55 protein-coding genes, 1 tRNA gene and 4 pseudogenes (1 of these 60 running past the window's edge) are annotated in these 54,686 nt (G+C 71.7%); 25 read left to right on the top strand and 35 right to left on the bottom strand.

Annotated features, from left to right (window positions below; genetic code table 11):
• Positions 1-15 precede the first annotated feature (15 nt).
• Both AB4K12_RS07605 and AB4K12_RS07610 read right to left on the bottom strand, forming a co-directional pair.
• Entirely contained in the window at positions 16-1,260 is a 1,245-nt protein-coding gene (locus AB4K12_RS07605; RefSeq protein ID WP_368433473.1) for an alpha/beta hydrolase, read from the bottom strand.
• A gap of 99 nt (positions 1,261-1,359) precedes the next feature.
• The gene (locus AB4K12_RS07610) at positions 1,360-1,998 is read right to left on the bottom strand and encodes a TetR/AcrR family transcriptional regulator (protein WP_368433474.1); all 639 of its coding nucleotides are present in this window, start codon (positions 1,996-1,998) and stop codon (positions 1,360-1,362) included.
• Between the two features lie 113 nt (positions 1,999-2,111).
• Between AB4K12_RS07610 and AB4K12_RS07615 the strand changes: the two genes are divergently transcribed.
• Positions 2,112-3,704 (top strand): DHA2 family efflux MFS transporter permease subunit, encoded by a 1,593-nt coding sequence (locus AB4K12_RS07615; RefSeq protein WP_368433475.1) that lies wholly within the window; start codon positions 2,112-2,114, stop codon positions 3,702-3,704.
• A gap of 151 nt (positions 3,705-3,855) precedes the next feature.
• The gene (locus AB4K12_RS07620; protein WP_368433476.1) at positions 3,856-4,233 is read left to right on the top strand and encodes a peptidase inhibitor family I36 protein; all 378 of its coding nucleotides are present in this window, start codon (positions 3,856-3,858) and stop codon (positions 4,231-4,233) included.
• A 94-nt stretch (positions 4,234-4,327) separates the two neighbouring features.
• On the opposite strand, the gene aceE is transcribed toward AB4K12_RS07620, so the two are convergent.
• On the bottom strand, positions 4,328-7,060 hold the full coding sequence (gene aceE / locus AB4K12_RS07625; protein ID WP_368433477.1) for a pyruvate dehydrogenase (acetyl-transferring), homodimeric type: 2,733 nt from the start codon (positions 7,058-7,060) through the stop codon (positions 4,328-4,330).
• Positions 7,061-7,544: 484 nt separating this feature from the next.
• Between aceE and AB4K12_RS07630 the strand changes: the two genes are divergently transcribed.
• The 6 genes from AB4K12_RS07630 to AB4K12_RS07655 all read left to right on the top strand — a co-directional run bounded on the left by AB4K12_RS07630 (position 7,545) and on the right by AB4K12_RS07655 (position 12,121).
• Entirely contained in the window at positions 7,545-7,967 is a 423-nt protein-coding gene (locus AB4K12_RS07630) for a DUF3052 domain-containing protein (RefSeq protein ID WP_086568869.1), read from the top strand.
• A gap of 179 nt (positions 7,968-8,146) precedes the next feature.
• On the top strand, positions 8,147-8,605 hold the full coding sequence (locus AB4K12_RS07635; protein ID WP_362250994.1) for a peroxiredoxin: 459 nt from the start codon (positions 8,147-8,149) through the stop codon (positions 8,603-8,605).
• 171 nt (positions 8,606-8,776) lie between these two features.
• Entirely contained in the window at positions 8,777-9,352 is a 576-nt protein-coding gene (locus AB4K12_RS07640) for a TerD family protein (protein ID WP_086568873.1), read from the top strand.
• A 156-nt stretch (positions 9,353-9,508) separates the two neighbouring features.
• Positions 9,509-10,084, top strand: coding sequence for a TerD family protein (locus tag AB4K12_RS07645; protein ID WP_086568875.1), 576 nt, complete (start codon positions 9,509-9,511; stop codon positions 10,082-10,084).
• 47 nt (positions 10,085-10,131) lie between these two features.
• Positions 10,132-11,268: a DUF475 domain-containing protein gene (locus AB4K12_RS07650; RefSeq protein ID WP_368433478.1), complete on the top strand. Its 1,137-nt coding sequence runs from the start codon at positions 10,132-10,134 to the stop codon at positions 11,266-11,268.
• Positions 11,269-11,368: 100 nt separating this feature from the next.
• Entirely contained in the window at positions 11,369-12,121 is a 753-nt protein-coding gene (locus AB4K12_RS07655; protein WP_368433479.1) for a Tellurium resistance, read from the top strand.
• Between the two features lie 76 nt (positions 12,122-12,197).
• Here the strand turns inward: AB4K12_RS07655 and AB4K12_RS07660 are convergent, their stop codons facing one another.
• Positions 12,198-13,115: a TerD family protein gene (locus tag AB4K12_RS07660; protein ID WP_368433480.1), complete on the bottom strand. Its 918-nt coding sequence runs from the start codon at positions 13,113-13,115 to the stop codon at positions 12,198-12,200.
• A gap of 206 nt (positions 13,116-13,321) precedes the next feature.
• On the opposite strand from AB4K12_RS07660, the gene AB4K12_RS07665 reads away from it, so the two are divergent.
• From AB4K12_RS07665 to AB4K12_RS07680, 4 genes are all read left to right on the top strand, one after another.
• Entirely contained in the window at positions 13,322-14,485 is a 1,164-nt protein-coding gene (locus AB4K12_RS07665; protein ID WP_368433481.1) for an HpcH/HpaI aldolase/citrate lyase family protein, read from the top strand.
• Positions 14,482-16,935 (top strand): phosphoribosyltransferase, encoded by a 2,454-nt coding sequence (locus AB4K12_RS07670; RefSeq protein WP_368433482.1) that lies wholly within the window; start codon positions 14,482-14,484, stop codon positions 16,933-16,935. Before AB4K12_RS07665 ends, AB4K12_RS07670 begins: the two co-directional genes overlap by 4 nt.
• Positions 16,936-17,012: 77 nt before the next feature.
• Positions 17,013-17,765 (top strand): HAD family hydrolase, encoded by a 753-nt coding sequence (locus AB4K12_RS07675; RefSeq protein ID WP_368433838.1) that lies wholly within the window; start codon positions 17,013-17,015, stop codon positions 17,763-17,765.
• Positions 17,766-17,835: 70 nt separating this feature from the next.
• Entirely contained in the window at positions 17,836-18,501 is a 666-nt protein-coding gene (locus tag AB4K12_RS07680; protein WP_368433483.1) for an O-methyltransferase, read from the top strand.
• 33 nt (positions 18,502-18,534) lie between these two features.
• Here AB4K12_RS07680 and AB4K12_RS07685 read toward each other — a convergent pair whose 3' ends face one another.
• Both AB4K12_RS07685 and AB4K12_RS07690 read right to left on the bottom strand, forming a co-directional pair.
• Positions 18,535-19,938, bottom strand: coding sequence for a hypothetical protein (locus AB4K12_RS07685; protein ID WP_368433484.1), 1,404 nt, complete (start codon positions 19,936-19,938; stop codon positions 18,535-18,537).
• 34 nt (positions 19,939-19,972) lie between these two features.
• A complete protein-coding gene (locus AB4K12_RS07690; protein WP_368433485.1) occupies positions 19,973-20,749 on the bottom strand; it encodes a DUF4097 domain-containing protein in 777 nt (258 codons plus the stop codon).
• A gap of 190 nt (positions 20,750-20,939) precedes the next feature.
• Here AB4K12_RS07690 and AB4K12_RS07695 point away from each other — a divergent pair.
• A tRNA-Val gene (locus AB4K12_RS07695) sits at positions 20,940-21,014 on the top strand.
• Positions 21,015-21,147: 133 nt separating this feature from the next.
• On the opposite strand, the gene AB4K12_RS07700 is transcribed toward AB4K12_RS07695, so the two are convergent.
• The 4 genes from AB4K12_RS07700 to AB4K12_RS07715 form a co-directional block, all read right to left on the bottom strand.
• Positions 21,148-21,354, bottom strand: coding sequence for a hypothetical protein (locus tag AB4K12_RS07700; RefSeq protein ID WP_368433486.1), 207 nt, complete (start codon positions 21,352-21,354; stop codon positions 21,148-21,150).
• Positions 21,355-21,501: 147 nt separating this feature from the next.
• Entirely contained in the window at positions 21,502-21,888 is a 387-nt protein-coding gene (locus AB4K12_RS07705; RefSeq protein WP_368433487.1) for a VOC family protein, read from the bottom strand.
• 47 nt (positions 21,889-21,935) lie between these two features.
• Complete coding sequence (locus tag AB4K12_RS07710; protein WP_086568896.1) at positions 21,936-22,517, bottom strand: TMEM165/GDT1 family protein; 582 nt, start codon at positions 22,515-22,517, stop codon at positions 21,936-21,938.
• Positions 22,518-22,726: 209 nt separating this feature from the next.
• Positions 22,727-23,449 carry an ABC transporter permease gene (locus AB4K12_RS07715; RefSeq protein WP_368433839.1) on the bottom strand — a complete coding sequence of 241 codons (723 nt, stop codon included), beginning with the start codon at positions 23,447-23,449 and terminating at the stop codon, positions 22,727-22,729.
• Positions 23,450-23,853: 404 nt separating this feature from the next.
• Between AB4K12_RS07715 and AB4K12_RS07720 the strand changes: the two genes are divergently transcribed.
• The 3 genes from AB4K12_RS07720 (at position 23,854) to AB4K12_RS07730 (ending at position 26,041) form a co-directional block, all read left to right on the top strand.
• Entirely contained in the window at positions 23,854-24,522 is a 669-nt protein-coding gene (locus AB4K12_RS07720; RefSeq protein WP_368433488.1) for an HNH endonuclease family protein, read from the top strand.
• A gap of 186 nt (positions 24,523-24,708) precedes the next feature.
• A complete protein-coding gene (locus AB4K12_RS07725) occupies positions 24,709-25,200 on the top strand; it encodes a DoxX family protein (RefSeq protein WP_368433489.1) in 492 nt (163 codons plus the stop codon).
• Positions 25,201-25,390: 190 nt separating this feature from the next.
• Complete coding sequence (locus AB4K12_RS07730) at positions 25,391-26,041, top strand: DedA family protein (RefSeq protein ID WP_086572204.1); 651 nt, start codon at positions 25,391-25,393, stop codon at positions 26,039-26,041.
• Positions 26,042-26,177: 136 nt separating this feature from the next.
• Here the strand turns inward: AB4K12_RS07730 and snpA are convergent, their stop codons facing one another.
• Positions 26,178-26,840: a snapalysin gene (gene snpA, locus AB4K12_RS07735; RefSeq protein ID WP_368433490.1), complete on the bottom strand. Its 663-nt coding sequence runs from the start codon at positions 26,838-26,840 to the stop codon at positions 26,178-26,180.
• 241 nt (positions 26,841-27,081) lie between these two features.
• On the opposite strand from snpA, the gene AB4K12_RS07740 reads away from it, so the two are divergent.
• A complete protein-coding gene (locus AB4K12_RS07740; RefSeq protein WP_368433491.1) occupies positions 27,082-28,065 on the top strand; it encodes a LysR family transcriptional regulator in 984 nt (327 codons plus the stop codon).
• Here the strand turns inward: AB4K12_RS07740 and AB4K12_RS07745 are convergent.
• From AB4K12_RS07745 to AB4K12_RS07760, 4 genes are all read right to left on the bottom strand, one after another.
• Positions 28,048-28,809 carry a hypothetical protein gene (locus AB4K12_RS07745; protein WP_368433492.1) on the bottom strand — a complete coding sequence of 254 codons (762 nt, stop codon included), beginning with the start codon at positions 28,807-28,809 and terminating at the stop codon, positions 28,048-28,050. The genes AB4K12_RS07740 and AB4K12_RS07745 overlap by 18 nt on opposite strands.
• 136 nt (positions 28,810-28,945) lie before the next feature.
• Positions 28,946-30,307 (bottom strand): MFS transporter, encoded by a 1,362-nt coding sequence (locus AB4K12_RS07750; protein WP_368433840.1) that lies wholly within the window; start codon positions 30,305-30,307, stop codon positions 28,946-28,948.
• 93 nt (positions 30,308-30,400) lie between these two features.
• Positions 30,401-32,248: a glycoside hydrolase family 15 protein gene (locus AB4K12_RS07755; RefSeq protein ID WP_368433841.1), complete on the bottom strand. Its 1,848-nt coding sequence runs from the start codon at positions 32,246-32,248 to the stop codon at positions 30,401-30,403.
• Positions 32,249-32,484: 236 nt separating this feature from the next.
• Positions 32,485-33,141 carry a hypothetical protein gene (locus AB4K12_RS07760; protein WP_368433493.1) on the bottom strand — a complete coding sequence of 219 codons (657 nt, stop codon included), beginning with the start codon at positions 33,139-33,141 and terminating at the stop codon, positions 32,485-32,487.
• 167 nt (positions 33,142-33,308) lie between these two features.
• Between AB4K12_RS07760 and AB4K12_RS07765 the strand changes: the two are divergent.
• Positions 33,309-33,682: pseudogene (locus AB4K12_RS07765) on the top strand (GNAT family N-acetyltransferase); the annotation flags it as partial.
• A gap of 84 nt (positions 33,683-33,766) precedes the next feature.
• Here AB4K12_RS07765 and AB4K12_RS07770 read toward each other — a convergent pair.
• Complete coding sequence (locus AB4K12_RS07770; protein WP_368433494.1) at positions 33,767-34,201, bottom strand: DUF6255 family natural product biosynthesis protein; 435 nt, start codon at positions 34,199-34,201, stop codon at positions 33,767-33,769.
• Between the two features lie 395 nt (positions 34,202-34,596).
• On the opposite strand from AB4K12_RS07770, the gene AB4K12_RS07775 reads away from it, so the two are divergent.
• The 3 genes and pseudogenes from AB4K12_RS07775 (at position 34,597) to AB4K12_RS07785 (ending at position 36,083) form a co-directional block, all read left to right on the top strand.
• The gene (locus tag AB4K12_RS07775; protein ID WP_368433495.1) at positions 34,597-35,355 is read left to right on the top strand and encodes a GntR family transcriptional regulator; all 759 of its coding nucleotides are present in this window, start codon (positions 34,597-34,599) and stop codon (positions 35,353-35,355) included.
• 62 nt (positions 35,356-35,417) lie between these two features.
• Positions 35,418-35,663, top strand: a pseudogene (locus AB4K12_RS07780) (winged helix-turn-helix domain-containing protein); the annotation flags it as partial.
• A gap of 111 nt (positions 35,664-35,774) precedes the next feature.
• Complete coding sequence (locus AB4K12_RS07785) at positions 35,775-36,083, top strand: putative quinol monooxygenase (RefSeq protein ID WP_368433842.1); 309 nt, start codon at positions 35,775-35,777, stop codon at positions 36,081-36,083.
• A gap of 139 nt (positions 36,084-36,222) precedes the next feature.
• Here the strand turns inward: AB4K12_RS07785 and AB4K12_RS07790 are convergent, their stop codons facing one another.
• The 12 genes and pseudogenes from AB4K12_RS07790 to AB4K12_RS07845 all read right to left on the bottom strand — a co-directional run.
• The gene (locus AB4K12_RS07790; protein WP_368433496.1) at positions 36,223-37,071 is read right to left on the bottom strand and encodes an alpha/beta fold hydrolase; all 849 of its coding nucleotides are present in this window, start codon (positions 37,069-37,071) and stop codon (positions 36,223-36,225) included.
• Entirely contained in the window at positions 37,068-37,661 is a 594-nt protein-coding gene (locus AB4K12_RS07795) for a TetR/AcrR family transcriptional regulator (RefSeq protein ID WP_368433497.1), read from the bottom strand. Before AB4K12_RS07795 ends, AB4K12_RS07790 begins: the two co-directional genes overlap by 4 nt.
• A 293-nt stretch (positions 37,662-37,954) precedes the next feature.
• Positions 37,955-38,371, bottom strand: a complete 417-nt coding sequence (locus AB4K12_RS07800) for a gas vesicle protein K (RefSeq protein WP_368433498.1) — start codon at positions 38,369-38,371, stop codon at positions 37,955-37,957.
• Positions 38,355-38,642, bottom strand: a complete 288-nt coding sequence (locus AB4K12_RS07805; RefSeq protein WP_368433499.1) for a gas vesicle protein — start codon at positions 38,640-38,642, stop codon at positions 38,355-38,357. The genes AB4K12_RS07800 and AB4K12_RS07805 overlap by 17 nt, the downstream gene beginning before the upstream one ends.
• Positions 38,639-39,436, bottom strand: a complete 798-nt coding sequence (locus AB4K12_RS07810; protein WP_368433500.1) for a GvpL/GvpF family gas vesicle protein — start codon at positions 39,434-39,436, stop codon at positions 38,639-38,641. The genes AB4K12_RS07805 and AB4K12_RS07810 overlap by 4 nt, the downstream gene beginning before the upstream one ends.
• Positions 39,437-39,760: 324 nt before the next feature.
• Positions 39,761-40,084: pseudogene (locus tag AB4K12_RS07815) on the bottom strand (gas vesicle protein); the annotation flags it as partial.
• Positions 40,085-40,153: 69 nt separating this feature from the next.
• Complete coding sequence (locus tag AB4K12_RS07820; RefSeq protein WP_368433501.1) at positions 40,154-41,368, bottom strand: SRPBCC family protein; 1,215 nt, start codon at positions 41,366-41,368, stop codon at positions 40,154-40,156.
• The gene (locus AB4K12_RS07825; RefSeq protein ID WP_368433502.1) at positions 41,361-41,891 is read right to left on the bottom strand and encodes an ABC transporter substrate-binding protein; all 531 of its coding nucleotides are present in this window, start codon (positions 41,889-41,891) and stop codon (positions 41,361-41,363) included. Before AB4K12_RS07825 ends, AB4K12_RS07820 begins: the two co-directional genes overlap by 8 nt.
• Positions 41,892-41,925: 34 nt before the next feature.
• The gene (locus AB4K12_RS07830) at positions 41,926-42,159 is read right to left on the bottom strand and encodes a gas vesicle protein GvpG (RefSeq protein ID WP_368433503.1); all 234 of its coding nucleotides are present in this window, start codon (positions 42,157-42,159) and stop codon (positions 41,926-41,928) included.
• A 30-nt stretch (positions 42,160-42,189) separates the two neighbouring features.
• Positions 42,190-42,903 carry a GvpL/GvpF family gas vesicle protein gene (locus AB4K12_RS07835; RefSeq protein ID WP_368433504.1) on the bottom strand — a complete coding sequence of 238 codons (714 nt, stop codon included), beginning with the start codon at positions 42,901-42,903 and terminating at the stop codon, positions 42,190-42,192.
• A 3-nt stretch (positions 42,904-42,906) separates the two neighbouring features.
• The gene (locus AB4K12_RS07840; RefSeq protein ID WP_368433843.1) at positions 42,907-43,362 is read right to left on the bottom strand and encodes a gas vesicle structural protein GvpA; all 456 of its coding nucleotides are present in this window, start codon (positions 43,360-43,362) and stop codon (positions 42,907-42,909) included.
• A 46-nt stretch (positions 43,363-43,408) separates the two neighbouring features.
• Positions 43,409-43,678, bottom strand: a pseudogene (locus AB4K12_RS07845) (gas vesicle protein); the annotation flags it as partial.
• 249 nt (positions 43,679-43,927) lie between these two features.
• On the opposite strand from AB4K12_RS07845, the gene AB4K12_RS07850 reads away from it, so the two are divergent.
• The gene (locus AB4K12_RS07850) at positions 43,928-44,194 is read left to right on the top strand and encodes a GlsB/YeaQ/YmgE family stress response membrane protein (RefSeq protein ID WP_368433505.1); all 267 of its coding nucleotides are present in this window, start codon (positions 43,928-43,930) and stop codon (positions 44,192-44,194) included.
• A gap of 80 nt (positions 44,195-44,274) precedes the next feature.
• Here AB4K12_RS07850 and AB4K12_RS07855 read toward each other — a convergent pair whose 3' ends face one another.
• On the bottom strand, positions 44,275-44,937 hold the full coding sequence (locus AB4K12_RS07855) for an HAD-IA family hydrolase (protein WP_368433506.1): 663 nt from the start codon (positions 44,935-44,937) through the stop codon (positions 44,275-44,277).
• 304 nt (positions 44,938-45,241) lie between these two features.
• On the opposite strand from AB4K12_RS07855, the gene AB4K12_RS07860 reads away from it, so the two are divergent.
• Positions 45,242-47,320, top strand: a complete 2,079-nt coding sequence (locus AB4K12_RS07860; protein WP_368433507.1) for an MFS transporter — start codon at positions 45,242-45,244, stop codon at positions 47,318-47,320.
• A gap of 261 nt (positions 47,321-47,581) precedes the next feature.
• On the opposite strand, the gene AB4K12_RS07865 is transcribed toward AB4K12_RS07860, so the two are convergent.
• Both AB4K12_RS07865 and AB4K12_RS07870 read right to left on the bottom strand, forming a co-directional pair.
• Positions 47,582-48,100, bottom strand: a complete 519-nt coding sequence (locus AB4K12_RS07865) for a GNAT family N-acetyltransferase (RefSeq protein ID WP_368433508.1) — start codon at positions 48,098-48,100, stop codon at positions 47,582-47,584.
• Between the two features lie 53 nt (positions 48,101-48,153).
• Entirely contained in the window at positions 48,154-48,480 is a 327-nt protein-coding gene (locus tag AB4K12_RS07870) for an antibiotic biosynthesis monooxygenase (RefSeq protein ID WP_368433509.1), read from the bottom strand.
• A 245-nt stretch (positions 48,481-48,725) separates the two neighbouring features.
• Between AB4K12_RS07870 and AB4K12_RS07875 the strand changes: the two genes are divergently transcribed.
• Complete coding sequence (locus AB4K12_RS07875; protein ID WP_368433844.1) at positions 48,726-50,690, top strand: bifunctional glycosyltransferase 87/phosphatase PAP2 family protein; 1,965 nt, start codon at positions 48,726-48,728, stop codon at positions 50,688-50,690.
• Between the two features lie 38 nt (positions 50,691-50,728).
• On the opposite strand, the gene AB4K12_RS07880 is transcribed toward AB4K12_RS07875, so the two are convergent.
• The 4 genes from AB4K12_RS07880 to AB4K12_RS07895 all read right to left on the bottom strand — a co-directional run bounded on the left by AB4K12_RS07880 (position 50,729) and on the right by AB4K12_RS07895 (position 53,955).
• A complete protein-coding gene (locus AB4K12_RS07880) occupies positions 50,729-51,427 on the bottom strand; it encodes a hypothetical protein (protein WP_368433510.1) in 699 nt (232 codons plus the stop codon).
• The gene (locus AB4K12_RS07885; protein ID WP_368433511.1) at positions 51,424-51,888 is read right to left on the bottom strand and encodes a DUF6114 domain-containing protein; all 465 of its coding nucleotides are present in this window, start codon (positions 51,886-51,888) and stop codon (positions 51,424-51,426) included. The genes AB4K12_RS07880 and AB4K12_RS07885 overlap by 4 nt, the downstream gene beginning before the upstream one ends.
• Position 51,889: 1 nt before the next feature.
• A complete protein-coding gene (locus AB4K12_RS07890) occupies positions 51,890-52,510 on the bottom strand; it encodes a DUF6230 family protein (RefSeq protein ID WP_368433512.1) in 621 nt (206 codons plus the stop codon).
• Between the two features lie 206 nt (positions 52,511-52,716).
• Positions 52,717-53,955, bottom strand: coding sequence for a cytochrome P450 (locus AB4K12_RS07895; protein ID WP_368433513.1), 1,239 nt, complete (start codon positions 53,953-53,955; stop codon positions 52,717-52,719).
• Between the two features lie 255 nt (positions 53,956-54,210).
• On the opposite strand from AB4K12_RS07895, the gene AB4K12_RS07900 reads away from it, so the two are divergent.
• Positions 54,211-54,686: the start of a steroid 3-ketoacyl-CoA thiolase gene (locus AB4K12_RS07900; RefSeq protein WP_368433514.1), read on the top strand. The gene runs 694 nt beyond the window's last position; 476 of the gene's 1,170 nt are visible here — the first part of the coding sequence; the start codon lies at positions 54,211-54,213; the stop codon falls past the right edge of the window.

A 54,686-nucleotide genomic window follows, 5' to 3' on the forward strand; every position in this document is an offset into this window, starting at 1 on the left:
ACGACGCTACGCGCGTCATGCGGCGGGGACGACTCGATCCTGGTCCAGACCGATGGTGCAGTCACTGGCGTCACCCGCGCACCGGACGGAGCCGGAGGCTCCGACTCCGATGCCGGCGAAGTTGGCGAGGCTGGTGGTGCCGGGCTCGAAGTAGCCGGTGTGGCCACGGGCCCCGGAGGCCGACAGCCTCCGCGCCCCGAAGCCCGTGGAGACCGGGTCGGCGCCATGACCCAGACCGCCGACCTCCATGTGGGGCACGTCCTGAATCCAGTCGTCCTGATCGCGCATCGCCCAGATCCGGGCGCTGGTGCCCAGGTCGGAGACGCGCTCGGCGCGCATGCCGGGGCTGCCCGCCACCGCCACGTCGCTGACGCGGGCGGGAAGTTCGCGGGCGGCGACCCCGCACACCACCGAGCCGTAGCTGTGGCAGAACAGCGAGACCTCGGAGTCGCCCGGCAGCGTCCGCACCAGCTTGCGCAGCCGCAGCGCGCCCTCGGCGGCGAGCTTGCCGGTCGCGGCGTCCATGCCGACGCCGACGGGGGAGGTGTAGTCGGCCCAGGCGATGACGGCCGTCCTGGTGCCGGGGCTCGCCTTCCCCTCGGCGGCGTAGAGGGACCGGGCCATGCCCACGGGGGCGCTGTAGGCGCGCTGGGACTTCTCGAACGTGAGCACGTTGGTGTCGACACCCGGGACGACCACCGAGACGCGCTCGGCGCGGTCGAGGTCGCCGAAGACCTCCGCGACGCGCCCGGCGCCGCTCGCGTCGAAGGCGAGGACCTGGCGGCCGTCGCCGAGCAGCGACTCGAAGCGGTGCATCCGCCGGGTCGCCTCATAGCGGCCGGCCGGGGTGAGGGCGCCGTCGTGGGTGCGGCGCTCCTCGGTCGTACGGGCCTTGGCCAGCGCGATCCGGTTGGCGCGGTAGCGCAGCTTCACGGGGGCGCCGTCGAGGTTGCCCACGACGAGCGGATAGCGCTCGGCGAGCTGCTCGCGCTGGCCGGCGGTGAGCGAGCCGAAGAAGCGGCCCAGGGTGCCGGCGTCCGCCCCGGGGGACGGGAGCGGCCGGCCGCCTATGGAGCCGTGCAGCCATTCCCCGAGCGCCGTGGCGCGCGGGTCGGCCGCTGCCTTGTGGCCTCTCACGGCGGTCCAGCCGGTCGTGGCGAGCATGACGAACACGACGGCCAGCGCGAGGAGTGCGCGCCAGACCGTGGTCGCGTTCGTCCAGGGGATGGAGGAGGAGTCGAGCTCCGGGAAAGAAGTCACCGCGAACCACAGTAGGAGAATTCCGCTTGCGTCCGGGAAGTCGGTGAGCTATCTCACGTTTGGATCAACGGCGATTGGGCGCAGACGAACGCCTTCCGATCAAGAACGCCAGTTTTCCGCCAGGGCCGGGCCGATCTGGTCCAGATAGGCCGCCGTGGTGCCGCGGAGCTCCGCCATGTCGCCCCCCGCGACATCGGCCCACAGTTTGCTCGTCTCCCGCATCACCCCGCTGAACGCGGCGACCAGGATGCGCGGCCGGGGATCCTGCGCGGACAGGCCCTCCCGGCGGGCGATCTCCGCCGCCAGCCGGTCCTCCAGCTCGGCCTGCCGGCGCAGATGCGCGGCCAGCAGCTGCGGCGTCTCCTGGATCATCCGGTACGTGCGCACGTGCAGCTCCAGCGGCACGACCGCCTCGATGGCCTCCTCGATGCCGTCCCAGGAGGCGAGCACGGCGGTGCGCAGCGCGGTGAGCGGCGACTCGGCGGCGGGGCGCTCGAGGACGGCGGCCAGGAAGCGCGACTCCGCCATGTCCTGGACGGAGAGGGCGACCTCTTCCTTGTTGGTGAAGTAGCGGAAGAAGGTGCGCTGGGAGACGTCCGCGGCGGCGGCGATCTCGTCGACGGTGGTGCCCTCGTAGCCCTTGAGGGAGAACAGCTCCAGGGCCGACCGGATCAGCGCGTCCCGGGTCCGCCGCTTCTTGCGCTCACGCAGCCCTGGGGGACCCTCGATCGCCTGCATGGTCGCCTCTTCTCGCCGTGTTCGCGCTGCTCAGGATAGCTGTGGCCGAACTGACAGATCATGACGGTTGAAATCGATGGTCAAGTGGCAGCGACTGACATAATCTCGTCGGCATGACTCGGACCACCGTCGCCGAGGCGACGCCGGACCTCGGGCCCAGCGGCACAGGACTGCGGGGCCACCCCTGGCTGACTCTCATATCCGTCGCGATCGGCGTGATGATGGTCGCCCTGGACGGCACGATCGTCGCCATCGCCAATCCCGCCATCCAGAAGGATCTCGGCGCCTCGCTCGCCGACGTCCAGTGGATCACCAACGCCTATCTCCTCGCCCTCGCCGTCGCCCTGATCACCGCCGGCAAGCTCGGCGACCGCTTCGGCCACCGCCTGATCTTCCTTATCGGTACCACCGGATTCGCCCTGTCCTCCGGACTCATCGCCCTGTCGGGCAGCGTGTCGGCGGTCGTCGCCTTCCGCGTGCTGCAGGGCCTGTGCGGCGCGTTGCTGATGCCCGCGGCGCTCGCCCTGCTGCGCGCCACCTTCCCCGCCGAGCGGCTCAACATGGCCATCGGCCTGTGGGGCATGGTCATCGGCGCCTCCACGGCCGGCGGTCCGATCGTCGGCGGGCTGCTCGTCGAACACGTCAACTGGCAGTCGGTGTTCTTCATCAACGTGCCGGTCGGCGCCGCCGCGCTCGCCCTCGGGGCGGTCATCCTCAAGGAGAACCGCGCCGAGCGCTCGCCCAAGTCCTTCGACGTCCTGGGCATCGTGCTGCTGTCCGGCGCGATGTTCTGCCTGATCTGGGCGCTGATCAAGGCCACCGACTGGTCGTGGGGGGACACCCGGACGCTGGGCTTCCTCGGCGTCTCCCTGATCTGCTTCGTCCTCTTCACCGTCTGGCAACTCAGGTCGCGCGAGCCGCTCCTGCCGCTCGGCCTCTTCCGGTCCGTGGCCCTCTCCGCCGGCACCGTCCTGATGCTGCTGATGGCGTTCGCCTTCATGGGCGGCGTCTTCTTCGTCACCTTCTATCTCCAGAACGTGCACGGGATGACCCCCGTCAACAGCGGCCTGCACCTGCTGCCGCTCACCGGAATGATGATCGTGGCCGCTCCGGCGGCGGGCGCGGTCATCACCAAGGCCGGGCCGCGCATCCCGCTGGTCGTCGGCATGCTCTGCACGGCCGTCGCCTGCTTCGGGATGTCCACGCTCGAGCCGGGCACCGGCACGGGCGTGATGTCCGTGTGGTTCGCGCTGCTGGGCCTCGGCCTGTCCCCGGTCATGGTGGGGGCCACCGACGTCATCGTCGGCAACGCCCCGCTGGAGCACGCCGGCGTGGCCGGCGGCCTCCAGCAGGCCGCCATGCAGGTCGGCGGCTCGCTCGGCACGGCCGTGCTGGGCGCCGTCGTCGCCACCCGGGTGGACCACCTGCTGCCGGAGAAATGGGCGGACGCCGGGCTGCCGGCGGTCCCGCCCGAGCAGCTGTCCCGGGCCGCCGACGCCGTCCAGGTCGGTGTGGCGCCGGTGCCGCCGAACGCGTCGCCGGAGGCCGCGATGCGGATTTCGGCCGTCGCGCATGACACTTTCGTGGCAGGAATGAACGTTGCCTTCACCGTCGCCGGTTGCGTGGCGCTGTTCGCGGCACTCGTCGCGTTCCTCACCAAGCGGGGCGAGAACGCGGACTCCGCGTCCGGCGCGGCGCACATCTGACGCCGCGGGGCGGGGGCGGTACCTCGGTACCACCCCCGCCGTCGGTCGTCTTCCCCTATCAGGGCATGGCCTGCCCGGCGCTCTTGGCAGCGATGATCACCGCTCGGAAGACTCCTTCCCGTTCGGACAACCGACAGGGGGAGGAACCCATATGCGTACGCGCATCAGCACCGTGGCCGTCACCGTCACCGCCGTCGCCGCCGCGCTCCTCATGAGCGCGCCCGGCGCGAGCGCGAGGCCCGGGGGTACCGGCGGCACGTGCTCCGCGGGGCAGCTGTGCCTGTGGCCCAAGACGGAATTCCGGGGGCAGCGGCAGGTGAGCGAGCTGGCCGGCATCGAGATCGAGAGCTGTGTGGCGCTGCCGCAGGGAGTCACGGCGGCGTCGCTGGTCAACCGGACGGGCAGGCCCGTCACCACGTATCAGAGTGCGACGTGTGGTGAGACCGGCGAGTTCGACACGTATCCGTCGGGGAGCTGGGTGCCCGAGTCCCCGTACGTCGTGCGGGCGTACAAGGTGTGGGAGCGCTGAGCTCCGCCGACGTCCGCGGGTACGCCTGAGCCCCCGGCCGCTTTCCGCGGCCGGGGGCTCAGGTGTTGCTACTGCTGACCGTCAGCGCGAGCGCTTACGCGTCGCCGCCCGCGGCGCCCGGGTCGGCCGCGGCCACGTCCAGGAGCTGGTAGCGGTCGATGGCCTGCTTCAGGGCCGAGCGGTCGATCTTGCCTTCCTTGGCGAGCTCGGTGAGCACCGCCAGGACGATCGACTGCGCGTCGATGTGGAAGAAGCGACGGGCCGCGCCACGCGTGTCCGCGAAGCCGAAGCCGTCGGCGCCCAGCGAGGTGTACGTGCCGGGCACCCAGCGCGAGATCTGGTCCGGGACGGCGCGCATCCAGTCGGACACGGCCACCTTCGGGCCCTCGACGTCGGCGAGCTTGCTCGTCACGTACGGGACACGCTGGTCCTCCTCCGGGTGGAGCAGGTTGTGCTCCTCCACCTCGATGGCGTCGCGGCGCAGCTCGTTCCAGGAGGTCGCCGACCAGACGTCCGCCTTGACGTTCCACTCCTCGGCGAGGATGCGCTGGGCCTCGATCGCCCACGGCACGGCCACACCGGAGGCCATGATCTGCGCCGGGATGGCGCCCGCCTCGCCCTGCTTGAAGCGGTACAGACCCTTGAGGATGCCCTCGGCGTCCACGTTCTCCGGCTCGGCCGGGTGCTGGATCGGCTCGTTGTAGACGGTCATGTAGTAGAAGATGTCCTCGGCGTTCTCGCCGTACATCCTCCGCAGACCGTCCTGGACGATGTGCGCGATCTCGAAGCCGAACGCCGGGTCGTACGCGACGACGCCCGGGTTGGTCGAGGCCAGCAGGTGGGAGTGACCGTCGGCGTGCTGCAGGCCCTCACCGGTCAGGGTGGTGCGACCGGCGGTGGCGCCGAGGACGAAGCCTCGGGCCAGCTGGTCGGCCATCTGCCAGAACTGGTCGCCGGTGCGCTGGAACCCGAACATCGAGTAGAAGACGTAGATCGGGATCAGCGGCTCGCCGTGCGTGGCGTAGGCGGAGCCGGCGGCGATCAGCGAGGCGGTGCAGCCCGCCTCGGAGATGCCGTCGTGCAGCATCTGACCGGTCGGGGACTCCTTGTACGCCAGCAGCAGCTCGCGGTCCACGGCCTCGTACTGCTGACCCAGCGGGTTGTAGATCTTCGCCGACGGGAACAGCGAGTCCATGCCGAAGGTGCGGTACTCGTCGGGGGCGATCGGCACGAAGCGCTTGCCGATCTCCTTGTCCCGCATGAGGTCCTTCAGCAGGCGGACGAAGGCCATGGTGGTGGCGATCGACTGCTGGCCGGAGCCCTTCTTGGTGGGCGCGTAGGCCTTCTCGCCCGGCAGGACGAGCGGCTTGGAGCGGTCCACACGGCTCGGTACGTAGCCGCCCAGCGCCTTGCGCCGGTCGTGCATGTACTGGAGCTCCTCCGAGTCCTTGCCCGGGTGGTAGTACGGCGGCAGGCCGGACTCCAGCTCCTTGTCCGCGATCGGGATGTGCAGACGGTCGCGGAAGCGCTTGAGGTCCTCGACCGTGAGCTTCTTCATCTGGTGGGTCGCGTTGCGGCCCTCGAAGTTCGGGCCGAGCGTCCAGCCCTTGACCGTCTGGGCCAGGATCACGGTCGGCTGGCCCTTGTGGGCCTTGGCCGCCGCGTAGGCCGCGAAGATCTTCTTGTGGTCGTGACCGCCACGGCCCAGGTGCAGGATCTGGTCGTCGGTCATGTTCTCGACCATCTTCCGCAGACGCTGGTCGTCGCCGAAGAAGTGGTCACGGATGTACGCGCCGGTCTCGGTGGCGTACGTCTGGAACTGACCGTCGGGGGTGCTGTTGAGCTTGTTGACCAGGATGCCGTCGCGGTCCTGCGCCAGCAGCGGGTCCCAGGAGCGGTCCCACACCAGCTTGATCACGTTCCAGCCGGCGCCGCGGAACTGCGACTCCAGCTCCTGCATGATCTTGCCGTTGCCGCGGACCGGGCCGTCGAGGCGCTGCAGGTTGCAGTTGACGACGAAGGTCAGGTTGTCCAGGCCCTCGCGAGCGGCCAGGGACAGCTGGCCGAGCGACTCGGGCTCGTCCATCTCGCCGTCGCCCAGGAACGCCCAAACGTGGGACTTGGAGGTGTCGGCGATGCCGCGCGCCTCCATGTAGCGGTTCATGCGGGCCTGGTAGATCGCGCCGAGGGGGCCGAGGCCCATCGAGACGGTCGGGAACTCCCAGAAGTCCGGCATCAGGCGCGGGTGCGGGTAGCTGGACAGGCCGTAGGGCGCCTTGGACTTCTCCTGGCGGAAGGCGTCCAGCTGCTGCTCGGACAGTCGGTCGAGCAGGAACGCACGGGCGTACACACCGGGGGAGGCGTGGCCCTGGAAGAAGATCTGGTCGCCGCCGTCACCCTCGTCCTTGCCCCGGAAGAAGTGGTTGAAGCCCACGTCGTACAGGGAGGCGGAGGAGGCGAAGGTGGCGATGTGGCCGCCGACGCCGATGCCCGGGCGCTGCGCGCGCGAGACCATGACGGCCGCGTTCCACCGGGTCGCGTTAAGGATCTTGCGCTCGATCTCCTCGTTACCGGGGAAGAACGGCTCGTCCTTGGTCGCGATGGTGTTGACGTAGTCCGTGCTGCGCATCTCGGGCACGGCCACGCGCTTCTCGCGAGCCCGCTCGATCAGGCGAAGCATGAGGTAGCGGGCACGTTCCCGGCCTCGCTCATCGACGGCTGCGTCGAGCGAGTCGAGCCATTCCTGGGTCTCTTCGGGATCGAAGTCCGGGACCTGGCTGGGAAGGCCGCCAATGATGATCGGGTTGCGATCGGATCCGGAAGCCACGCTGTTCCTTCGCTGTTCGGGGCGTGTCGTGCTCTGCACGCGGGTCATGCTGCGCACGCGGGTCAATTACTTCTCTGCTGTTATGTCGCGCCGGCTCCCATCGTGGACCGCGGCGGCGGAAACGTCATCTCTACTGAGCGGTAACCACCACTCACGAGACGAAGCGTCGAAGGTAGGCCGTTGGGGGCGGCCAAATCGCAACCTTACGCTCCCATGGAGGGTCCCTCGCGTACGGCCGTTCGGGCCCGGTTCCGGTAATCGCACGGAGTAACTTCGCAAACCCGACGGAACGCTGTGGCGTGAATCACTTGGGCCTGCTGCCTGATGGTTGGAGTTGCCATGAGACGTCCGCGTCCGTCAACGTTTCGGCGGGCCCGATGGCCGGGTACTTGCGCGATCGGTCCGTCACGTGTGGACTACGCCCAATGCCTCGCGCACGCGGGGACCACAAGAACATTTCTCGAAAGATGACAGGAGGCAATCCGTGAGCGCGACCGCGGGCCACGCGGAGGAGCGGACCAACCCTGCCGCCAGGCTGGGTTTCCAGCCCGGACAGGTGGTCCAGGAGATCGGCTACGACGACGATGTCGATCAGGAGCTCCGCGAGGCCATTGAGGAGATCACCGGCCAGGACCTCGTCGACGAGGACTACGACGACGTCGCAGACGCCGTCGTGCTCTGGTTCCGCGACGAGGACGGCGACCTGACGGACGCGCTGGTGGACGCCATCGGTCTGCTCGAGGACGGCGGCGTCATCTGGCTGCTGATCCCCAAGACCGGCCGTGACGGCTACGTCGAGCCGAGCGACGTCAGCGAGGCGGCGCAGACCGCCGGGCTGAGCCAGACCAAGAGCGTCAGTGTGGCCAAGGACTGGTCCGGCGCCCGTCTGGTCGCCCCCAAGCGCTGACCGACGGCGGCCCCACGCCGCAGCCGAAAACCGCCTCCGCGCCCCCCGCAGTCCGACTGCCGGGGGGCGCGGTGCGTTGCGCGCCGGGCGCAGTGACACACTGGGCGCCTACCCGCGCCGGCGGGCGGGGCCGTACGCGCCCCCGGGCGCCGGCTCCCGTCGAGAGAGGGATGCGAACCATGGCAATCGTCGTAGGCGACAAGGCTCCGGACTTCGAGCTGAAGAACCAGCACGGCGAGACCGTACGGCTCTCGGACTTCCGCGGTGAGAAGAACGTCGTCCTGCTCTTCTACCCCTTCGCCTTCACCGGTGTGTGCACCGGCGAGCTCTGCGCCCTGCGCGACGAGCTGCCGCAGTTCGCCAACGACGACGTCCAGCTGCTGGCCGTCTCCAGCGACTCGCCCTTCTCCCTGCGCGTCTTCGCCGAGCAGGAGGGCCTCGAGTACCCGCTGCTGTCGGACTTCTGGCCGCACGGCGAGGCCGGCCGCGCCTACGGCGTGTTCGACGAGGAGAAGGGCTGCTCGGTCCGCGGCACCTTCATCATCGACAAGGAGGGCGTCGTCCGCTGGACGATCGTCAACGGCCTGCCCGACGCGCGTGACCTGAACGAGTACACCAAGGCGCTGGCCGCTCTCTGAGCGACTCCCGGGGCGGCCGGGGTGCGCAACCCCGGCGGGCGCCGCGGACGTCCTTCGCGCAAGAGCCTGTAATCGGTGGGAACCGGTCACTAGGATCAAAACGTTGATCGGATGCCATCGCACAACCGGGGGCACGGGTCCGGCCTGGCCCCTCGAACCAATGGAGGACTCGTGGGAGTCAGTCTCAGCAAGGGCGGCAACGTCTCGCTGACCAAGGCGGCCCCGAACCTGACCGCGGTCGTCGTCGGTCTCGGCTGGGACGCCCGTACCACCACCGGTACGGACTTCGACCTGGACGCCAGCGCCCTGCTGACGAACGACCAGGGGAAGGTCGCCAACGACCAGAACTTCGTCTTCTTCAACAACCTCAAGAGCCCCGACGGCTCCGTCGAGCACCAGGGTGACAACCTCACCGGTGAGGGCGAGGGCGACGACGAGGTCATCAAGGTCAACCTGGCCGGTGTCCCGGCGGACGTCCACAAGATCGTGTTCCCGGTCTCCATCTACGAGGCCGAGTCCCGTCAGCAGAGCTTCGGCCAGGTCCGCAACGCCTACATCCGCGTCGTGAACCAGGCCGACAACACCGAGCTGGCCCGCTACGACCTCAGCGAGGACGCCTCGACCGAGACCGCCATGGTCTTCGGCGAGCTGTACCGCAACGGCGCCGAGTGGAAGTTCCGCGCCATCGGTCAGGGCTACGCCTCGGGCCTGCGCGGCATCGCGCAGGACTTCGGCGTCAACGTCTGACGGTCTGAGACGGTCTGAGAGGCGTCAACGTCCGACGGTCCGACGAGCGTCCGACCGTCGCACGCGAGCTGTTCGTCCGGCGCCGCACACCCTCCGGGGAGTGCGGCGCCGGACGCGCACGGGCGAATCGTCTGAACTCGGGGAGGAAGCAAGATCATGGGTGTCACGCTCGCCAAGGGAGGCAATGTCTCCCTCTCCAAAGCCGCGCCGAACCTCACCAACGTGACCGTGGGCCTCGGCTGGGACGCGCGCTCCACCACGGGAGCCCCCTTCGACCTGGACGCCAGCGCGCTGCTGTGCGCCGCGGGCCGGGTGCTGGGAGACGAGTACTTCGTCTTCTACAACAACCTCAAGAGTCCCGAGGGCTCCGTCGAACACACGGGTGACAATCTCACCGGTGAGGGGGACGGCGACGACGAGTCGATCCTGGTGGACCTCGGCAAGGTGCCCGCCGTGTGCGACAAGATCGTATTCCCGGTCTCCATTCATGAGGCCGATGTGCGCGGGCAGAGCTTCGGCCAGGTCAGCAACGCCTACATCCGTGTGGTCAACCAGGCCGACGGCAGCGAACTGGCCCGCTACGACCTGAGCGAGGACGCCTCCAGCGAGACCGCGATGATCTTCGGCGAGGTCTACCGGTACGGGGGCGAGTGGAAGTTCCGCGCGGTCGGTCAGGGGTACGCGTCGGGCCTGCGGGGCATCGCCCTAGACTTCGGGGTCAACGTTTCGTAAAGCCGCGTCCGCGCGGTCATCCCGAACAGCGAAGGATTGGGTAGCCAGTGCTCCTGAAAACCTTTGGTTGGTCGTTCGCCATCACGGCGGCCGGTCTGGCCTTGGCCGGCGTTCTCTGGGGGTGGCAGGGGCTGGCGATCGTCGCGATCCTCTCCGTCCTGGAGATTTCGCTCTCGTTCGACAATGCGGTGATCAACGCCGGAATCCTCCGGAAGATGAACGCCTTCTGGCAGAAGATCTTCCTGACGGTCGGCATTCTCATCGCCGTCTTCGGCATGCGGCTGGTCTTCCCCATTGTCATCGTCGCGATCACGGCGAAGCTCGGCCCGCTCGAAGCCGTCGATCTCGCGATCAACGACAAGGCCCGCTACGAGGAACTGGTCACCGCCGCCCACCCGGCCATCGCCGCCTTCGGCGGAATGTTCCTGCTGATGATCTTCCTGGACTTCATCTTCGAGGACCGGGACATCAAGTGGCTGGCGTGGCTGGAGAAGCCGCTGGCCCGGCTGGGCAAGCTCGAGACGCTCTCCACGGTCGTCGCGCTGGTCGTCCTGCTCATCACCGCCACCACCCTCGCCACGGCCGTTCCGGTCCACGACGGCGTGGGCACGGTCGACAAGGCCACCACGGTGCTGCTGGCCGGCATCGGCGGCCTGGTGACCTACCTGATCGTCGGCGGCGTCTCCGGCTTTTTCGAGGACCGCCTCGAGCAGGAGGAAGAGGCCGAGGAGGAGGCCGAGAAGGCGTCCGCCAAGGGCGGCCCCTCGGTCGTCGGACTGGCGGGCAAGGCCGCGTTCTTCCTGTTCCTCTACCTCGAGGTCATCGACGCGTCCTTCTCCTTCGACGGTGTCATCGGCGCCTTCGCCATCACCAACGACATCTTCGTCATGGCGCTGGGCCTGGGCATCGGTGCGATGTACATCCGTTCGCTGACGGTCTTCCTGGTCCGCAAGGGCACCCTGGACGACTACGTCTACCTCGAGCACGGCGCGCACTACGCCATCGGCGCGCTGGCCGTCATCCTGCTGATCACCATCAAGCACGAGATCAGCGAGGTCGTCACCGGCACGATCGGTGTCGTGCTGATCGGTCTGTCGTTCTGGTCCTCCGTGGTGCGCAACCGCAGGGAGGCGGGCCCGGGCGACGGCTCCGGCGCGAAGGCCGAGGTCTCCTCCGGGGTGTGACCCCGGCACATTTGAGGAACGCTCTCACCGGGGCGGTCGCGAGGATCAACCTCACGGCCGCCCCGTGGCATGTGTGCTGCTCATGTGGGGGTTTTCGGCAATGTCGGTATGGGAGAAGCTCTTCGGCAACTGGGGAGGCGCCGCCGCCCGCCAGTTCGACGCCGGCGGTTCCAACGGCTCGGTCGAGCTGACCAGGCGGCATCCCACGTTCTCGCTGACCAAGCAGGGTGCCGCCACCGGGAACCTGCGGGTCAACCTGTCCTGGCGGATGCGCACCTCGGACTTCGGCGAGCGGCCCTCCGGCGGCTTGGGCCTGTCCGGGCTGCGGCACCCGCTGCGCAAGTTCACGCCGCAGGTGGTGCAGGCGCAGGGGCCGGCCATGGTCGACGTCGACCTGGACCTCGCCTGTATGTACGAGCTGCAGGACGGGTCCAAGGGCGTAGTCCAGCCGCTCGGCAACATACTGGGCAGCGTCAACTCGCCGCCGTATGTTCAGCTCAGCGGCGACGACCGGTTCGGCTCGGGGTCGGGCGAGACGATCTACATCAACATGGACCACCGCGACGACTTCAAGCGGTTGCTGATCTTCGTCTACATCTACGACGGCACACCGGCGTTCGACCGTACACACGCGACGGTGACGCTCTATCCCGGCAACGGCCCCCGGCTCGAGGTCGCGCTGCACGAGCGCGCCCCCGAGGCGCGGTCGTGCGCCGTGGTGCTGATCGAGAACGTCAAGGGCGAGATCCTCGTGCGGCGGGAGATGAAGTACGTCTACGGCTTCCAGTCCGAGCTGGACCGGCTCTACGGCTGGGGGCTGCAGTGGGGCCGCGGCTACAAGACGAAGGTCTGACCGCGGCCGCGGGCCCGTGCGGCCGGTGGACTCGGCGGCCGGCGGATTCGGCGGTCGCCGGGCTCAGCGGCGGGGCTCAGCGGTCGGGCTGGAACTGCGGACCCTGCGGGGGCAGCCGGAAGGCCGGGTCGGGCACGGGCCGCTGCGGCGGGTAGCCGTAGGAGGGCTGGGGCGTGCCGTGCTGGGGGTAGCCGTACGACGGCTGGGCCGCCGGGGCGGCCGGGACCGCCGGGGCCGGAGGGTACTGCGGCGGGTAGCCGTACGACGGCTGCGGCGGGACCGTGGGCGGTGCCGGGGGCGGCGGCGGATAGGCGTAGCCGGGCGCGGGCGCGGCGGCCGGGGGAGCGGCCTCGGGCAGCGGTTCGGCGGCGGGCTCCGGGATGGCCGAGGGGGTGCCGGACGCCGGCGTGGAGGCGCCCGCGCCGGCGCCCTCCTCCGACTCGTCCACCGAGATCCCGAACTCCGTGGCCAGCCCGACCAGGCCGGAGGCGTACCCCTGGCCCAGCGCGCGGAACTTCCAGGCGTCGCCGCGCCGGTAGAGCTCGCCGCAGAGCATGGCCGTCTCGTCGCCGGTCTCCGCGGTGACGTCGAAGCGGGCGACGGGGGCGACGTCCGTCGTCCCGGCGGCCGTCCGCGCGGCGTCGTACAGCAGCACGCACAGGTCCCTGACCTGCCCGAAGGTGCCGCCGTCGGCCGAGGCGGCCAGCACCACGCGCGCCACGGAGGGGTCCAGCGCCGTCAGGTCGGCCTCGAGCGAGTCCGTGGCCCCCTCGACCAGCCGCTTCTTGGGCAGGTGCCGGACCAGGCCGGAGGGGTGCCGGGGCTGGTTGTAGAAGACGAAGTCCTCGTCCGAGCGCACGCGGCCGTCGTCACCGAGCAGCAGGGCGGAGGCGTCCACGTCCGGGACGCCCGGGCCGGGGGTCCAGCGCAGTACGGCCCGTACGGTGGGGGCCTCCAGCGGGATGTTCGACCCCTTCAGCATGGCGTGCGTCATGTCGGCAATCCTGCCCCCTCGTGCGGCCGGCGGACAACGCAGGGGCCCCGGACCTCCTCCGCTTACCGGACGGATCCACGGCCGTCATGAGTTTTTCACGTCCTTGGGGAACTCTTGACCCTCCTCCGGACGTACGATAATCGGCCACACTTCGTGCCGGCCGGCCCGGTGGGAAGGCGTCCAGGCCGCGGCATCCGGGGAGAGCGATGAGGCATTTCGGGCACCTTGCGTCTGCGGTGCGGAATGGGTTGTTCCATAGGGAGCCCGGCGAGTTCACCGCCGACTCCCCCGCCCCCACGCTCGCCGTCGCCCTCGGCGCCACGCTCTACAGCCCCGCCACCCGCCTCACCCTCGCCCGGGACATACACAAACAGGCGCGGCGCGGGGTGGTCTCCATGGTGCTGTGCCTCGAGGACTCCATCGGCGACGCGGACGTCGCCGGCGCGGAGGAGAACCTCGTCCGGCAGTTCACGGAGCTGGCCGCCTCCGGCGACGACCTGCCGCTGCTGTTCGTCCGGGTCCGCGAACCCGGCCAGATCACCGACCTCGTACGGCGCCTGGGCCCCGCCGGGCGGCTGTTGTCCGGATTCGTCCTGCCCAAGTTCACCGAGGAACGCGGCCTTCCCTTCCTCGAGGCGCTCGCCGAGGCCGAAGCCCGGGGCGGTCGGCGGCTGTTCGCCATGCCCGTCCTCGAGTCCCCCGAGCTCCTGCACCTGGAGACCCGCACCGAGACCCTGACCGGCATCGCCCGCGCCGTCGACAAGTACCGCGACCGGGTGCTGGCGCTGCGGCTCGGCGTGACCGACTTCTGCTCGGCGTACGGGCTGCGCCGGGCGCCCGACATGACCGCCTACGACGTCAAGCTCGTCGCCTCCGTCATCGCCGACGTCGTCAATGTGCTGGGCCGCGCCGACGGCAGCGGCTTCACCATCAGCGGCCCGGTCTGGGAGTACTTCCCCCAGCCCGAGCGGATGTTCAAGCCCCAGCTGCGCCGCAGCCCCTTCGCCGGCCCCGCCGAGGCCCTGCGCACCGCGCTCATCGAGCACGACATGGACGGCCTGCTGCGCGAGATCCAGCTCGACCGCGCCAACGGCCTGCAGGGCAAGACCTGCATCCACCCCACGCACGTCGCCCCCGTGCACGCGCTCTCCGTCGTCAGCCACGAGGAGTTCAGCGACGCGCAGGACATCCTGCGGCCGGAACGCGACGGTGGTGGAGTGATGCGCTCCGCCTACACGAACAAGATGAACGAAGTGAAACCGCACCGGGCCTGGGCCGAGCGGACCATGCGGCGCGCCGAGGTCTTCGGCGTCGCGCGCGAAGAGGTCAGCTTCGTCGAGCTGCTGGCGGCGGGATTGCAGGACGTATGAGCGAGGAGAGTTCGCACGTGGTGTGGTCGGGACAGTGGGTCGCGGACCGGCTGGGCGTCGGGCTGGAAGGCGACGCCCGCCTTCCGGAGCTGCTGGGCCTGGCCCTGCGGCGCAATCCGAAACGAGCGCACCTGCTCGTCTCCAACGTGCTGGGCAAGCACGTGCCGGCGTCCCCCGAGGCGGTGTACGAGGCCGGCGCCGGCCTCGGCCGCCGCGTACGGGCCCTGCTCGGCGACGCCGACGCCGCACGGGCGGTGGTGCTCGGCTACGCCGAGACGGCCACGGGCCTGGGCCACGCGGTGGCCGACGGCATCGGCCTCGCCCCCTACCTGCACTCGACCCGGCGGGCCGTGCCCGGCGTGCCGTCCGTCGGCGGGTTCGAGGAGGAGCACAGCCACGCCACGTCGCACCTGCTGCTGCCGGAGGACCCGGACTTCTTCGCGGGCGACGGCCCGCTGGTGCTCGTCGACGACGAGTTCTCGACGGGGCGGACGGTACTGAACACGATCGCGGCGCTCCACGCGCGGTTCCCACGGGGGCGGTACGTGGTCGTGGCGCTGGTGGACATGCGGGACGCGCGCGATCGCGCGCGGTTGGACGAGTTCGCGGGCGGGCTGGGTGCGCGGGTCGATCTGGTCGCGCTGGCGTCCGGCACGGTGTCCTTGCCGGACGGGGTGCTGGAGCGGGGGCAGGAGCTGGTTGCTGCGGCATCGTCGCCGGGTGCGGGTACGCCGGCGCCTGCTCTCCCCCGGCTACCGCTGGGAGGTGCCCCCACCGCCTGGCGGCACGATCGCCCACCGGCGCAGAGGGTTGAGCTCGGGTGGCCGGTCGGCCTGCCCGATGGCGGCCGCCACGGCTTCACCCCGGACCACCGGGTGCGGCTGGAGGCCGAGTTGCCGGACATGGCCGCCCGTGTCCTCTCCGCCCTCCCGCCGGGGGCCGGCCGCGTCCTCGTCCTCGGCACCGAGGAGTTGATGTACGCCCCCCTGCGCCTGGCTCAGGCGCTGCAGGACGCACTCGGCGAGGCGGCCGGCGTTCGTTTCTCCACCACCACCCGCTCACCCGTGCTGCCCGTCGACGACCCCGGCTACGCCATCCGTTCGCGGATCGCCTTCCCCGCCCCGGAGGGGGCCGGCGAGCGGTACGCCTACAACGTCGCCGGTGCCGGCTTCGACACCGTCGTCGTGGTGACCGACTCCACCGCCGACACTCCCGAACTGCACGCTCCCGGCGGTCTGCTGGACCAGCTGGCCGCGCACGCCCGAAAGGTGCTGCTCGCCGTGATCCCCTCCCACCGTGCCGGAGGCGAACCGCTGCGCGGCCCCGCCTTCTCCTCCTACGCCCCGGACGAGGTCGGCTGGCTGCTGCAGGACCTGTCCGCCGTGGACCTCGAGGCGCCCACCGAGGAGCGGGAGGAGGCGATCCAGAGCGGCGGCGCCCACTACGCCGAGTCGCTGCCGGTGGAGTACCAGCCCAGCGAGCGCTACCAGGCGGCCTACCACGCGGCCCTCGAGGCGTCGGCCGACCGCATGGCGCGCGCGGTCGGCGTCGTCACGGAGACGGTGCTCGCCGAGCGATCGCCCCGCCCGGTCCTGGTCTCGCTCGCCCGCGCCGGGACGCCCGTAGGCGTGCTGATGCGCCGCTGGGCGCGGCACGCGCACGGCCTGGACCTGCCGCACTACGCCGTGTCCATCGTGCGCGGCCGCGGCATCGACCCCAACGCCCTGCGCTGGATCGCCGCCCACCACGACCCGGCCGACGTCGTCTTCGTCGACGGCTGGACCGGCAAGGGCGCCATCACCCGCGAGCTGGCCCAGGCCTTCGAGGGCGCCGGCGCGCCCGCCGGGTTCGACCCGCGGCTGGCGGTCCTCGCCGACCCCGGGCACTGCGTGGACACCTACGGCACCCGCGACGACTTCCTCATCCCCTCGGCCTGCCTGAACTCCACCGTCTCCGGCCTCATCTCGCGCACGGTCCTGCGCGCCGACCTCGTCGGGCCGCGCGACTTCCACGGCGCGAAGTTCTACCGCGAGCTGGCCGGCGCCGACGTCTCCCGCACCTTCCTCGACACCGTCTCGGCGCGCTTCGGCGAGGCCGAGGAGGCCGTCGCCCGCGAGGCCAAGGAGCTCGCCGCCGCCGACCGCACGCCCACCTGGGCGGGCTGGGCGGCCGTCGAGCGGATCAGCGCGGAGTACGGCATCGACGACGTCAACCTCGTCAAGCCGGGCGTGGGGGAGACCACGCGCGTCCTGCTGCGCCGCATCCCCTGGAAGATCCTCGCCCGGCGTGGCACCGGCGCCGACCTGGACCACGTCCGCCTGCTCGCCGAGCAGCGAGGCGTCCCCGTGGAGGAGGTGGACGACCTGCCCTACAGCTGCGTCGGCCTGATCCACCCCCGCTACACCCGCGGCGCCACCGGCACCGACGGCAAGGCGGTGGCCGCCAAGTGACCACGGCCTCCCGTGTCCTGGTCGCCAGCGACCTCGACCGCACCCTGATCTACTCCACCGCCGCGCTGGCCCTGTCCATGCCGGACGGCCAGGCGCCCCGCCTGCTCTGCGTCGAGACCTACGAGCAGAAGCCGCTCTCCTACATGACGGAGGACGCGGCCGCCGCGCTCGCCGAACTGGCCGGCGCGGTGACGTTCGTTCCCACCACCACCCGCACCCGCGAGCAGTACGAACGCATCCGGCTGCCCGGGCCCGCGCCCGAGTTCGCCATCTGCGCCAACGGCGGCGAGCTGCTCGTGCGCGGCGAGCCCGACGCCGACTGGCGGGAGCGGGTGCGGCGCACGCTGGCCGCCGAGTGCGCCGGCCTCGACGAGGTCCACGCGCGCATGGTGGACACCGCCGATCCCCGGTGGCTGCTCAAGGCGAGCACGGCGGCGGACCTGTTCTCCTACCTCGTCGTCGACCGGCCGCTGCTGCCGGAGGGATGGGTGACGGAGCTGACGGAGTGGGCCGCGGAGCGCGGCTGGACGGTGTCGCTGCAGGGCCGCAAGATCTACGCCGTGCCGGGTCCGCTGACGAAGAGCGCGGCGGTCGCCGAGGTGGCGCGCCGCACGGGCGCCGACGAGGTCCTGGCCGCCGGCGACTCGCTGCTGGACGCCGACCTGCTCCTGGCCGCCGGCCGGGGCTGGCGCCCGGGCCACGGCGAGCTGGCGGATGTGGGCTGGAACGCGCCGCATGTCACCGCGCTCACGACGCGCGGGGTGGCGGCGGGGGAGGAGATCGTACGGGCCTTCGCCCGCGCGGCGGGGGTCGTGGCAGAGGTCTCGTAAACCCGCGCCCGTGGCCCGTAGGCTCGTCGACCGGTAGCCGCATCCGGTGCTGACATACCCAGGAGACCACGTGGCCGAGACCAAGAGCGCCCCGCTCACTCCCGAGCTGTACGCGTACGTCCTCGCGCACAACCCCCCGCTCGACCCGGTGCGGCGCGCCCTGGTCGAGTCCACCCACACCGTTTTCCCCGGCGACGCGCTCAAGCAGGTGGCCGAGGAGCAGGCGCCGCTGCTGGCCTTCCTCGTGCGCCTCACCGGCGCCCGGAACGTCGTGGAGGTCGGCACCTTCACCGGCCTGTCGGCGCTGTCCATGGCCCAGGCGCTGCCCGAGGACGGGCGGCTGATCACCCTCGACATCTCCGAGGAGTGGACGGCCCACGCCCGCGCGGCGTGGGCCGAGGCCGGTGTCGCCGACCGTATCGACCTGCGCATCGCGCCCGCCCTGGACTCGCTGCGCGCCCTGCCCGCCGAGCCGCACATCGATCTGGCCTTCATCGACGCCAACAAGGACGGCTACATCGACTACTGGGAGGAGATCGTGCCCCGGCTGCGGCCGGGCGGGCTGATCGTCGTGGACAACGTCCTGTTCATGGGCCAGGTCGTCGACCCGGCCGTCACCGGCGGCCCGGGCGCCCACATCAGGGCGTTCAACGCGCACGTGGCGGCGGACCGGCGCACGGAGGCGGTCATGCTCACCGTCGCGGACGGCCTGACGCTGGCCCGCCGGACCGGCTGAGCCCCCCCAGCGCGGTCGGCGTGGCCGGCGCTCTCAGCGCGCCGCGCCGCCGCGCTCCTCGCGGATCTCGCGCACGACGTCCGCGACGGCCCGCCGGACCGCCTCGGTCTCCGTCAGGAAGTGCCACCAGTCCGGATGACGCCCCTCCAGGGCGCCGACCGCCCGCTCCAGACGGGCCACCGAGTCGTCGAGCGGGCGGGCGTGCCGGGGATCGGGCGTGCTGCGCCCGGCCATCGCCAGGCGCTGGGCGTCGCGGAGGGCGAAGCGGGTGCGCTCGACCTCCTTCTCGTGGTCGAACGACACCTCGTCCAGCCGCCGCAGCCGGTCTCCGGCCGCCGAGACGGCCTCGTCGGTGGTGTTGAGCAGCGCCCGCACGGTGGCCAGGAGGGCCGTGGCGTCCGCCCAGCGCTGCTCGCCGCGGGCCGTGCGGGCCTCGCCCAGCTTCTCCTCCGCCCGGGCGACGGCCCGCTCCGCCTCCTGCGGCACCTGCTGCAGGTCCTGCCAGCAGGCGGCGCTGTAACGGCGGCGCAGCTCGCTGAGGACCGGGGCCACGCCCGCGGCCCGGGTGGCCAGCGCCTGGGCGCGGGTGCGCAGCGAGACGAGCCGCTTGTCGATCTCCGCCGCGCGCTCGGGCAGCTGTTCGGCCTCGCCGCGGATCGCCTCGGCCTCCCGCTGCACTCTTTCGGCGCGCTGGACGGTCTCCCGTACGCCGTGCTGCCCGGCGCCCTGGTTGAGCTTGGTCAGGTCGGGGGCGAGCGCCGCGAGCCGGGCGGCCAGGTCGTCGGCGCGCAGTCCGCCCGCCCGCGCCGCGTCCAGCGCCTCACTGGCCGCGAGCAGCCCCTGCCGGGCCCGCTCCACGGCGGGCGCGAGCTGCGCCAGCTGGTTCTCGGCCCGGGTCAGCAGCGAGCCCAGGCTCTGCGCGAACCGGTCGAGTTCGGCCTTGACCTCTTGGAGCTCCTCCCGAGCCCGGGTCAGCTCCGTACGGGCCCGCTGCGCCGCCGAGGCCTCGAGGCCGTCGCGGTCCAGATCGAGGGAGTCGACGGCGCCGATGTACGTCGCGGAGACCTCGTCTATGCGCCGCCCGAGCGCCTCGAAGTCGGCGGCCGCCTTGCGCGCGGCGGGCGAGGAGTCGGCGGCCGTGATCGTCTCGATGGAGATCCGCAGGTCGCGCTGGGCGGTGTCCAGCTCGTAGAACGCCGCCGCGGCCGCGTCCTTGGCGGCCTGCGCCTCCGCACGCTGGCTCTCACCGCGTCCCCAGCCCCAGCGGCGGGTGCCGCCCCCGGGGAAGGCGGCGGGCGCGGCGGCCACCGCGACGGCGAGCAGGGGCAGGGGCAGCAGGACGAGCGCGAGGGCCTCGCGGGCCGCAGCCGTCACCGTACGTGCGAACGTCGCCGTCACCTTGCCCACTCCCGATGGATCACCCAGGCCGGGTGCCATTCTCCCATCCACCGGGGGCGGACACACGGGCCGGTCAGCCCGCGGTGCGCACCTCGATGGCGCCGTTGACGCTGTGCGCGATCACTTCGTGTCGGCTGGCGTCGTCACGGGGGACGTCCACGTTCACGCTGCCGTTGCCGGCCTTGGCGTCGACCTTGTAGGGGGCGCGGGGGAGGGTGATGCGGGTGGAGCCGTTGCTCGCGGTGGTGCGCACCTCGTCGGGCACCCGGTCCAGCCCGATGCGGACCTGGCCGTTGGAGGTGGTGGCCTTCACCTTCGACCCCCGCAGGCCCTCGGCGGTGATCGCCCCGTTGGAAGTCCTCAGCTCCACCGCGCCCTTGGCGTCGCGGACGTCCACGGCGCCGTTGCTCGTACGGACCGTGAGGGCCGTCTCGAAGCCCCGGGCCTTGATCTCGCCGTTGCCGCCCTTGACGGTCACGGCGACGCCGCGCGGCACCTCGATCTTGTGCTTGGCCTCGCAGTCCACACTCAGGCCCCGGCACTTCATCCGCAGCTTCAGGGTGTCGCCGCCCTCCATCTCCCAGCTCACCCCGGTCTCGCCACCCACCACCCAGCCGTCGAACCAGCGGGTTACCCGCACGTCCTTGCCGTTCCCGGAGGCCGGTACGAGCTCGATGGCGGAGTTGTCGGTGTCCACGGTCAGCTCACGGCCGGCGAGGGCGAACGCCTTGTGCTCGGGGGTCGCCTCGTCGGCGTCGGCCGAACCGCATCCGGTGAGGGCGACGGCGGCGACCAGGACCCCGCCGGCGAGGGCTGACAGGCGGGCGGCGCGGCGGGCGCGGGGAAGCATGACGGTCTCCGTTTCGGCTGGTGGCGCGGGCAGCGACTGCCTGCGCGGCGAGCCTATGCGCGGCGACGGGCCCTCCGGGATCCCACCTGCTACCGCTTGTGGGGTGGGGTTAACCCCCGTACCGGGTGGTCAGGGCCTTCCTGGTTTGCCGGGACCTGGGGAGGGCCATGTAGGCTGTGCTGTCGTGCCGGGGCGCATAGCTCAGCGGTAGAGCGCCGCTCTTACAAAGCGGATGTCGGCGGTTCAAATCCGTCTGTGCCCACCAGTACGAAGGCCCCCAGTCGATCATGACTGGGGGCCTTCGGCGTTCACGGCCGGTGGGCGGATGCGGAAGGCCCCTTCGCCGGTGTGGTGAAGGGGCCTTCCGTGCCCGTGGGGCGGGCCGGCGCCGGCATCGCTTACGAGCGGGCCGGGGCCGTGCGTCTGCGGTGAAGCTGCCAGAGGCCGCCGGTGACGGCGAAGAGGATCACCGACAGGGCGATGAGTACGGCCCGGGGGCCCGTGCGGTCGTGGAGGACGACCGCGCCGGTCGCCGTCACCAGTCCGGCCAGGGCCGCGATCGCGGCCAGTAGGGAACGGCCGCCCGTCGACTCGCGCTGTTCCATGTGCACCCTCCCTGCTCCGGCTGTCGCCGGCCCGTCTGCTCTCGCACCGCTGGGCCGGCTCCGTCCGGTGTTCCCGGTCGGGAGGCCCAGTCGGTTGACCATCATATGTTCCTGACAGTGCGCCAGTTGCCCGGCGGGGCGGGGGAGTCAGCGCGGCTCGAGGAGGTCCCAGCGGTTGCCGTAGAGGTCCTGGAAGACGGCGACGGTGCCGTAGGGCTCGTGGCGGGGCTGCTCAATGAAGTGGACACCTGCGGTCCGCATCCGGCCGTGGTCGCGCGCGAAGTCGTCCGTGTACAGGAAGAACCCGACCCGGCCGCCGGTCTGGTCGCCGACGCGGGCCTCCTGCGCGGCGTCCGCGGCGCGGGCCAGCAGCATGCCCGACTCGCGCGATCCCGGCGGGGCGATCACGACCCAGCGCTTTCCGTCGCCCAGGGGGATGTCCTCCCTGAGCTCGAAGCCGACGGCGTCCACGTAGAAGGCGATGGCCTCGTCGTAGTCGCGCACGACGAGGGTCACCAGGGCGAGATGCGGCATGTATGGATCATCCCGCATCGCCGCCGGCCGCGCCCCAGTGGCCCTCGTCAGCCCGCGACGGCCTCGTACAGGCTGAAGCCGGCCAGCGCCAGCATCACCAGCGCGGCCACCTTCGTGATCAGCTTCAGCGGTACGTACCGCATGAGCGTCTTCCCGCCCACGATGCCCAGGGCCGCCACCGCCCACAGGGCCAGCACGGCGCCCACGCCGACGGAGACGGGGTCGTCGTAGCGGGCGGCGAGGTTGGCGGTCATGATCTGGGTGAGGTCGCCGAACTCGGCGACCAGGATCAGCATGAAGCCGGCGCCGGAGACCTTCCAGAAGGACTGGTCGGCGGGCTTCCTCGGCTCCTCCTCGTCGTCGTCCTTCTTCAGCAGCAGCATCGCCGCGCCCGCGAGGAAGAGCACGCCGACCACGGCCTGGACGAGCCGGTGGGGCAGGAGGGTCAGCACGCTGCCGGCCGCGATGGCGAGGGAGACGTGGACGAGGAAGGCCGCCGCGACGCCGGCGAAGACGTAGGAGGCGCGGTAGCGGGTGCCGAGCATCAGGCCGGCCAGGGCCGTCTTGTCGGGCAGCTCGGCCAGGAAGACGACGCCGAAGACCAGGGCGGCGACGGTGAGACTGAACACGGGGTGGATTCCTCTGTCGGTGGGGACTACCGCACCGAAACAGTGACCTGCGTGAATCAGGGGTCGCTTCGGCACGGCAGCGTCGTGGACACTGCGGCCGAAGGTCTCGCTGGCCCCGGCGCGGTGTCCGAGGCCTCCGGGCGCCGGCTGAGACGGAACTCAGCAGTATGTCGACGGTCCGGCGAAGAGCTACTCCCCTTCTGCTCCCCTCAGGATACGGGACGCTCCCCGCGGTACAGCAGGCCGCGGGCGACCAGCTCGAGCACGACCGCCACCGCCACCGCCTGCACCATCAGCAGCGCGACCAGCACGAACAGCTGCACCACGCCCGCCTGCACGGGCGTGGCGCCGCCCAGCAGCATCCCCACGAAGGCCCCGGGCAGCGTGACCAGCCCCACAGTCCGGGTCTGGTCCAGCCCCGGCAGCAGCGCGTCGGAGGCGGCCGGGCGGGCGATCTCCAGGCGGGCGTCGCGGGGCGGGAACCCCAGCGCCAGGCCCGCCTCCACCTCGCCGTGGCGCGTGTTCAGCTCGTCGAGGGCGCGGCGGCCGCCCAGGACGGTCGCGGTGAGCGCCCCGCCGATGAGGATGCCGGTCACGGGGATCAGGGCGACGCCCCTGAGCGGTACGAGCCCGGTCAGCAGCAGCGCGAGGACCGTCGGCAGGACGCCCGCGGCGATCGGCGCCGCCGCCCACCACCAGGTGCGATTGGGTGTGACGCGGCGTCCCGCCGTGCGCACGGCGACGGCGTACATCAGCAGCAGGAAGCCCAGCAGCGCGGGCACCGACCCCACCACCCAGCCGATGAGCGCCGACACCGCGGCCAGCTGGACCGCCGCGCGCAGTCCGGCCAGCGCGATCTGGCGGGCGTAGCCGCGCTCGCGGCCGTCGGCGAGGCGGGCGACGGCCGCCACCGCCACCGCGACCGCGAACATGACGGCGAGGACCGCCCCGAGGGTGGCGTCGGCGGGCAGCAGGACGTCGGCGGCGAGCACGCGGCCACCCTACGGGCCGGCCGGCCGCCCCCGGTCGAGGCGCTCGGCGTCCGTGACGGCCTCCGTGACGGCGTCCGTGACGGCCTCCGTGGCGTGGCGGTCGGGCGATCGGTGGCATGGGCGAACGCCCGTACGGGGGCGTCCGTCTGGCGCTGTATCAGGAACGGATAACTCCGGTTTCACCGGAATGGATCCCTCCGAGGTATCTCACGTCGCGGAACCCTTGCCTTGACATGACCGCGTCGTCATCCTGACACGTGGCGACCACCCCCTGTACACCCGTCGCCGTGATGCTGGCCGCACCTTTCGCGGCTCTACCCCCTCCACCCTCAAGGGAGTTCTTCATGTCCGCACTGCGCGCTCCTTCGGCCTCGCGCGGCGTCTACGCGCGTCGTACGGCCGTCGCCGCGGGCCTCGCCGCCCTCGTCGGGACGCTCGTGCTCAACGGCCCGGCCGCCCACGCCGCCCCGCCCACCCCGCCGGACGCCGCCACCGCGCGTACGGAGCTGGGCCAGCTGACGGTCAAGCCCGAGGGGTCGATGGACGGCTACAGCCGGTCGAAGTTCCCGCACTGGATCACCCAGCACGGCCAGTGCAACACCCGCGAGGTCGTGCTGCAGCGCGACGGCGAGAACGTCGAGCAGGACGCGAAGTGTGCGGCCGTGTCCGGCGCCTGGTTCTCCCCGTACGACGGGGCCACCTGGAAGGATGCCCAGGACATCGACATCGACCACGTCGTGCCCCTGGCGCAGGCGTGGCGGTCGGGCGCCAACACCTGGACCACCGCCCAGCGCCAGGCCTTCGCCAACGACCTCTCCCGCCCGCAGCTGATCGCGGTCACCGACCGCGTCAACCAGGCCAAGGGCGACAAGGACCCGGCGCAGTGGCTGCCGCCGCTGCAGTCGTACCGCTGCACGTACGCCCGCATGTGGGTCTCTGTGAAGTACGACTACAAGCTGACCGTCGACTCCGCCGAGAAGGCCGCCCTGGAGGGCATCCTCAACGGCTGCTGAGCGACCACGACCGCCGGGTCCCCTCCTGCGAGGCTTCATCGCGGGAGGGGGCCCGGCGGTCGTATGCGGAGGTCAGGAGGGTGCGTGGCGGCATCCGCACCCAGAAACTTGAACTTGCAAGTATTCGTAAGGTGTGCCTAACTTAGGGTCGTCCTTGTTCCTGTCCCCGATACGAGGAGCCGACCCATGCCCCCCACCACCACCGCGGCCGCGCCCTCCCCGTCCGGCGAGCGCACCGCCCCGGCCGCCCCCGCCTCCCCGCTCGTCGAGCGCCTCGACGCGGCCCGGCCCTACGTCCTGTCGATCTTCCGGATCGTCGTCGGCCTGCTCTTCGCCTGCCACGGCGCGGCCTCGCTCTTCGGCGTGCTCGGCGGCGCGGCCGGCTCCAACGGCGGCACCATCGCGGCCGGCACCTGGCCCGGCTGGTACGCGGCCGTGATCCAGCTGGTCGGCGGCGCGCTGGTCCTGCTGGGCGTCGGCACCCGCAGCGCGGCCTTCATCGCCTCCGGCTCGATGGCCTACGCCTACTTCGACGTGCACCAGGCCGGCGGCCTCTTCCCGATGCAGAACGGCGGCGAGGCCTCCGCGATGTTCGCCTGGGCCTTCCTGCTGCTGGTCTTCACCGGCCCCGGCGCGCTGGCGCTGGACCGCGTCTTCGCCCGCGGCAAGCAGGGCTGACGCCCGCGGCAGCAGGGCTGACGTCCTCGGCGCGCGGGGCCGGCGCCCGCGGCGGGACGTGATTCGAACAACATCACGGACCCTGCGCTCATCCCCCAGCAGCCCCAGGCGTACGCTGTACGGTTGTCAAGGCCGCCCCTGCCGCTCCCCTGCGACGTCGCGGCGGGGGACCGTACCGGGAGATCAGGACGTGCTGGAGTTGTTGGGGGCGTTGGCCGAGACCCCATGGATATACGTGATCGTCGGGGTGTCCGTACTCCTCGACGTCTTCCTGCCGGTGCTGCCGAGCGGCGTCCTCGTGATCACCGCCGCCACCGCGGCCGCCGGCTCGGCCGCGGGTGCGGTGGGTGAGGCCACCCAGGGTCACGCCGGCTTCGCCGACATGTTCGCGCTCGTGATGTGCGCCGCCACCGCCTCCGTGCTGGGCGACATGGTCGCCTACCGGCTCGCCTGGCGCGGCGGCGACCGCTTCGACCGCGCCATCGCCCGCTCCCGGCGGCTGACCGCCGCCCAGGCCAGGCTCGGTACGGCCCTGCTGCGCGGCGGCGGCCCGCTCGTCGTCCTGGCCCGCTTCGCGCCCGCCGGGCGCTCGGTGGTCAGCCTCGGCGCGGGCGTGATGCACCGCCGGGTGGCGGAGTTCCTGCCGTGGTCCGCGCTGGCCGGCCTGACCTGGGCCGCCTACAGCGTGAGCCTCGGCTACTTCGGCGGCCAGTGGCTGGGTGCCTCGTGGCTGAGCACGGCGGTCTCGGTCTTCGCGCTCTTCGCGGCGGGCGCGGGGGCGGGGTTCCTCATGCGCCGGCCGACGGAGCCGGAGGCGGAGGCGCAGGCCCAGGCCTGCTAGACGTGTTGAGCACGAGCGTCGCGTGATCCACGCGAGATGGCCCGGTTCCGAAAGGAACCGGGCCATTTTGTGTGCGGTGCGGTGCTGCTCGGTGCCGTGTGGTGGTGTGCGACCGGGCCGGCCCGCGCCGGAGGGGTTAGTGGACCTTGGTGAAGGGCGCCTTGTCGAAGGCCTTCAGGCCGTTGGCCCAGAGCTGGTTGACGCGGCTCTTCTCGGCCGAGTTCGGGTTGGGGTTGGTGCAGGACGGGCCGGGGCCGCCGCCGGACATCAGCTCGCTGCACGGGCCGGAGTAGTGGTCCGGAAGACCCAGGACGTGACCGGTCTCGTGCGCGGTGACGCGGGTGGAGTCGTACTGCTCGTTCTGCCGGTAGTCGAGGAGGATGTAGCCGCGGCCGTGGCCGTCGGTGCTGGCGTACGAGCCGCGGGAGTCGTTGCCCTCGTAGTACCGGAAGTCGGCGTTCGAGCCGGCGCGCAGCTGGATGTTACGGACCGAGCTGTTCCATATCTGCGCGCTTCTCGCTATCTCCGTCGCGAAGCTCGGCGCCTGGCTGGCGTCGTAGGTGACGGTGACGGCGCGGAGGCCCGGCGACGCGGCCTGCTTGGCCTTCGCGGACTTCATGACGGCGTCGAAGAAGGCCTTGTTGTTGGCCTCTTCGGACTTGGAGCCGACGTACGAGGACTGGGTGTACTGCGGTGCCGCGTTCCCGTCCGCCGTCGTGGCGGAAGCGGGCACGACGGTCATCGTGGCTGCCAGCCCGAGGCCGAGGGCGGCCGACAGCACCATCGCGGAGCGATTCATGTGGGGGACTCCATTCGTGCCGAGAGCCTCTTCGGCCGGGTGCGGTGGGAGCACGCGGCCGGGGCTCACCGGGTGAACTCTTGTTCCCCATGAGTCTCTGACGAGTTATCAATGGTGCGGATGATGCCAGTTGGCCATAGCGCCATCCAATCGCCTATCCTGCGCCACCTGCTGTCCAGTCGGCCGTCCAACTGCCCGTTCTCGTCCGGCATGTGTCTGGTGTGGCGTACGGGGCGCGGATATGCTCGCTCGCGTGGAGCTTGAGGTCAGGCACCTCCGTGCACTTTGCGCCATCGCAGACACCGGCAGCGTGCGGAAGGCCGCGGTGCAGCTGGGCATGACCCAGCCCTCACTAACCACTCAGCTCCGGCGCATCGAGAGCACCGTCGGCGGGCTCCTCTTCACCCGGAGCCAGCACGGCAGCCACCCCACCCCCCTCGGCCACTCCGTCCTCTCCCGCGCCCGGCCGATCATCGCCGAGATGGCGGCGCTGGTGGCGGCCGCCCGGGACGCGGCCGTCGGCGTCGGCGGCCTGCGGCTGCGCATCGGCAGCATCGGCAGCCGCGCCGTCACCGGCTGGCTGCGCCGCATCCACCGGCGCCTTCCGGACACGGACACCACCATCCACATAGAGGTGTCCTCCAACACCCTTCTCCAGCTCCTGGCGACCAACCAGCTCGACGTGGCCTTCGTCCACGAGACGGCCGGCTTCCCCCTGAACGTCCCCGAGGGCGTCGAGCGCCGCGTCCTCATCGCCGCCGAGCCGCGCTTCGTCTCCCTGTCCGCCACCCACGCCGCGGCGGCCCGCCCCGTGATCCCGCTCGCCGACCTGGCCGGTGACCCCTGGATCGTCGACCCCACGGCGGACGACGAGGCCACGGCCCTGCGCCGCGCGTTCATGGCGGCGGGCCTCGACCCCCGCCTCATCCACGTCCGCGACAACACCACCGCTGCCGAGCTCGTCGCTTGCGGCGAGGCCGTGCGCCCGGCGGCGCCCACCACCGACCCCGTGCCCGGGACGGTGATCCGCCCCCTGTCCGGCGACCCCCTCACCACCCAGCTCTCCCTGGCTTCCCGGCGTGGCTCCTTACCCCTGCGCGAACTGGACGCGCTCTTCGCCGACTTGACCGCCGCGTACGTGGACGTGGCCGAGGCCAGCGCCGCGTACGGGTCCTGGCTGGAACGTATGGGCAGCCCGCTGCTGCCGTCAGTGGGGGGCCACTGAGCCCGCCGGGATCGCCGTCGGAACTTCCGGGCCCGGGCCCGGGCCCACGCCCATGCCCGGTATGAGGGGTGTGGGGCGGACGACGCCGGGGAGTTCGCCGAGGGGCGCGAGGGCCAGCAGGAACAGCACGCCGGCCACCGGCAGCAGATCCAGATCTCCCGCCGCGAGCACGATGCCCGCCACCACGACGACCGGACGCCAGGCGGCTATGGCACGCAGCGCCGCCAGCTGGGTCATGAGCAGCACCAGACCGACGTAGAAGAGCAGCGGCCCCACCGTATAGAAGGCGGGCTTCACGCCCGCCTGGCTCTGGACGCGCTCGAAGAGCTCGTTCATCGTCACCCGGTCCACGGAGCAGTACCCGACGACCAGATCGATCAGCACCTGCCCCGTCACGGCCACGACGCCCAGCAGGCCGATCCCCGCCCCGGCGTCCGCGAACCACCGGCGGACACGCCCCCGCCCGGGCGCCGCCGCCCGGCGCAGTCCCAGAAACACCGGCACGAACAGCAGCACCCCGGCCAGCAGGGCGAGGTGCCCCAGCGACCAGTCGGGGCCGGGGCCGTGCCGGTCGTCGATCAGGCGGGTGAGTCCGTACGCGGTCATGCAGACCGGGGCGGCGGCGAAGGCCGACCGCTGCCAGGTCGTCGCCGCGTCGGGGCCTGTCGTCGCCGCGTTGACGGGTGCCGTCGCCGTCGCCCCGGTCTGCGGTGTCGTCGCCCGTGTCCCGTTGTCGCTCGTCATGTAGTGATCATGTCCCTGGGGGCACCGCGCCGACCTCGGGGAACGCCCTGAGGGCACCCCGAGACGCCCCTGAGAGGCCTCTGAGGAGGAAGGGCGCTCTCCGGCACTCGCCTCGGGCCGGGGTTCACGTTCGCGGTCAGTTCGGGTCGCTGGCCGGGGCGTTCGCGGCCGGGGTGGTGCGGGGGAGTCGTGTGGCGGTGGCGAGGCCGGCGAGGGCGGCGAGGGCGAGGGTGGCCATGGCGGCGGCGTAGGCGTGCTTGGTGAGGTTGGCGACGAGGATGGTGCCGGCGATGGCGGTGCCGAAGGTGGAGCCGAGGTTGGAGACGCTCCGGGACAGGCCGGAGATCTCGCCCTGCTGGTCCTCGGGGAAGGCGGACTGGACCACGTTCACGGACGGGGTGAGCATGACGCCCAGGCCCAGGCCGATCAGCAACAGACCGGGAGCGAACGCCCAGGCGCTCGGGGAGCCGGCGACCAGGCCGATCAGGACGCCGGTGCCGGCGACGGCGAGGGCGAACCCGGCGATGATCAGGGTCCGCTGAGGGAGGCGTTCGGCGAGGCGTTCCGCGGCGAGCGAGGAGGCGAGCAGCCCGAGGGTGGCGGCGGTGAAGATGACGCCGGTCTGGATGGCGTCATAGCCGCGTACGACCTGCAGGTACGTGGCGACGGTGAACGAGGTGCCCATGAGCAGCAGCCACTGGGCGTTCTGGGTGACCAGGCCGAGGTTGGAGGCGCGGTTGCGGAAGAGGCCGGTGGACAGCAGCGGTTCCGCCGCGGCGCGCTCTTCCCGGCGGATCCAGTGCAGGAACCAGGCCAGGACGACGACGCCGGCGGCGAGCAGGCCGAGCATGAGCCACAGGTTGTTGTCGGCGGCGAGGATGCCCATGACGATCAGGACCAGTCCGCCGGCGGACAGGACGGCGCCGCGGACGTCGAAATGCCGGTCGGGGTCGGGTGGCAGCGGGTCGGCGATCGTCCGGCTCAGAGCGATGATCAGCACGATGACCAGGGCTTGGAAGACGAACGCGGCGCGCCAGCTGATCGCGGAGGTGATCAGCCCGCCGATCAGTGGGCCCGCGGCCGCTCCGACGCCGCCGGCGGCCATGATGACTCCGAACGCGCGGGCGCGGGAGGTCAGGTCGGTGAACAGCAGCGTGGTGAGGATGTAGACCGGGGGGATGAGCAGGGCCGTGCCGACGCCTTCGAGGATGGAGTTGCCGAGGATCAGCACGCCGAGTCCGGGCGCGGCGGCGCTGAGGACGGCGCCGATGCCGTAGACGGTCAGGCCCGTGAGGAAGCAGCGTTTGCGGCCGAAACGGTCGGTCGCCTTGCCTCCGGGGATCATGAGGGCGGCCATGACCAGCAGGAACACGGTGATCGCGACCTGTACGCCCTGCACGGTGGTGTCCAGGTCGTGGCTGATGTCGTTGATCATCACGTTCATGTTCGAGCCGGCGAAGCTGCAGATGAACTGCGCCAGCGCGAGCGGTGCCAGCATCCGCGAGCCGGCACCCGACCGGGCGGGGGCGGCGTGCGGTTCGACGGAAGGATCTTCGGTCACTGGCTCCGGCCTCTCTTCGCGGCGGGCGGATCAGGCGCCCGGCCGCTCGGCGCGGTCGAGTTCCTCGTCGAGTGCGAGGGCCGCGGCGACGAGCGCGAGATGGGTGAACGCCTGCGGAAAATTGCCGAGCTGCTCTCCGGACGGGCCGATCTCCTCGGCGAACAGGCCGATGTGGTTGGCGTAGGTGAGCATCTTGTCGAACGCGTAGCGGGCCTGGTGCACGCGGCCGGAGCGGGCGAGAGCCTCGACGTACAGAAAGCTGCACAGGCTGAAGGTGCCCTCGGAACCGCGCAGGCCGTCGGGTGAAGCCGCTGGGTCGTAGCGGTAGACCAGGCTGTCGCTGACGAGCTCGTCGGTCATGGCGTCCAGGGTGCTGAGCCAGTCCGGGTCGGTGGGCGACAGGAACCCGACGCGGGGCATCAGCAGCAGTGAGGCGTCGAGGACGTCGGTGTCGTAGTGCTGGACGAAGGCGCCGCGCTCGTCGCTCCAGCCACGCTCGGTGATCTGCCGGAAGACGGCGTCGCGGGCTCCACGCCAACGGGAGAGGTCGGTGGGCCGGGCGTGGGCGGTGGCCAGGCGGATCGCCCGGTCGAAGGCGACCCAGGTCATCAGTCGGCTGTAGGTGAAGTTCTGGCGGCCGCCACGGGTCTCCCAGATGCCCTCGTCCGGGCGGTCCCAGTGATCGCACAGCCAGTCGATGAGCCCGGCGAACACCCGCCAGCCGCGGATGCCGCCGATGTCGTCGCTCTGGGCGATGGCGTACGCGACCTCACCGTAGATGTCGAGCTGGATCTGGTCGGCCGCCGCGTTGCCGGCCCGGACGGGGGCGGAACGCCGGTAGCCCTCCAGGTGCTCGAGGACCTCCTCGGTCAGGTGCGGCTCGCCGTCCACCCGGTACATGATCTGCAGCGGCTCCCCGGAGGCGGTGCCGCCGGCCTCCAGCCGCTCACGCATCCACCGGCGGAACGCCTCCGCCTCGGCGGTGAAGCCCAGGTCGATCAGCGCGCGCACCGACAGCGACGCGTCGCGCACCCAGGTGTAGCGGTAGTCCCAGTTGCGCTCGCCGCCGATCTGCTCGGGCAGGCCCATGGTGGCCGCCGCGATCGGGGCACCCGTCGGGGCGTAGGTGAGCAGTTTGAGGGTGATCGCGGACCGGACGACCATCTCGTGCCAGCGGCCCTTGTAGCGGCATGACCGCAACCAGCCGAGCCAGAAGTCACGGCAGGCGTCGAACGCCGCCGTCACCTCCTCGATGGCCGGCGGCGGCCCGCCCGGGCGCCCGCTGAGCGCGCCAGGCTCGCCCGTTTCGCTGGTGAGGACCACCGCGGCGCTCTCGCCGGCGCGCAGCGTGAAACGGGCGGAGACGTCCGAGCCGTCGGGGTGGAGCGGGACCGGTGCGGTCGCCTGGACGTGCAGATCGGTGCCGGGGCCGTGGAAGACGACGCTGCCGTCGTCGAGGCGGCTGAGCGTGTGCGCGGCCCGGCCGTAGTCGAAGCGGGGCCGGCACAGCAACTCGAAGGGCAGGCTGCCGCGGACGACCCGGGCGACCCGGACCAGCCGGTGCCGGGGGGCGGGAGCATGCGAAGCGATGGGCTCCATGAAGTCGATGACTTCTCCGACGCCCTCCGGGGCCATGAACCGGGTGATGAGGATGGGCGTGTCCGGCAGATACAGCTGCCGCACCGTGGCCTGATCCCCGAGGTCGGCGGCGAGGCGGCAGTGGCCGCCCCGGTCGCTGTCGAGCAGCGACGCGAACAGGCTCGGCGAGTCGAACCGCGGCGTGCACCACCAGTCCACCGTCCCGTCGGACGTCACCAGCGCCGCGGTCTGCAAGTCGCCCACCAGGCCGTGATCCGCGATCAGGGGGTAGTCGTTCATGGACCCCTCCCGCCAGGAGACCGCTGCCGGGACGCCGAGCATCGCCGGACATGGCGGACCCAGCGACCGGCCTTTGGTGAACAGCCGCTCCTCCATGGTCACCTCCATCTCCAGGTCACCGCATCCCGGAGCGGGAGAAATGGAACGACAGAGCGAAGGCCTGGTGCTTTCTCCTGGTCCAGCACGGCGGCACAGACGTCCCCGCCCTGCGGCTCGAGCGCCGGCAGCGGTCGGGGTCAGCGGGGTGAGGCGTCCAGCAGGTTGGTGATCAGCTTGCGCAGCCGGCCCGTGACGACCGGCTCGACGCCGTGCACGAGCTGGGCTCCGTAGACGACGGCGGTACCGGCGGGCGGCGAGCTGGTCCAGCGGGTGCGGGGGACGGCGCGCAGCGCGGCGAGGGCCTCGGGCCCGGCATGATGCGAGATCTCGCGGGCGAAGCGGGTGCCGGGCACGAAGCCGCTGCCCGGCTCCGCCGTGCGATCGGTCCACAGCGCCTCGGAGGAGGCGGTGTCCACGAAGAACTCGCCACCGCACTCCGCCTCCTGGAGGTGGAACGCCACGCGGGCGACCCGCCGGGGACGCCTGTGCGGGTCGTCCACGCCGTGCAGGTGCGGTGGTATCCCGTCCCCGGGCCCGAGATCGTGGTAGTCCCATGGCGTGACGCCGGCGACGGACGGGAACACCCGCCGGATCGCCGGCAGCGCCCGCTCGACGGCTCCCGCCAGGATCTCCTGAACGGCGTCCGGCGGAACCATGCCGTCACTGGGCCGCGCGGGCACCCAGCCGGTCGCGTCAAGGTGCTCGTCGAGCACCTTGACGACCTGGGACGTCTCGTCGGGGGTGAGGAAACCCTCGATGGTGTGGATGGCCAGGGTCTCGGTCATGTGAATCACGCGGTTCTCACACCTCTCGCGTCGCGGTGGTCGGTGTGGAGCGTCTTCGGTCGTCGTGTTCCACCGCGCATTCCACCGGGGCGCGGAGGGGGCGGCAAGCGCCAGGATGCGCCGTACGGAAGCGCGGCGGCGCGTACGCGGGCGCGCCAGGGGGCGCGAAGTGCGTTGCCGAAGGCGACGGCGTCGTCGCCGGGCTCTTCGAGGGCTTCCCCACCTGGCTGGACACCTACGGCCATCGCCTGATCATCGAGCGTGGCAGCGGCCTGGCGGTCGGCTCGACGGGCCTGTTCTGGCCCCCGCCGATGGAACCCTCGAGATCGGCCACGGCATCGTGCCGTCACGACGCGGCCGCGGGTACGTGCCCGAAGCGGCCCGCGTACTGGCGGAGTTCGCCCTTACCTCGGCGGACGTGCGGACGGTGTTCGCTACCGTGGAACCGTCCAATCCGCCGTTCATCCGCGTGCTGGAGAAGGCGGGCTTCGAGCGGTGGAACGAGTCGGCCAGCGAAGGCGAAGTGGTCCGGTTTTGCTTCGTGAAGTGACGTGAACGGGGGTGCGGGGGCGGCGGGAGAGGCTGCCTCCGCACCCCCGTCCTCGCCGAGACCCTCGCGGGCTTCACGTCTTGGTCAGGGGTTTGTCGCGTGCGCCTCCCCGATTCGCCTCATGGCCCCCGTGCCGGAACCGGCGACGGTCGGCCCGTCGGGGTGGCCGGAGGGCCCGCGCTCAGGCAGTTCGAGCGCCAGGGCGAGGGCCCGGTAGTCGACGACGCGTCGGGTGCCGCAGCGGGTGCAGGTCTGCATGCCGCCGGAGGTCGTCCAGTCCGCGTCGGGGTGTGTGCAGGCCAGCGCTGCCTTGCGGCCGGGCGCAGGGACTTCGGACCGTGCCAGAGGTGTGCAGCCCTGCGGCGCCCCCGAGGAGGAGAGGGCGAACCGAGCGGCTCTTGGTGGTGTGTACAGGTGCGCAGGTGCGGACAGGGTCGGCCGTGTGCTCAACGCGCAGCCAAAGAGGTGCAGCACCACAAACGGGAACAGGGCGCCGAGCGCTGCCTGCAAGAGAGTCACGAGTGGGCCGCCCGCAGATGGCGGCCCATGGCCACGGCTGCCGCCTCGGCCCTCTGCCTATTTCCTTGCCGTACGGACGCGTAGTGGCTCGCCTTGATTTCCGCGCAGCCCGTGCAGGGCTGCGAAGCGGGGCTTGCGGCGTTTTCTGTGGCAGGGCGCCTGCCTGACAAGGATGCTTCCCGTGGTTGCGACGGATCGGTAGCAGCCATCTGGACTCCCGAACAGCAGAGGGCGGTTGTCGGAGCGCACTCTTACATCTCTAGAGATGTCTCAAGCAATACGTCTCTAGAGATGTCAACGGACTTTGGGGAATGGGCCCCTGGTTTGCAACGCCCCCGCTCCGCGTCAGCGACAGGGCGCCCGTACGCTGTCCAGAGAAGAGAGGTGATCACCCGATGGCCAACCAGGACACTGGCCGCCAGCCCAAGTACCAGAGGATCGCCGCCGAGCTGCGGAATGCGATTCGGGCAGGCGAGTACGGCCCTGGTGACCGACTGCCCGGCGAGAACGAGCTGATGGCTGCCTACGGCGTGGCTCGTATGACGGCGCGGCAGGCGTTGGGCGTGCTGCAGAGCGAAGGCATCACCGAAGCCCGGAAGGGAGCCGGTGTATTCGTGCGGTCCTTCCGTCCGCTTCACCGGCGCGGCATCCAGAGGCTGGCCGAGGGAAACTGGGGCGCCGGGCGGTCGATCTGGTCGACCGACACCGAGGACCGAGTCCTGGTCGTCGACAACATAGAGGTCGCTGAGCGAACGGCGCCCTCACGAGTCGCCGATGCTCTGGGCCTCGCATCGAACGCGCCTGTCTGCGTCAGAAGCCGACGGTTCGTTCTGGACGGCAAGCCGGTGCTGTTCTCCACCTCCTACCTGCCCGCCGACCTGGTGGCCGGGTCTGCCATCACGCGGGAGGACACCGGCCCGGGAGGGACGTACGCGAGGCTCGCCGAACTCGGCTACAAGCCGGTTCGCTTCCGCGAGGAGATCCGCTGCCGGATGCCTTCTGTCGAAGAAGCCGAGCAGCTCGACCTCTCCCTGGGCACACCCGTCGTCCACATCACCCGCACCGCGTTCGCCGAAGACGGCAGGGTTGTTGAGATCAGCGATATGACGCTGGACTCCGCGTCGTACGTGCTGGAGTACGAGTTCGACGCCTGACGCGTCAGGGGGGCCACCTCGATGGGCGGCTCCCGGTGCCCCGGTGCCCTATGTTGACCGGCATGGCAGATTCGCAGGGCGCCCCGCCCGTCGACCCGGCCCGGGCAGCCTATGTCTACATGCAAGTGGCGGACCACATCGCCGTACGGATAGCAGCGGGCGACTTGCGGCCGGGCGCCCGCCTGCCGGGCGAGCGTGACCTGGGAGAGGAGTACGGCGTGGCGATCGGCACGACCCGCCGCGCGATCCGGGAACTATGCGACCGGGGCCTGCTGTTGACCTTGCCGGCGAAAGGCACCTTCGTGGCTGAGCAGCCGGAGAGTGACCACCCGGACAGGTGCCCGGCTACCGAAAACACCGTTCTCCGCCCGCCGACGTCTGCCACTCTTGGCGCCACGCGAGCTGAGGGGGGAGTGCCCATGAACGCTGGATTCGGGCTCATCGTGCGTTTCACCCTGCGAGACGCGGCCGCCGCGGACGGCTTCGACGAGTTGGTGGCCCGGACCCTGGAGGGCATCCGGCAGCACGAGGCCGGCACTGTGGCGTACGTCAGTCACCGGGTGCCGGGCGAACCGGGCCTGCGGGTCTTCTACGAGCTGTACGAGAGCCGGGCCGCCTTCGACGCCCACGAGCGGCAGCCGCACACGCGGCACTTCCTCGCGGAGCGCGAGAAGTTCGTGTCCCACACCGAGGTGACCTTCCTGGAGCGCGTCGACGGGAAGGTGTGACGGGACCAGTGCTCCCTGGCGCGGGTTGCCCCCGCTGAGGGGGCGGTGTTTTCTTCCCAGCGCACTTCATACGACAGGCCGAGCCTGCGCACCTGGTCCACCAGATCCGGCCCCGGCCCAGGCCACTCGGTTCGTGTCTCTAGGCGTGGAATGCCTTTCGAAGGAGTTCGCCGAACTCGGTGGGGTGCGTGGTCAGGCCGATGTGCCCGCCGGGGAAGTGCAGAAGTTCCGTGCCGAGACGCTCGGCCAGGAAGGCGGCCGGACGGTAGGGGAGCTCGTCGCGCGAGTCCTGCCCGCAGGCGAGCACGAGCCGGTCCGACAGGGCCTTGAGGCGGTGGATGTCGGGGGCGTAGGACATGAAGCTCGGCACGATGCGTCCGATGAAGTACGGCAGGTCGCCCATGGTCTGCTCGGCCCGTGCCGCTGCCTGCGGCGGGAGCTCGACCTCGACCTCGACCTCGGCTTCGGGCTCGGTGGTGTCACCGTCCTTCTGCATGCCTGCGGCGAACACGGCCATCGCCGGCATCAGCCCCTGGCCGCGGAACGTGTCCTGCACGCGCGCGAGGAGTGCGCGGTGCGCGGCGGCGTCCGGGAGAACCTCCACCACCGGCGGTTCGTGCACGACGACACGTTCCACGCGTTCCGGGTGGGCGACGAGCAGGTGCAGGGCGGCGATCGCCCCCGAACTGGCGCCGAACACCCGGACGGGCTCATCGGGTGACAGCACGTCCAGCAGCCGGAACGCGTCCTCGGCGTGCTCCTCCACCCTCTGTTCGGCCTCGGGATCGTCCAGCACGCTCCGGGACATCCCTCGTGGATCGTAGGTCGCCACCGTGTACGCGTCGGCCAGGTCGGCGGCCACCGTGGCCAGGGAGGCCGCGCCACCCGTTCCTCCTGGGATCAGAAGCAGGAGCGGGCCCTGGCCGCGCACCTCGTAGTGCAGGGTCGCGCCGTTCACGCGCAACGTCCCGACGGTCGGCTCGGTCATGCTCGGTCTCCTTCTTCGGACGAGGGCCAGTGCTCCAGAAGGGTGTGCAGGGCGTCGAGCGCGCGGACCCAGGAGTCCTGCGACGGGCGCCTGTGCGCGAAGCCGCCTGCCGCCTCCAGAGCAACGAACCCGTGGAAGGTGCTGCGCAGCAAGCGGACCGCGTCGGTCAGATCCGGTTCGGCCAGTCCGTAGCCGCGCAGCATGCCGTACGTCAGCTCGACCGCACGCCGCGGACCCGGCGCGTTCGCAGCCAGCTCGGGATCGATCTCGATCCGGATCTGCGTCGCCGTATAACGGCCCGGGTGCCGGCGGGCGTAGTCACGCCAGGCGTCCGCGAACGCGACCAGCGCGTCCTTACCCGCCCGCCCGGCCGTCGCCTCCGCGATACGGATCGTCTTCTCGTCCGCCGCCAACAGTGCAATCCGCCCACGCAGATCCTCAAGGCCGCGAACGTGCGCGTAGAGACTCGCGTCCTTCACGCCCAGCCGCCGCGCCACCTGAGACATGGTCAGCCGATCGAACCCGACCTCGTCCGCCAGCTCGGCGCCCGCGATCGTCACCCGCTCCGCCGTCAGCCCGGCCCGTGCCATACACACCCCGTTTCCTAGGAATATTAGTTTTAACCTAAGAATCCTAGGATCGCAATCGGGAAACGCGTCCCGGCGGGACTCGGGCTTCGCCGCGGCAGATCACAGCAGGGCGGTGAAGGGTTCTCGATCCAGGGCCGGGGGCCGCCGAGGGCGGAATGGTGGCGTCACAGCGGGGTCAGGACCATGAGGACCTCGTCGCGGGTGTCGTCGGGGGCGGGGGCGGAAGCGGGGGCGGGGACGACCGGGGCGCTTTCGTGTGGCGGCATCGGAGGATCGTGACAGAGGTCCGCCGGTCACAGGAGCGTGCCGAGGGGGCCGAGGTCGAGGTTGAGGTCGTCCATCGTCAGCCCGTAGCGCTCGCAGAGTTCGGCCATGCGGTCGTGGAGGATCATCAGGGTGAGGCCGAGCCGTTCCTCCTGCTCCTCGGTGAGGTCTCCCTCGTCGACGCGGTGGAGCGCCTGGCGTTCCATGAGCTGGCGCAACAGCTCGACGATGGTCAGTACGAGACGGACGAGGTCCCGCTCGACCGTGTCTGGATCGGTGTGCAGGCGTTCGGCGGCGGTGCGGCCGGGGGCGCCGAGGGGAGGCGGAAGCTCGTCGGGGTGGGCCGGGACCACCGACAGGGCGCGTGCCGCCGCCCGGGCGACGTCCCGCAGGTGGTCGGGCCGGGGCGGTTGATCGGGCCGGGGCGGGTCACCACGGTTCGGCACGGTCGTCACCGCCCTCGGCCGGTTCGTCGCCCGGCACCGGAGCGTTGCGGGGCGGGATCTCCCACCGGCCTTCGGTCTGCTCGCGGATGGCCACCACGACAGCGCGCAGCGATACGCGCACCAGGTCGATGTCGGCGATCGACAGGACGATGTCGCCGGTGAGGACGACGCCGCCGCTCAACAGGCGGTCGAGGAGGTCGATCAAGGCCACCTGCCGCTCGGCCAGGGGGCGGCCCTCGTCGGGCGCGCGGGCCGCGTAAGGGGTCGTCACGGTGGTGCTCCCGGCAGGGCGGCGGGGTCGGCGAACGAGTAGGGGGCCCATGGGCCGGTGACGTCCACGCGGATGCCGGGGGCGTCCGCGACGGCATGGTGGACGCGGCGACGGAACTCCTCGGCGAGGTCGTGGGGGACGAGGTAGGCGTCGTTGGCGACGTTCTCGCCGGGGGCCGCGCCCGCCAGGCGGCCCTGCTGCGGCCGGTGGCGGGCGTGGCCGGCGGCCAGGTCGCGGGCCTCGGCGTCGATCCGGCGGACCACTTCCTCCGCCGCCCGCCAGGCGTCCCGGCGCGCCTGGTGCTGATGGCGGCGTTGCCGCAGGTAGGCGCGGCCCGCATCGGGCGCGTCGTGCGGTGCGGCGGCCGGCGGGGCCGGTGCGGCGGCCGCGTCCACGTAGACCTTCACGCCCCACTCGGCGTGCCCGGCGAGCCGGGCGAGCGAGTCGGCGAACACCGGCTGCCCCTCCTGCAGCATGCGCACCACGCGCGAGTCGTCGACGTAGACCGTGGCGAGCCGCAGCGGCAGGACGGTGGTGTGGGCGGCGAGGGACTCGACGACCAGGTGGTGCGCACGGGCCGACCGCTCCAGCCAGTCGAGGTCCTCCAGGTGCGCCTTGAGTGCGGACTGCGAGAAGTCGGCCTCGGGGACGGGGCTCACGGCCGCCGCCACGTCGTCGGAGCGGACCAGCGCGACGGGGCTGCCCGCCATGCCCCGGACCCCCGCCAGCGCGGTGCGCTCCAGGGACGGCGAGAAGGGCACCACGGCGTACGCGTAGCTGAGATCGCCGGCCATCGCTCCTCCCTTTCGCCTCCTTTTCGCCTACCTTTCGCCTACCTCCCGCTCTCCCGCCCCTTTCGACCATGACCGCCGCTGTCAGCGGTCCTCGTCGCCCCGGGGTCGTCGCCTGCCGCGGGCCGGTTCGGCGCCTCGGGCACGCTCCGCCGTCCGCGGGCGCTCCGTCCCGCGAGAGCGCTCGGCGGGGCGCTCTCGCATGGGGCGCTCGGTGGGGCGCTCGGTGTCGGCGCGCCGCGGGCGGGCGGCGTCGTCGGTCGGGCGCTCGGCGTCGCCCGACCGGCCCTCGGGAAGGCCCGCCGGCGGCGACTCGGCGGCCTGTCGCCGCAACGCCCTCACCTCGGCCCGCAGGCGTTCGTTCTGCTCCTCGAGCTCGTGTCGGTCGCCGGCCCGGGACGACAGGGCCGGATCGTGTTCCCACCAGTCGATGCCGATCTCCTTGGCCTTGTCCACGGAGGCCACCAGCAGACGGAGTTTGATGGTGAGCAGCTCGATGTCGAGCAGGTTGATCTTGATGTCGCCGACGATGACGATGCCCTTGTCGAGCACGCGCTCGAGGATGTCGGCGAGGTTCGCGCTGCTGCCCTGCTGCCCGTAAGGGGAGAGCGAGCGTGCCGGGCCGGCGGAGGGGAGAACGGGTTCGGTCACGGCGGGGTCGACCTCCTCGGTTCATCTCCGGGTCTGCGTCGGCTCATCTGCGGGCCCACGTCCGGGAAGTCACCTCCTGGAGCGGCGGGGCTCCTCGTCCTGTGCTTCCGCGCCTTCGGGTTCCTCGTCCTCCCACGCGCCGCCCCCGGCGCGCCGGGAGTCGTCCTCGTCGCGGTAGCGCGCCCGCGGTTTCTCGTCTTCGGCGTCCTCGTCCTCCTCGTCGCCCTCCTCGTATTCGCCCTCGTACGCCTCCTCGTCCTCGTACGGCCTCTCGGTCTCGTCCGCGCGCGTGCGGCGGCCCTCGCCCCGGCCCTCCTCCTCGTATTCGCCGTAGTCGCCTTCGTACGCGTCCTCGCGGTCCTCGTACGAGCCCTCGGGCGGCGCCTCTTCGTCCCGCTCCCGCTCCCGGTCGTCGGCGTCCTCCTCCCCTGCCTCGGCGACCACCTCGCCGTCGCGGATCTCGCCGCGCCAGCCGCCGGTGGCCTCCCCGCGCAGGGTCACGAACGAGCGGTAGCGCTTCAGGTCGAGCCGGGTGCGGCGGCCCTGGGCCCGCAGCAGCGCTCCGGTCTTCTCGACCAGCCCCTGGGGGAAGTACTCCATCACCAGGAGCACCTTGGTCAGGTTCTCGCCGAGCGGGTGGAAGGTGACCGCGCCCTTGGTGGTTCCCTTGGCGCCCTCGGACGTCCATGCGATGCGTTCGTCGGGCACCATCTCGGTGACCTTGCCCTGCCAGTGGCGGTTCGCCTTGGCGATCTTCACATGCCACTGGGACGTCGTGTCGTCCTCCCGCTCCACGTTCACCACGCCCTTGGCGAACCGGCCGAAGTCCTGGAACTGGCTCCACTGGTCGTAGGCCTCGCGCACCGGGACGCCGACCTCCACGTCCTCGATCACCGTCAGGCTCTTGCCGCCGGCCGGGCCGCCCGACCGCTTCTGGTCGCGCCGCTTGCCGGTGACCTCCTTGACCTTCTCCCACAGCGCGGTCTTGGCGTGCGAGGCGGCCGCCGAGAGCACGGCCGCGCTGGGCGAGGCCCCCGCCTTCAACCGCTCGCCGCCCTTCGCGACGGCGCTGGCCAGCTCGTGCGGACCCAGGTGGGCCTCGCCGAGCTTGGTCGCCGACTCCTCCACCCGGTGCGCCATGTCCTGCAGCACTCGCTCGAGCCGCGCCTCGACGTAGGCCTCGGCCTCCTCCACCAACCGGTTCGCGCCCGGGTTGGCCTGCACCCGGTCCCGCAGGCCGCCGGCCGCCCCGGCGCCCCGCGCCGCCGCCCTCCGCTCAGCCATCGTCCGACCTCCTCGTCCTGTGGGCGCCGCCGGAGGAACGGCCACCGGCCGTGCCGTGCTTCTCCTCCGCGTGCCCCTCCTCCTCCTGGTGCTTGCCGGCCGTCCCGCCGGATCGCGGCGTGCGGTGCGTGGAAGCCGTGGTTCCGCCTCGGGACTGCGAAGAGGACCTGTGCCCGGACCCGCGTGCCGCCGGAGCCTTCTTCTCCTTCTCCTCGCCACCGCTCGTGACGGCCGCCTTGTCGCGCATGCCGGCGGTCCGCTCGTGCAGGGAGTCGGCCAGGTGCTCGGCCTTGGCCGTCAGCACCGACGTCGCCGCCGCCTTGCCCGCGGACACCAGCTCCCTGCGGACCTGGTCGTTGACGTTGCTGAGGAAGGGGGACTCGGCAAGGACCTTGCCGAGCTGCCCGGGTTTGACGCGGGAGCCGGCCAGCAGGCTGCCGAGCCCGATCGCGAGCTTGGCCTTCTTGGTACGCCCCAGCACGTATCCGCCGAGAACGGCCGCGCCCATCTTGGCGTTGTTCATCATCTCCGCCTTCCCGTCAGAGGCCGTACGGGGGTCATCGCTGCCGTGCCGTCATCAGCTGTGCCAGCAAGGCGTCCTCCCGCCGCCTGAACTCCTCCTCCTCGATGCGGCCCTCCTCGCGCGCCCGCTCCAGGGAGGCCAGTTCCTCCTGAAGGGCCGCAGGGTCGTTGAGTTCCTGCTCCGCCGCGAGACGGACCTTGTCCACCACCCATCCGACGCCCCTGACCGGAGCGAGCGGCAGCGCCAGAAGCTGCATCACCAGTCCCACGGCTGCTCCTCTCGGATCCTCTCGGAACGCTCAGGCGAAGCTGTACGGGGGCAGAGGGCCGCGCACGCGCAGCTCGGCCACGTCGGCGTACCGCTCGGCGAGCGTGGCACCGGTCCGCGTGAACTCCTCGGACCTGTCGGTGTCGACAAGGAACGAGGCGTTCAGGAAGTACTGCTGCGAGGGCGGCGAGAGCTGCTCGGAGCGGGTGAGCGGGCGCAGCGCCTCGACGATCTCGGCCGCCAGGGACTCCTGCCGCGCCTGGACCTCCTGGGCGACGAGTCGGCCGAGCTCCAGCCGGTCCTCGTACGTGCCACCGCCGTCGCGCGTCGCCTCGTTGAGCCTGCGGGCCTGCTCGGAGGTCGTCAGGACCTCACGCAGCAGCCCGTCCTCGTCCTGCACCGCCTTGACGTTGAACTCCACCCGTCCGGAGAGCTCGTCGAGGGCGGCGGCGAACTGCTCGCCCTGTTCCCGCAGCACCGTACGCACCGTTTCCTCGTCCGGGGCCACGAAGCCGAAGCTCAGGGGGAGCGTGGTGCCGTCGGCCCAGAGGCGCTCCTGCACGGTGTGATGGGCCTCCAGGTCGCGCCGGCCCGCCGCGAGGTCTTCGGGGGCGTCGCTCACCACCGCGCGCAAGGAGTCGTCACCGATCGTGTACAGCGCCGTCGGAGGGTCGCCGACGCCGCCCATGTCGTCGAGGCGCAGGGGGTGGGACGCCGTGGTGATGGCGTAGACGTACACCGGCATCGCTCATTCCTCCCTCGCCCGCGACGAGCGCCGGGGCCTGCGCTCCGGCTCCCCGCGATGGGTGCCCTCGCGCTCGGAGGGCCGCCGCTCGGGTTCCGCTTCCTCGTCGTCACCCTTGTGCAACGAGTCCGTGATGGCCTCGACCGCGCCGGTCAGCACGCCCTTGCTCTTGCTCTTGGCGCCCCCTTCGACGGCCCCCTGCACCATGTCGGGCAGCTGGGCGGGGGCCTTGCGGCCGGACTCCAGGTCGAGCCGGTTGCACGCCTCGGCGAAGCGGAGGTACGTGTCGACGCTGGCCACGACGATGCGGGCGTCCACCTTGAGTATCTCGATCCCCACGAGGGAGACGCGGACGAAGGCGTCGATCACCAGGCCGCGGTCCAGGACGAGCTCCAGCACGTCGTAGAGGTTCCCCGACCGTCCGCCACCTCCGGCGGGCGGCACGCCGCCCTGCGGCATCACAGTCACGATGTCTTCCCTTCGTGACGAAGGGGCGGGGCCACGGCTAGCGCTCGCGGTCGTCCCTGTCGGTCTGTGCGCGTGTGTAGCGGTGTCCCCGCTCGTAGCCCAGGAGTTGACCGGCCGGGTCGAGCACGACGTTGTAGCTGGCCATCACGCTGGTCGTCTCGGGGATCCGCTCCACTTCCACCACCTCGACCCGAGCCTCCCAGCCGTCCTCGGTGGGCTTCAGCGCGGAGACCGACTCCGGCCGCCGCCCGAGCAGTTCGGTCAGCTGCTCGGCCGCGCTGCGGATCGCCTCCGTCGCGGACACGCGATTCCCCGGGGGTGCGTGGTTCCCCTGGGGTGCGTGGTCGCGAGAGGTCCGGGGGGCCTTCGACTCACGGTCGTTCGTGATCTTCACCTTCTCGTGCTTTCGATCACAATTATCCCATCCGTCCCCTTGGCTGGGAAGCCGGATCTGTGGATCCGTGCCGCATATGCCGTATATAGGGGTACAAAGGGATTGACATGAAGAACCGGGTGGTGGATTCCAGGTTCCGCCCCGCCCGTGGAAGTGAGTCCCATGGAAGTCTCGGGCATTCTCAGCGCTCTGGTGATCGGGTTCGTCATCGGCCTGCTCGGCCGGCTGGTCCTTCCGGGACGCCAGCACGTTCCCCTGTGGCTGATGATCCTCGTCGGTATCGCGGCGGCCCTGGCCGGCACCGCGATCGCGCGCGCCCTGCACGTCTCGGTCACGGGCGGGATCGACTGGATCGAGTGGCTGATCCAGATCGCCCTGGCGGCGATCGGTGTGGCGGCCGTGGACAGAACGAAGGCCCGCCATCACTGATTCCCAACCGCGTATCCAGGAGGCCTTCAATGCTGAGGGCGGGCCTTTCGGCCCGCCCTTACGCCCGGAGTGCCGGGACCTCAGCCCTCCGTGATCGTCAGCAGGATGCCGCCGTCCGGCGCCGGCTCCACCCGGACGTGCGTCAGGTCCGCGACCGCCACGTCGGGGGCGTGCGCCGCCGCGCGGGGGCCCACGCCCACCACGCGCATGCCGGCGGCCTTGCCGGCCGTGATGCCCGCCTCGGAGTCCTCGAAGACGACGCAGTCCCGGGTGTCGAAGCCCAGCTCGGCCGCGCCCTTGAGGAAGCCCTCCGGGTCCGGCTTGCTGGCGCCGACCGACTCGGCCGTGACGCGTACCGCCGGCATCGGCAGGCCGGCCGCGCCCATGCGGGCGTCGGACAGGGCGCGGTCGGCGGAGGTGACCAGGGCGTGCGGGAGGCCGGCCAGGGCGGCCATGAAGGCGGGGGCGCCGGGGACCGGGACGACGCCGTCGACGTCGGCGGTCTCGGCCTCGAGCATGCGCCGGTTGTCCTCGTGGTTGAGCTCCATGGGGCGGTCCGGGAGGAGGACGGCCATGGTGGCGTAGCCCTGGCGGCCGTGGACCACCTTCAGGGCCTCGTCGGCGTCCAGACCGTGCTCCTCCGCCCAGCGGCGCCAGCAGCGCTCGACGACCGCGTCGGAGTTGACGATCGTCCCGTCCATGTCGAGGAGCAGGGCGCGGGCCGTGAGCGTGGTCGTGGTCATCGGAAGGACTCCAAGCGCGCGGAGAAAAAAGACAAGCGGCTCCACCCGCCGGTCAGGGAGTGCGGGCGGAGCCACTTTGTTTCTCCACGATACAAAAAGGTGCGGGGAAAACGCCAACGCCCCTGGTCGGCGTACCCCAGCGGGCCGGAACCGCCCCTCCGGCGGACGATGGAAACCGAGCCGAGCACGCGCCGACCCGAGCCGAGCCCGCGCCGACCCGGGCGGCCCCGAGCGACCCGTGCCGGCCCGGGCCGGACCCGGGCCGAAGCGAGCGGAATCCCACCCCCGCACTCAGGAGCTGCCCATGGGCCAGGACACCCCGGGCCCCGGCCCGGGCCCCGCGGTGGCCGCGGTCACCCCGCCCGTACCCGGCGAGGGGCGGACGCGGCGCGGCGTCCGCGTGGCGATCGGCGCACTGCTGCTGGGCATGCTGCTGGCCGCGCTCGACCAGACCATCGTCTCCACCGCCCTGCCGACCATCGTCAGCGACCTCGGCGGCCTCGAGCACCTGTCCTGGGTGGTCACCGCCTATATGCTCGCCTCCACCGCCGCCACCCCGCTGTGGGGCAAGCTCGGCGACCAGTACGGGCGCAAGAAGCTCTTCCAGACCGCGATCGTGATCTTCCTGATCGGCTCCGCGCTGTGCGGGCTCGCCCGGAACATGCCCGAGCTGATCGGCTTCCGCGCCCTGCAGGGCCTGGGCGGCGGCGGGCTGATGGTGCTGTCGATGGCGATCGTCGGCGACATCGTGCCGCCCCGCGACCGGGGCCGCTACCAGGGGCTGTTCGGCGCGGTCTTCGGCGGCTCGAGCGTGCTCGGTCCGCTGCTCGGCGGCCTGTTCGTGGACCACCTCAGCTGGCGCTGGGTGTTCTACATCAACCTGCCCATCGGCGTCGTCGCGCTCGGAGTCATCGCCGCCGTGCTGCACATCCCCGCCCACCGCACCCGGCACCGCATCGACTACCTCGGCACCGCCCTCATCGCGGCCGTCGCCACCTGCCTGGTCCTGATGACCTCGCTGGGCGGCACCACCTACCCCTGGGCGTCGTGGCAGATCATCGGCCTGGGGGTGCTCGGGGTGGCGCTGCTGGTCCCGTTCGTCCTCGTCGAGCGCCGGGCGGAGGAGCCCGTACTGCCGCTCGGGCTCTTCCGGATCCGTACGTTCTCGCTCTGCTCGGTCATCGGCTTCGTCGTCGGCTTCGCGATGTTTGGCTCCATGACCTACCTGCCCACCTTCCTGCAGGTCGTCCAGGGCGTCTCGCCCACCCTGTCCGGCGTGCACATGCTGCCGATGGTCGCCGGCATGCTGATCTCCTCGATCGGCTCCGGCCAGATCGTCAGCCGCACCGGCCGCTACAAGGTCTTCCCCATCGCCGGCACCGCCGTCATGACCGTCGGCCTGCTCCTGCTCCACCGGCTCACACCCACGGTCGGCGCCACGGAGACGGGCCTGTACTTCTTCGTCTTCGGCTTCGGACTGGGCCTGGTCATGCAGGTGCTGGTGCTGATCGTGCAGAACGCCGTGGCCTACGAGAACCTCGGCGTCGCCACCTCCGGCGCCACCTTCTTCCGCTCCATCGGCGCCTCGTTCGGCGTGTCCGTCTTCGGCACGATCTTCGCCAACAGCCTCGGCCCCCGCATCACCGACGCCCTCGCCGGCACCCCCCTGCCGCCCGGCGTCACCCCCGGCGGCCTCCAGGCCGACCCACGGGCCGTGAACCGGCTGCCCCCCGCGCAGCGCGCCGGCGTCCTCGACGCGTACTCCGCCTCCATCACCGACGTCTTCCTCTACGCCGTGCCGCCCGCCCTCGTCGCCTTCGCCCTGGCCTGGCTGCTCAAGGAGCAGCCGCTGCGCGGCAGCGTCACCGCGCCCGACACCAGCGAGGTCCTCTCCAGCAACCCCGTCGAGCGCTCCTCGCGCGACGAGTGCGCCCGCGCGCTCTCCCTGCTCGGCAGCCGGGAGGGGCGGCGCAAGGTCTACGAGAAGATCACCGAACGGGCCGGGCTCGACCTCCAGCCCGCCGCCAGCTGGATGATGCTGCGCATCCACCGCGACGGCCACGCCGAGCCGTCCCTGCTCGCCGAGCGGATGGACATACCGCTACGGGTGATCACGGGAGCCGCCCGCCAGCTGGAGGAACGGGGGCTGGCCGACCGCGTGGGGATCCCGCTCGTGCTGACCGAGGAGGGGCGGCGGCAGGCGGGCCTGCTGTTCGCGGTGCGCGAGGAGATGCTCGCGGAGCTGCTGGGGGACTGGTGGACGGCCAAGGACCGGCCCCACGACCTCGTGGCGCTCGTCCACGAGCTCAACAGGGAGCTCTGCGGCTCCGACGCCGAGCAGCCGCACGACGGCGACATGCGGCCCGACCACCGCCTGCCGTAGGGCCTGCCGTACGGCCTGCGGCCCGGCCCGGCGGTTCCGACGGCGCCTCGGGCGCTACGGCCGGTGCGTGCCCTCCGGCCCCTACGGCCGCTGCGTTCCCTCCGGCCCCAGCGGCCCCTACAGCCGCCGCAGCCCCTATGGCCGCCGCAGCCTCTACAGCCGCCGCATCCCCTTCGGCCCCAGCAGCCCCTACAGCCGCCGCATCCCCTACGGCCCCTGTGGTTCCGGCGGCCCCTTCCGGCCTCTACGGCCCAGCGGCCCCTATGGCCCCAGTTCCTTGCCCAGCCACACCTCGGCGAACGGGTCCTCCTCCAGCGGCTTGTACGGCTCGATCGCGGTGAAGCCGTGCCGGGCGTACAGCGCCCGCGCCTCCACCAGGTCCCGCCGCGTGTTCAGCACGAGGCGCCGCGTACCCCAGCCCCGGGCCGTCTCCTCGGCCGCCGCCATCAGCCGGGGCGCCCCGCCGAGTCCGCGCCTGTCCTCCCGTACGAACACCTTCGTCACCTCCGCCGTCCGCGCGTCGCGGCGCAGCAGCCCCGCGCACCCGGCCGGCTCCCCGCCGTACCGGGCGATCAGCAGGACGCCGTGCGGTGGGGTGAGGTCGTCGGCGGCCATCTCCGCCAGGTGACGCTCGATCTCCTCGGGCGTGACGTCGCGGTCGTGGTACAGCCGGTACCAGCGGTCGGCGATGTCCACGAGGTACGCGCGCAGCAGCGCGGCCGACTCGGGCGAGCCGGCCGGCTGCGGGGCGATGGTCCAGGAGGGCGCGTCGGCGATCATGGCGCGGATGGTCGCACGCGGCCGGGCGCCCGGTCACCTGGTTTCGGGACGGCTCATGCCTTCTTCGGCGCGGCCTGCTGGACGACCTCGAAGGACCACACCGTCGAACCCGAGGCGGCGGGCCGCTGCTTGGGGGCGCCCTCGCCGCCGCCCTGGTGGGCGGCCTTCATCGGGCCCTCCATCCACGCCTGGAAGTCCTCCTCGCTGCGCCAGCGGGTGTAGACGAGGTAGTCGTCGGTGCCCTCGACGGGGCGCAGCAGTTCGAACCACTCGAAGCCGTCGGAGCTCTCCACGGACCCGGCGCGGGAGGCGAAGCGCTGCTCGAGGACCTCGCGCTGCTCGGCGGGGACGGTCAGGACGTTGATCTTCACGATGCTCATGCGCCCATCCTGCCCCAGGGCACCCTCCCCGCAGCAGCCCCCGCGGCGCGCCGGGCGACCCCATGGGCGCAAAGCTCCGCACCCTAATGGCCTTTGGAGCGTTGGATTCAGGCCACCTGTAGGAGGTTGTCGGGCGACCTACGGGGCTGACCGACCTGGGCGGAGTGGAGGAGCGGCGGAGCGTGGCGGATGCGGAGCAGGGCGGGCCGACCGGGCCGCCGAGGGCGGGGGCGCGGGCCGGGACGATCCTGGGGGCGCTGTGGCTGCTCGCCGGGCTGCTGGCCGTCCGTCAGGCGGCGGTGGTGCTGCGGCTTCCCCCGGAGCGGTGGTTCACCGGCCTCGGGTCGTGGACCGGCGGGGACGGTGTCCCGCGGGTGCGGGGCTCCCTCCATGGCGCCGACAGCTTCACCGGCACCCCCTTCGCGGGTCTCGTCCTCAGACCCCTGGGCCGGGCCGCCGAGCAGAGCCTCGGCGCGGTCTGGACGGTGGGCACCCTGCTGCTCGTCGTCGCCGTGGCGCTGGTCGCCGCCCGCGCGCTGCCCGGGCGCGCCGCGCTGCCGGCGGCCGCCCCGGCCGCCGTGATCCTGACCGTGGCCTCGCTGCCCGTACGCGACACCTTCCCCCTGGGCCAGACCAGCGTCATCCCGGTGCTGCTGGTGCTCCTGGGGTGCTGCGTGCCGCGGTTCGTCCAGGGCTCCGGCCGGGCCACGGGCGTTCTCACCGGTCTCGCCGCGGCCCTGCAGCCGGTCGTGCTGCTCTTCGCCGCGCCGCTGTGGCTGACCGGGCGGCGCCGTGCGGCGGTCACCGCCGGCGTCACCTTCGCGGCCGCCACGACACTGGCGTGGGTGACCCTGCCGGACGACTCGTGGACGTACTGGGCGCACCACATCGCCGGGGCCGGCCTCGGCGAGGCGCCCGACAACGTCGCCAACCAGTCGCTGCACGGACTGCTGCTGCGCGTGGGGCTGCGGGGGCCGCTGGAGCTGGCGCTGTACGCGCCGCTCGCCGCGGCCGTCGCCGTCGTCGGACTGCGCCGCGCCGTGCGCTACGCCGAGGACGGGCAGGCGCTGCTCGCCACGGCCGTCACCGGCTGCGTGGCCGTCGTGGTCGCCCCGACCGCCTGGCAGCACCAGCAGCTGTGGATCCTGCTCGCGGTCGCCGGCCGGGTGGGCCGGCGCCGCGCCGACCGGTTCGTGTGGCCCGTGCTCGTCGTGCTCGTCATGACGCTCACCAGCACGGTCCTGGTCCCCCCGAACCTCGTGGCGCTCGGCCGGCACGCCCCGCTGCTGGCCGCCCTCGCGGCCGCCTGCGCGGTGCCGTTCCTGACGCGCTCGTCCGAGGTGTGGGACCGGCCGGTGCCGACGCCGCTCGCCGAGCCGCAGCGCGGCCGCTTCGTCTGGGTGCCGCTGCTGCGCTTCTTCAAGCGCGCGCTCAACCGCCCGAACCTGTTGCTGGAGCTGATGCTGATACGGGTCGGCTACTGGGTCTACTCCTACATCCGCGCCCAGGCGCCCGACTCGCGCACGCTCGCGGAGTCCCACGGCCGGCAGATCCTCGGCGTCGAGGAGGCCCTGCTCATGGACGTCGAGCATGGCTTCAACCACTTCGTGGCGGGCGTCGGCTGGCTCAAGGACGGCATGAACTACTACTACGGCACCTTCCACTTCCTGGTGCCGCTGTCCGTGCTGGGGTACCTGTACGTGCGCCGCCCGGCCACCTACCGCTGGGCGCGCACCGCGCTGTGCTTCGCGACGCTGGTGGCGCTCGTCGGCTTCTGGCTCTACCCGCTGGCGCCGCCGCGGCTGATGCCGGGCCTCGGCTTCATCGACACCGTCAACGGCCCGCAGGACCTGTCCCACCCCGACTTCGGGGCGCTGACGGAGCTGGCCAACCAGTACGCGGCGATGCCCTCGCTGCACATCGGGTGGTCGCTGTGGTGCGGCGTCGTGATCGCGGTGGTGGCGCCGAGGGCGTGGACGAGGTGGCTGGGCATGCTGTACCCGCTGCTGACCTTCTCGGTCATCGTCGGCACGGCCAACCACTACGTCCTCGACGCGGTGGGCGGCGCGCTGGTGGTCGCGTCCGGGTTCGGCATCCAGTACGCGCTGACCGGCCCGGGCCGGGTGGCGCTGGCGGTGATTCCCGGGGCCCGCAGGGGGGACGAGGCGCGGGCCGCCGCGCCGCGCGAGACCGTGCGGGCCGGGAGCTGACCCGGCCCGCCGGGGCGGCGGCCACCGGCCGCCGGCCGCTAGCCGCTGACGACGATCTGGGAGTTCGGGTCCGTCACGTCGGTGATGTCGTACGTGGCGTTGAACACCGCCGTCCGGGCGGTCGTCGGGCAACCGAAGCCGCCTTCCACCGTCACCGGCACCGACACGTCGGTGACCGTGATCTGGGACGGCGTGCCGTTGGTGAAGGCGGCCGGTATGACCGCCGGGGCGGCGGGGGCGGCGGTCACGGTGCAGCTGGCCAGGCCGCTGCTCTTGAGCACCATGCCACGGGCGGGCGCGGTGAGGGAGGCGGTGCTCGGCGTGCCGTGCTGCATGGAGATGTCCCAGTCGCCGGAGGTGGCGATGGTGATGTCCACGCCGGGCAGGCTGGCGCTGCAGCCGGAGTAGGTGGGCGCGTTGGCCTTGCTGACGACGGGGCCCGCCGGGTTGGTGTTGCCGGGGGCCGCGGGCACGTGGTTGTTGCCGCTGCCGTCGGACGGCGCGGAACTGGAGGCCGTACACGTCACGGTGAGCGAGCCGGCGCGGAAGCTGACCTCGCCGTTGAGGGTCGCGGTGAAGGCGTGGCCCGCCGGGGTGACGGTGGTGGGCCCCGCGTCGTCGGTGGCGGGGGTGGCGGAGGCGGTGCCGGTGCCCGTGCCGGCGGCGAGGGCGAGGGCGGCGGTGACGGCGAGGCCGGCGGTGAGGGTGTGCCCGCGCCTGGGGGTGTGGGGGCTCATGAGGTCTCCTTGGGTGGGAGGTGGGGCCGGTGCTCGGGCTCGGCCTCGGGCTCGGGGGAGTGCTCCGGCTCCGGTGCCAGCGGCTGCCAGGCGAAGACGAGGCCGCCGCCGACGACGCCGACGACGGTGCCGAACAGGAAGCCGCCGAGGTTGGACATGACCAGCGCGGCCGTGGCGACGACGACGGTGAGGACCCCGGCGAGCGCCCGGTACTGGGGGGCGAACCACGCGCTCAGGCCCATCACGATCATCACCAGGCCCATGAGGACCGAGGGGATGCCCGCGATCCCCTGCTCGAGCATGATCTTCAGTGGTGCCAGCGGAAGGGCGCAGATCTCCGCGCCCGCGACGACGGCGGCCAGGCCGCCCCAGAAGGGACGCCCCTTGCGCCACCGTCGCCACGCCGCCCACCAGGAGCGGCGCGGTGACGGTGTGGGGGCGGTCCCGGTGCCGCCCGCCACGTCAGAAGCATTCCTGCTTGCCGAACCCGATCTTCATGTTGAGCCCGTTGAGCTTGAACGTACCGGCGTTGGTCGCCCAGGCGACCTGGCGCACATGGGTCATCACGACCTTGTCCGCCTGCTGGCCGAAGGCGTCCTGGAGGCCCTGGGCGGAGGCCGGGCCCTTGTTGAGGGTCGAGGCGTCGCGCCCGATCTCGATGTTCTTGAAGGTGGCGTCGCCGCCGAGCTGGGTGGCGTCGATGAAGAGGTTCTCCGCCTCCACGGGCTTGCCGCCCGCGCCCGCGGTGAGCCGGAGCGAGATGTCGCCGAGCCCCGGCAGGGTGGTGACCACGGACTGGCACAGGTCGTCGAGCCTGGCCTTCTTGATGGCGGTGACGGCGACGGGCAGCAGCTTGCCGCGCGCGTTGCGGTCGATGCCGCCGTACTGTGCGAAGCCTTCGCCCTCCAGGCTCTGCGCGGACACTTTGAACTCCTGCCCGGACACCGCGAACGACGCCGCCAGGGCCCCCTGGGCGAGCGCGACGGCCAGCGCGGCGGTGGCCGCGAATCCGGGCACGGCGAGTACGGCGAACCGGCGCCACCTGACGCGGCCGGTCACCTGTCTTCCGTGAGCGTCCTTCATGCGGTGTCCCCTCGGGAAACTGTGGACAGCGCTGACCGCGCTGTCGCGGTGCGTGGGGTGCTGGTACCGGCGCGGCGTAGCGCGAACGCGCCGTCTCAGAAGGTGTACTCGAGAGTAAGTCCGCCGCCTGCACCTGACAAGGGTTCAGGTATGGACAATTCCCTTTTGAATAAAGGGAGTTGGGGTCATGATGCGATCGCCGCGGACTACGGGCCGTAGGTCACCCGCAGCTCCTTGATGCCGTTGAGCCAGGCCGATCGCAGCCGCCGGGGCTCGCCGGCCTGCCGGATGCCGGGCGCGGTGTCGGCGATGGCGTCGAAGACGAGGCCGATCTCCAGCACGGCGAGGGACTTGCCCAGGCAGAAGTGCGGCCCGCCGCCGCCGAAGCCGAGGTGGGGGTTGGGGTCGCGGGTGATGTCGAAGGTGCCGGGGTCCTCGAAGACCTCGGGGTCGTGGTTGGCGGAGGCGTAGAAGAGCCCGACGCGGTGGCCCTTGGCGATGCGGACGCCTGCCAGCTCGGTGTCGCGCGTCGCCGTGCGCTGGAAGGAGACGACGGGGGTGGCCCAGCGGACGATCTCCTCGGCCGCCGTCGCCGGGCGCTCGCGCCGGTAGAGCTCCCATTGCTCGGGGTGGGTGAGGAAGGCGTGCATGCCGTGACTGATGGCGTTGCGGGTGGTCTCGTTGCCCGCGACGGCCAGCATCAGGACGAAGAAGCCGAACTCGTCGGAGCGGAGGTTGCCCTCCCCCTCGGCGGCCACGAGCCGGCTGACGATGTCCGCGGCCGGGCGTGCGCCGCGCGAGGCGGCCAGATCCATGGCGTAGGCGATGAGTTCGGCCGCGGAGCGGGTGCCGGTCTCCTCGGTGACGGCCAGCTCGGGATCGTCGTAGGCGATCATTTTGTTGGTCCAGTCGAAGATCCGCGCCCGGTCGTGCTGGGGGATGCCGATGAGCTCGGCGATGGCCTGCAGCGGCAGCTCGCAGGCGATGTCGGCGACGAAGTCGCCGCTGCCGCGCTCGCGGGCCGCGGCCACGATGGCGCGGGCGCGGGAGCGCAGGGCCCCCTCGAGGGAGCGGACGGCGCGGGGGGTGAAGCCGCGCTGGACGATCTGGCGGACGCGGGTGTGCTCCGGCGGGTCCATGTTGAGCATCATCAGCTTCTGGGCGTCGATCTGCTCGCCGCGGATGCTCGGGTGGAAGCGGATGACGGAGGTGTTCAGGGCGGAGGAGAAGACCTCCGGCCGGGCCGAGACCCACCGGACGTCGGCGTGCCGGGTGACCGCCCAGTAGCCGTCGTCGGCGAAGCCCGCGAGGCCGTGCGGCTGGGGGATCCACGACACCGGCTCGGTCCGCCGCAGCAGGGCGAACTCCGGGAGCGGGACGCGATGGGCGTAGAGATCGGGATCGGTGAGGTCGAAGCCGTCGGGCAGCGCCGGACAGGACGTCATGGCCACCACCACTTCCTTTGCCGTTTCCGATGACTGACGGTTCGTCAGAAGGGTGTCGGCCGACGGTAGTGAGAGGGTCTTGAAGCGGCAAGGCCGGTGACGCCATCTGTTGCGCGGGCGGGGGGTGCGCGACCCTTGCGTACCGGGGGTAAGGCTCGCAAGACTGCGCACGGAACCACAGAACTAGAACGTGTACCAGTTCTGGGCCGGGGGCGCCGGGACGCCCTGCGGACGCGAGGAGAGGACGACTTGGCCATGCCCGCGGAACCTGTCATCGTCGAAGCCGTACGCACCCCCATCGGCAAGCGCGGCGGCGCGCTCGCCAACCTCCACCCCGCCTACCTGCTGGGCGAGACCTACCGCGAGGTCCTCGCCCGCACCGGCATCCAGCCGGACTGCGTCGAGCAGATCGTCGGCGGTACGGTCACCCACGCCGGCGAACAGTCCATGAACCCCGCACGCACCGCCTGGCTCGCCATGGGCCTGCCCTACGAGACGGCGGCCACCACGGTCGACTGCCAGTGCGGCTCCTCCCAGCAGGCCAACCACCTGGTGGCCAACATGATCGCGAGCGGCGTCATCGACGTGGGCATCGGCTGCGGCGTGGAGGCCATGTCCCGCGTCCCGCTCGGCAGCGGCTCCAAGCACGGCCCCGGCAAGCCCTTCCCCGACGAGTGGAACGTCGACCTGCCCAACCAGTTCGAGGCCGCGGAGCGCATCGCCCGCCGGCG

The organism is Streptomyces sp. C36 (assembly GCF_040932295.1).
GTDB lineage: Bacteria > Actinomycetota > Actinomycetes > Streptomycetales > Streptomycetaceae > Streptomyces > Streptomyces triculaminicus.

What these genes read in the sequence shown, in the direction of transcription:
- AB4K12_RS07670 (WP_368433482.1), top strand. Translation starts at nt 14,482, where the DNA reads ATGAGCGAGGAGAGTTCGCACGTGGTGTGGTCGGGACAGTGGGTCGCG.
- AB4K12_RS07825 (WP_368433502.1), bottom strand. Translation starts at nt 41,891, where the DNA reads ATGAACAACGCCAAGATGGGCGCGGCCGTTCTCGGCGGATACGTGCTG.
- AB4K12_RS07820 (WP_368433501.1), bottom strand. Translation starts at nt 41,368, where the DNA reads ATGGCTGAGCGGAGGGCGGCGGCGCGGGGCGCCGGGGCGGCCGGCGGC.
- AB4K12_RS07665 (WP_368433481.1), top strand. Translation starts at nt 13,322, where the DNA reads ATGAGGCATTTCGGGCACCTTGCGTCTGCGGTGCGGAATGGGTTGTTC.
- AB4K12_RS07610 (WP_368433474.1), bottom strand. Translation starts at nt 1,998, where the DNA reads ATGCAGGCGATCGAGGGTCCCCCAGGGCTGCGTGAGCGCAAGAAGCGG.
- AB4K12_RS07725 (WP_368433489.1), top strand. Translation starts at nt 24,709, where the DNA reads ATGCCCCCCACCACCACCGCGGCCGCGCCCTCCCCGTCCGGCGAGCGC.
- AB4K12_RS07645 (WP_086568875.1), top strand. Translation starts at nt 9,509, where the DNA reads ATGGGTGTCACGCTCGCCAAGGGAGGCAATGTCTCCCTCTCCAAAGCC.
- AB4K12_RS07755 (WP_368433841.1), bottom strand. Translation starts at nt 32,248, where the DNA reads ATGAACGACTACCCCCTGATCGCGGATCACGGCCTGGTGGGCGACTTG.
- AB4K12_RS07790 (WP_368433496.1), bottom strand. Translation starts at nt 37,071, where the DNA reads ATGACCGAGCCGACCGTCGGGACGTTGCGCGTGAACGGCGCGACCCTG.
- AB4K12_RS07620 (WP_368433476.1), top strand. Translation starts at nt 3,856, where the DNA reads ATGCGTACGCGCATCAGCACCGTGGCCGTCACCGTCACCGCCGTCGCC.
- AB4K12_RS07895 (WP_368433513.1), bottom strand. Translation starts at nt 53,955, where the DNA reads ATGACGTCCTGTCCGGCGCTGCCCGACGGCTTCGACCTCACCGATCCC.
- AB4K12_RS07690 (WP_368433485.1), bottom strand. Translation starts at nt 20,749, where the DNA reads ATGCTTCCCCGCGCCCGCCGCGCCGCCCGCCTGTCAGCCCTCGCCGGC.
- AB4K12_RS07810 (WP_368433500.1), bottom strand. Translation starts at nt 39,436, where the DNA reads ATGGCCGGCGATCTCAGCTACGCGTACGCCGTGGTGCCCTTCTCGCCG.
- AB4K12_RS07655 (WP_368433479.1), top strand. Translation starts at nt 11,369, where the DNA reads ATGTCGGTATGGGAGAAGCTCTTCGGCAACTGGGGAGGCGCCGCCGCC.
- AB4K12_RS07865 (WP_368433508.1), bottom strand. Translation starts at nt 48,100, where the DNA reads ATGATCGCCGACGCGCCCTCCTGGACCATCGCCCCGCAGCCGGCCGGC.
- AB4K12_RS07700 (WP_368433486.1), bottom strand. Translation starts at nt 21,354, where the DNA reads ATGGAACAGCGCGAGTCGACGGGCGGCCGTTCCCTACTGGCCGCGATC.
- AB4K12_RS07635 (WP_362250994.1), top strand. Translation starts at nt 8,147, where the DNA reads ATGGCAATCGTCGTAGGCGACAAGGCTCCGGACTTCGAGCTGAAGAAC.
- AB4K12_RS07675 (WP_368433838.1), top strand. Translation starts at nt 17,013, where the DNA reads ATGCCGGACGGCCAGGCGCCCCGCCTGCTCTGCGTCGAGACCTACGAG.
- AB4K12_RS07890 (WP_368433512.1), bottom strand. Translation starts at nt 52,510, where the DNA reads ATGAAGGACGCTCACGGAAGACAGGTGACCGGCCGCGTCAGGTGGCGC.
- snpA (WP_368433490.1), bottom strand. Translation starts at nt 26,840, where the DNA reads ATGAATCGCTCCGCGATGGTGCTGTCGGCCGCCCTCGGCCTCGGGCTG.
- AB4K12_RS07880 (WP_368433510.1), bottom strand. Translation starts at nt 51,427, where the DNA reads ATGAGCCCCCACACCCCCAGGCGCGGGCACACCCTCACCGCCGGCCTC.
- AB4K12_RS07870 (WP_368433509.1), bottom strand. Translation starts at nt 48,480, where the DNA reads ATGAGCATCGTGAAGATCAACGTCCTGACCGTCCCCGCCGAGCAGCGC.
- AB4K12_RS07775 (WP_368433495.1), top strand. Translation starts at nt 34,597, where the DNA reads ATGGCCAACCAGGACACTGGCCGCCAGCCCAAGTACCAGAGGATCGCC.
- AB4K12_RS07660 (WP_368433480.1), bottom strand. Translation starts at nt 13,115, where the DNA reads ATGACGCACGCCATGCTGAAGGGGTCGAACATCCCGCTGGAGGCCCCC.
- AB4K12_RS07840 (WP_368433843.1), bottom strand. Translation starts at nt 43,362, where the DNA reads ATGCCGCAGGGCGGCGTGCCGCCCGCCGGAGGTGGCGGACGGTCGGGG.
- AB4K12_RS07785 (WP_368433842.1), top strand. Translation starts at nt 35,775, where the DNA reads ATGAACGCTGGATTCGGGCTCATCGTGCGTTTCACCCTGCGAGACGCG.
- AB4K12_RS07705 (WP_368433487.1), bottom strand. Translation starts at nt 21,888, where the DNA reads ATGCCGCATCTCGCCCTGGTGACCCTCGTCGTGCGCGACTACGACGAG.
- AB4K12_RS07750 (WP_368433840.1), bottom strand. Translation starts at nt 30,307, where the DNA reads ATGCTGGCACCGCTCGCGCTGGCGCAGTTCATCTGCAGCTTCGCCGGC.
- AB4K12_RS07850 (WP_368433505.1), top strand. Translation starts at nt 43,928, where the DNA reads ATGGAAGTCTCGGGCATTCTCAGCGCTCTGGTGATCGGGTTCGTCATC.
- AB4K12_RS07860 (WP_368433507.1), top strand. Translation starts at nt 45,242, where the DNA reads ATGGGCCAGGACACCCCGGGCCCCGGCCCGGGCCCCGCGGTGGCCGCG.
- AB4K12_RS07835 (WP_368433504.1), bottom strand. Translation starts at nt 42,903, where the DNA reads ATGCCGGTGTACGTCTACGCCATCACCACGGCGTCCCACCCCCTGCGC.
- AB4K12_RS07715 (WP_368433839.1), bottom strand. Translation starts at nt 23,449, where the DNA reads ATGTTCGCGGTCGCGGTGGCGGTGGCGGCCGTCGCCCGCCTCGCCGAC.
- AB4K12_RS07685 (WP_368433484.1), bottom strand. Translation starts at nt 19,938, where the DNA reads ATGGCACCCGGCCTGGGTGATCCATCGGGAGTGGGCAAGGTGACGGCG.
- AB4K12_RS07720 (WP_368433488.1), top strand. Translation starts at nt 23,854, where the DNA reads ATGTCCGCACTGCGCGCTCCTTCGGCCTCGCGCGGCGTCTACGCGCGT.
- AB4K12_RS07745 (WP_368433492.1), bottom strand. Translation starts at nt 28,809, where the DNA reads ATGACGAGCGACAACGGGACACGGGCGACGACACCGCAGACCGGGGCG.
- AB4K12_RS07740 (WP_368433491.1), top strand. Translation starts at nt 27,082, where the DNA reads ATGCTCGCTCGCGTGGAGCTTGAGGTCAGGCACCTCCGTGCACTTTGC.
- AB4K12_RS07855 (WP_368433506.1), bottom strand. Translation starts at nt 44,937, where the DNA reads ATGACCACGACCACGCTCACGGCCCGCGCCCTGCTCCTCGACATGGAC.
- AB4K12_RS07615 (WP_368433475.1), top strand. Translation starts at nt 2,112, where the DNA reads ATGACTCGGACCACCGTCGCCGAGGCGACGCCGGACCTCGGGCCCAGC.
- AB4K12_RS07795 (WP_368433497.1), bottom strand. Translation starts at nt 37,661, where the DNA reads ATGGCACGGGCCGGGCTGACGGCGGAGCGGGTGACGATCGCGGGCGCC.